Consider the following 57,671-nt stretch of genomic DNA (forward strand, 5'->3'; position numbering starts at 1 on the left):
GATGCCCTTAATCAGAACGCTATCCAACTCTTTTCTAATTAATTTTTTATTTTGTTACACATCGCTCAAAAAGCATTCGGCACTAGTTTTGAGCCTTTAGTTGTTCTATGACATAAGGAGGCGCAACATTTCCCAACTCCTCTAAACAGACATCTGCTTTAGGATGGTCATGGCGAACGTAAATGTCACACACTGCATAAAGCTGCTCTGGCGCCCCGGAAATTAGATACGCTTTTTCAAAAGAATCCGTCGCTTTTTCTACGTCCAAAGGCTCCTGTAATATTCCATTTAAATACCAGTAATAGCTGTTACTTGGCGATAGCGTCGTTGCTTTCTCAATCGCCACAGCGGCTTGTGCTTTTTCATCCATGCGGACCAAGGTTAGCGCTTTCGCGTATTGCAGCTGCCCTGACTTGGCGTTTTGCTCAATCGCTGTATTAAGTACGTCCAGCGCTCTTTGATCTTGAGACTGAGCTCGATAATTATCTGACAGACTCAAAGATGCTTGCGTAGATAATGAGGGTTCGGCAAGCAGTGTTTGATATAGTGCTTCGGCTTTATCCCATTCTTTGTGCCAACGGTAGACATCGGCTAACAGTAGCTGGCTGCGCTTTCCTGACTGCTTTGAAAGGTGCTCAATCGCCGTAGGATAATTCTTATTGATAGCTTCTTGCTGCAACTTCGTCATAGTTGAAAAGTCCGGAATTAAACTCACAACTGCAGCCACTTGTACCGCCTTTTCAGGGTCTGATAACAAAGGCGAGACTAACTTCCAACGGTACTCAAATTGGTAGGGCTTGGCACCAACGATGGCAGCCTCTCTAATATCCGCATTAGTATCCTTAAGCGATCTGGTCACTGCCACCAGCGCGTTTTGATTCGGATACTGGCTAAGCTCGTGTAACGCGTCCACGCGTCTCTCTGCACTCTCACTCTGATTTTGTGCTGTGTATGAAAGTCTTTGAATGCGCTGCTCGGTCGATTCAGACTGATTTTGAGTGGTGGTTGTTATTGGTGCTTGCTGTTGCGTGTCGGTTGCCAATGCAACTTGGCTCATTGAGGCAACAACTATGCCTGCTAGTACTAGTGGTCTCAATTTCATCGTTAGCTCCTAGAATTTTGGATTAAAACCCGCGCCTTGCGCTGAGTTTGCCGTGCGAATCATTTGGTCACTGTATTTCCCATGAGCCACTGGATTTCCCGTCGCACGGAGTATGTAAGCTAACGCCCTGTCAGCGTGAGAGAAGAACTTCTTCCAACCGGCGCAAAGGTAGTTAAGCCCAGGCTCACCACTGCGCGTTTTAATAAATCGGTTCTTTGGGCATTCACCATAACAAGCAAACTTATAGTCGCATTGTTGGCATTGACTCGTAAGAGTGCGTGATTTAGCAAAACCAAACTCTTGTTGTCGCTTGCTGTATGCCATCTCTTCAAGGCTATCTGTATCAATGTTACCGATTTTGTATTCTGGGTAGACGTAGTGGTCGCAGCTAAAGGCGTCACCATTTGGCTCCATCGCTAAGCCCTTGCCGCATAGCGAGCCTAGAGTACAAAGTGGGTTCTTGCGCCCCATCCATGTTTCGACGCTCGCCTCAAAATACTGAACAAAAACTTTGCCTATGTCCTTTTGCACCCACTCATCAAAAATCGCGATAAGAAAGTTGCCCCAGGCTTCGTCCGACACACACCAAGGTTCCATTATTGAGTTTGAGTTGCCCGGAATAAGACGCTTATCGCCTTGTCTTAACTGCTCGCTTGATAATCCTGTCTGCGGCGCGTCGGTACGAAACGTCTTTTGCTCCACAATAGGAATGAACTGCATTTGTGGTGAACGCACCTCATCACGAAGAAATCGATACACTTCTAACGGGTTCTTACTAGTTAGATTGTTCACACAAGTTAACGTCGCAAAACTCACGTTGTGTTTATGCAGCAGTTCGACCGCTTTCATCACTTGTTTATGCGTACCACGACCAGCGCGATTGGTTCGATAAGCATCATGCAGCATTTGAGGACCGTCGATACTTAAGCCTACCAAGAAGTTATGCTCTGCCAAAAACGCGCACCATTTCTCATCAAGTAGCGTGCCATTGGTTTGGAGGTCATTCGAGATTTTGACACCGGAAGGCTGATACTTCGCCTGTAACTCGACAATTTTCTTGAAGTAATCGAGACCAAGCATAGTCGGCTCGCCACCTTGCCAAGAGAAGATAATCTCAGGGGTGTTTTGTCCCTCAATATAATTCTTGATGTACTGCTCAAGCATCACTTCATCCATTTCTGGAGAGCAGCCTTTTTTGTACTCAAGTAGATCTTGTTTACTCAGGTAATAGCAATAGTTGCAATCGATGTTGCACACCGCACCAATCGGCTTTGCCATAACATGCATTCGTTTAGATGGTCTTCCTTGAAACTGTGGTCCTTGTGATAGCTGCATAGGTGACGACGTATTAGAAGAAGTTGAGCTCGCAGTAGACGAAGCTGACGATGTCGCATTAGCGCTCGAAACCATAGAAATAGACCTTTAATCGGATGAACAGGCTCAGTTTATCTCATGTACAAAGCGCGCTTCGTTATAGAGCATATAACTAAATGGAAAGTGCTCTGCGGTTACTATTTACTCGACTTAATTCATTAACAAGAGCACAGAGCATGAACGATCATCTAGAGGAAAAGCAGGCATGGAATGCGACCAAATTTTTAGCCGTTATCGCCATTATCGCATTGCCTATTTTACTCTCAGGATGCGCGACTCAACCTGACCACCCTATCGCACTCAAAATAGACAGCGACATGGTGCTCGTCGAAGGTGGTGAGTTCACTATGGGATCAGACGACCCAACGGCAGCTAAGTCAGAGCGCCCTGCTCATACAGTTATACTCGACAGCTTCTATCTGTCTAAATTTGAAGTCACACAAGAGCTGTTTGAATCCGTTATGGGTTCATCGATGAGCTTTTTTCCCGATCCAAACATTCCGGTGAACAACTTAAGCTGGCAGCAAGCCAACTACTTTGTTGAGAAGCTCAACGAGCTTACAGGCGAAAACTACCGCCTACCGACCGAGGCTGAATGGGAGTTCGCGGCCAAAGGTGGCAACCTATCCCAAGGCTTCACGTATGCAGGTTCAAACGATATTGATGATGTTGCTTGGTATGCTGGTAATGCAAACAACCAAGCTCACCCTGTGGGTCAAAAACAGCCTAACGAACTTGGTCTTTATGACATGACAGGTAATGTAGGCGAATTCGTTCAAGACGCCTTTGATGACGGCTTTTACAGACTCTCTCCAGTTGAAAACCCAAACAATGCCAAGCACTCAGATTCTGGGCTATCCCACAAGTCCGTTAGAGGTGGCAGCTTCGCGTATGACGCTGATGAATCTGAAAATTTCCGTCGTGACTTTGCAAGCCAATCTATAATTATGTCGGACATGGGACTGCGTCTTGCGAAGGACAAATAACACTAACTAACGATTTAATGTCATGGCAAGGATTCAATATGAAACAAAACTCTAGTCACAACGCGGCACCCCGACTTAGCACAAGCCTACTAGTGACAGCGTCACTTATAGGCGCCGTTTTTATCGCGCCGCAGGCATTCGCTGAGCAGTCAAAGCCTAAACTCGTGGTACAAATTACCGTCGATGGGCTTCGAGCTGACCTCATTGAGCGTTATAAGCACAACTTCTCTGAGGGTGGGTTTCGCTACCTCATAGATGAAGGTGTCTACTACAAAAATGCGCACTATCAACACGCAAACACAGAGACGATTGTTGGGCACGTATCCCTCGCGACAGGTGCTCCGCCATCGGTACACGGTATGGTAGGTAATGTATGGTTTGATCGCGGTCTTGATCGTCTTGTCTACAATGTTGAAGACCCTAATTACTCCATGCTAGCCACTGGGGCTGGCGTTGATAAATCGACCGAAATCGACCCAACCCAGAAGGCTGCGGCTGGCGATGGGCGCTCTCCTGAGCCAATCATGTCGACCACATTCAGTGACGAGCTGGTTATTTCAAATAATGGTCAGTCGCGTGTGTTTTCTGTTTCGGTGAAAGACCGTGGCGCTATTTCACTGGCAGGTCACAGTGGTAAAGCGTTTTGGTTTTCTAAGGCGCAATCTGAGTTTGTGACCAGTAATTACTATTACGATAGCAACCCAATGTGGGTAGACCGCTGGAACGAAAAAGCGATTCCTACTCGCTATTCAGGTCAGCGATGGGAGCTCACTCTTCCTAAAGAAGAGTATTCTCTGCAAGAGCGAGTACAAGATCAGAAAGTTGACTTGGGTGGGTTTGCTCGTACTTTCCCACACCCCTATGGTCCGGCATCCTACAAGTATTATTCAACCATGCTAACCGTCAGCCCTGCGGGTGATGAAATTACCGCTGATTTCGCTAAAACTCTAATGGCGCAAGAAAAGCTAGGAGCTGGAGAGGCAACAGACTATCTCGCGATCAGCTTCTCTTCGAACGATTATGTGGTTCACTTGTACGGCGCATCGAGCCTTGAGACTGAAGACAACTTGATCAGACTGGATAAAACGCTGGCTGACCTTTTCAAACACATCGACAACTCCGTTGGGCTTGATAACACCCTCATCGTACTATCTGCGGACCACGGCGTTCCAGAAGCAGCGCCAACTCTGAACACGCTTGGCTTCAGACAGCCATTTTACTTTAATAAGGACAACCTGCTTACAGAAACTCTAATGAGCAAACTCAAATCGCAGTTTGGTCTTGGTGAAGACATCATTAAGCTCTATGCCCAGCCCTACATCTACCTAGATCACGAACTCATCGCTGAGAAGAAAGTGTCACTAAGTGATGTGCAAAAACTCATCGCACAAGAGGTGATGAAGGTCGAAGGCGTTGCGGCAGCGGTAACAAGTGAAGATATTGCCAACAACCGCGTGGCAAATACTCGCGTCAATCAGCTCATTAGAAACAATTACCACCCTCTGCGCTCGGGCGACGTCTACATGGTGTTTGGACCACGAACCTATATCAATGATATGGACGGACTTACCATTGCCTCTACACATGGCTCTCCATGGAGATACGACACTCACGTGCCAATTATCTTCGCGGGCAACAAGCTCGAAGCGAAAACCGTGACAAGACCCGTTACGCCTTATGATATCGCTCCGACATTATCTGGCTATTTAAACGTCAGTACACCGAGTGGTGCGACGGGTGACATGCTAGAAGAAGTCGTAAAACACTAAAGTTACGATTGGGCACTCGACACGCAAAGTCGACGTGCCCTCTTTCCTTATCCCTTACCTTTAACTATTATGTAGACGAATCATCAAGTTAAAGCGCTATTACGATTAAGTGCTGTCTGCATAAGGTGTATCTCCATGTCTATCACTTCTCAACTAAGACTATTTGTCGATGTCGTGCAGCAAGGCTCATTCGCCAAAGCTGCCTCGCTGAATAGCATGGACAACTCCTCCCTTTCCAAACAGATAAAGAAGTTGGAAGAAAGTTTGGGTGTGCAGTTACTGAATCGATCGACCCGTTCCTTCTCGCTTACCTCAGCAGGAGAGGATATTCTGGCACAGACGTATCAGTTAATTGATACGCTCGATAACATTCAAAACATTGCGGATTCCTATCAATCCGAGCCTAAAGGGATGATTCGCATTGTTTCGGCGGTCTTTCTTGGTCAGCAATATATACAACCTGTCATTACGAGATTCATGCGCAAGTACCCTAACGTTCAAATCGTCTTGCACTTAGATGACAAACGCACTGACATTATAGCCGACCACTATGATGTTGCGATTCGTATGGGCAAACTCAACGACTCAAACCTGATCGCTAAGAAAATCGCCAATACTAACTTTGCAGTCATCGCTTCTAACTCCTTTGTTGAAGAGCACGGCCGGCCTCTAACGCCAGAAGCATTGGTAAAACTACCTGCTGTGATCTACAACAACGGCAACGTCTGTTTAGATACCTTCAAAATGAGTCATGATCGCAATAGCAAAGAGCTACGCTCCTACAAAATGCAAGGGAACTACAAAGTAAGCGATGTAAGAACCTTAATGGGCGCGGTTCGTGATGGCATTGGTTACTCAGTTATTGATTTATTCAATCTGGAAAAGCCTATCGATGAACTAGGGTTGGTTCCACTGCTAACCGACCATACGTTATCGACATTAGATACCGGCATTTACGCTATTTACCCTCATAGGAAACAGACGCTTCTTGTCTCTGAGTTTATTAATGAGGTTAAAGAATACATTGGCGAACCTGCGATTTGGGAAAGCTTTGTACCAGACTATCAACTTATGTACAAATAGTAGTTCGCATGTATCATTCAATAAGAATAGTCTGACAAAAATCGGTTCAAAAACCCATCACTCAAAAAAAACAATCAGTTACAACAAGCCTCCTTAAAGTACCTCATTATCAATAACTTAATAGATAAACCCTTCTATAAAACCTCTAAATATCCGTCTCATTTTTGAGACATTACATTTTTCCAATACCAGTTTCTTACGGCGTGAGAAATGTCATTTCTATTTTTCGATAATTAGATTTCCACCCCAATTTTTTCTGATAAATTACGCTCGATAAGAAAGGACTTTGTCAGAGAATAAATACTATGTTGTCTATAAAAAATAAAATTGCTTTGCTTGTCGTGCTTGCTGCGACCGGAGCGGTAAGTATATTTACCATTGGCAGTCAATCGCTTAAATCAAATACTACTCTAGTTTCAGAACTCAAGAATAGCTATTACCCTATTATGAGTTCTGCCACACTAAATAATGCCATTTTAAGTCAGCTGAGCGAGCGATTTAATCTATCAGTCACGCTTGGTGATTCTGAACTATTGCTGCTCAATAAAGAAACGTTTTCACAGTTAACGAAAAACTTCGACAAACAAAAGCAGCTTCAACCTTCACTTGCTCAACCTATCAATAGTCTTCAAACACTTGCGAAGCAGTACTTCGATGCGTCTTACGATATTGCTTATCGCATGATTGAAGGCACTATTGATCTGAGCTCAGCTGCCGATCTTGCAGCAAAAAACACCCAGATTCTAGAGACGTTAACTGAACGTATGGCTCAGTTTGAACAACAACGTTCCGATGAGTTTGAATCTTTGGTTGTTACTCTAGAAAACGAAAACAATAGCGCTCGTAGCACTATGTTAACCATCGGTAGTGCTGCGCTTATTCTAATAGCGTTGTTTGGTTTTGTTGTTGTTCACGGCATTCGTAAAGATCTTGCGAACATCAGCAGCAAGATGAAAGACATTGCCGAAGGCGACGGCGATCTAACAGTTCGTTTAGTGCACAACAAAAAGGATGAGCTCTCTGAACTAGCGGATTCGTTCAACAACTTTGTGCAGCAGCTACAGATGAACATTAATGCAACGATCGAAAACGTCAATGGTTTGGGTGGCATCGCATCTACCCTAGTTCAATCGTGCGAGGATTCAAACAAACTCACCACCAAGCAGCACCTAGCGGTGGACGAAGCGACAGAATCTCTATCGCAAATGTTTGAGGGCGCGCGCCACATTGCAGTCAATGCAAACGACACTGTATCGTCGGTGCAAAGTGCAAGTGTTCAAGCTCAACTGGCTGAAGAACAAGTCAATAGCACCATTCAATCTGTACACAACCTTACTGAGGATGTTCGCGCCGCTTCAGAAGTGGTTCGCGAGCTCGATACCAACGCACAAAGTGCCGGTTCCATTCTTGAATCTATCAGCTCTATCGCTGAGCAGACTAACCTACTGGCTCTTAACGCAGCGATTGAAGCGGCACGTGCTGGCGAGCAGGGTCGTGGCTTTGCTGTAGTAGCTGATGAAGTAAGAACGCTAGCATCTCGCACTCAAACCTCAACGCAGGAAATCCAGCGCGTTCTGCTGCAACTTCAAGAACAGACTCGAACTGCAGCGAACATCATTGCCGAGAGTGCAGAAAAAGCAGAAGCCTGTGTGGAACAGTCGCTAGTAGCGGAGCAGTCACTAAAACAGATCACAGCGGATGTTCTAGATATTAATCAGCGCAACGAGACCATCGCGAGTGCAACCGAAGAACAAGAAGCCTCGTCTTCTCGAATTCAGGAAGTGATTGGCGATATTTCTTCTATGGCTCGCGAGACTTCGGATTCAGTCGCCCACGTGAATCAAGTCGCGCTCGAAATCAACACTATCACACATAACCTTAGCCAGCTCACCGGACGCTTTAAGGTTAACTAACCCTAATTTCAACAACTTTTCAGCCTTGTCTTCCCAGCCCTTCATAGGGCATGGGCTAGAGAGGCTTTACCTAAAAAAAGAACAATATTTGTCTTTCTGGAGTTCATAATGAAAAAGACTTTGGTTGCTACTCTAGTTGCGCTTGCTTGCAGCGCAAACGCGGCAAGCTTGGATGACCTAAGAATCAGTGGTTTCGGCTCTGTCGGTATCGGCAAAGCGAACAATGATGCCGGTTATGCAGAATACACAAGCGAGCGTATCGATACTAAACAAGATACGATTGCAGGTATTCAATTTGACTTCGATATTAACGATAAAGCGAAGTTCACCACTCAACTAGTAGCGAATGGTCGCTACAACTTTGAGCCTTCAATCGAAGTTGCGTATCTTTCTTATCAGTTTGATGGTTTTACCGCTCGCGCAGGTAAAATGCGTACACCGCTATTTATGTACTCTGATTACCTGGATGTGGGTTACGCTTACCCTATGATTCGTCCTTCGCAAGAAGTATACGAGCACATCATTATCAATAGCTACACTGGTGCGGATTTGTTGATCCCATTCTCTATTGGTGAAACAACGCTTCAAATCCAACCATTCGCTGGCGTATCTCAGGTTGAAGAGCGCGACTCTACTTGGGGTGAAGTGGACCTAAACAATACCTTTGGTTTGACTGCTCACTGGTATGTAAATGACTTTACGTTCCGTGGCTCCTATGTACAGGCTCAAACTAACTACACAGCTTCTGAGTCACTTGGTGATCTCGCAAGCTTCGCTAACCATGTTCTAGACGACAAGAAAGCCACGTTCATTTCTGCGGGTGCTCAATACGATAACGGTAGTTTGCTTGCTGTTATCGAAGGTATGGACATGACATTAGAAGGTCGATTCTCTGATGTACAAGCTGTTTCTGGTTTAGCTGGCTACCGCATTGGTTCATGGACACCATACGTTGCGATGGGCTGGAACAAAACAACAGATAACGACGAACGCACATCACCAGTCGGATCAACGCCGACGGACATCGCTATCTTCATGGGTGAAAAAGCGCTTAATAACTTCGAGAGACTTTCCTACTCAATTGGTACTCGTTGGGACTTTGCTAAAAACATTGCGTTTAAAGCAGACGTTACCTATGCAGACTACAAAGGTACATCTGGTGGTCTTCCTGGCAACGTTGACCCAATGACAGCGAAGATCAAGTACTCAGATTCATTCGTTTACTCAGCATCTATCGACTTTGTATTCTAAGGAGCCACTATGAAAAAAATCGCTACACTGGCTCTAGTAAGCCTAATGTCATTTGCAGCTAACGCAGGTTATGTGGTTATTGGTAATCCTGCGGGCGTCGATACTATGTCTGATGCGGAAGTAAAGCAGCTGTTTTTGGGTAAAAAGACTCAACTTGCGAATGGACAACCAGCAAAGATCATCGAGCTAAACGATGGTAACGCAGACCGTATCGCTTTCCATGCGGCGACGACTGGTCGCTCAGAAGCGCAACTACAATCTGCTTGGTCTCGTCTAGTGTTCACAGGTAAAGCCGAGGCACCTACTCAGGTGGAGGACTATACGGCCGTAATCAATGCGGTTGCAGCGGACGCTAACGCTATTGGGTATGTTGATGAAAGCGCCGTCGATGGTTCAGTAAAAGTACTGATCAAATATTAACTGCACCACATACTAAAAAGGCAGGCTTTAAAGCCTGCCTTTGTTTTTCTAGTAATGACCTAGACGGCTTGTTGCAGTCGCTCTGAAGATCTACCTTGCTCCGCCATGACAAACAAATTGTCTATCCAGTGCAGGATTAGCGCAGAGTCCTGAGGCTGGTCTAAATCGACAAACGCTTGCTGATAATCCTGCGGCGTTATCAGATGCTTGCGTTTCTCAACCAACTTGAGCGTAAACGGCACACTAAATTCTGGGTGCCCTTGCACAGTGAACAAGTGATTATCTTTAACCAACATGAAGTTAGGGCAAAAATCATTACCTGCAATGACCTTGACACCTTTCGGTACTATGGTCACTTGGTCTTGGTGACTCACCAACAAACGAGCGCTATCAACCGATAGGTTCATCCATTTCTTTTGAGCACGCAATTGTACCTCGTAGCTTCCAAGTCCCCATCCTTTTTCAGACTTTTGAACCTTGCCACCCAATGCCCTTGCGATCAGTTGGTGTCCAAAACAGATACCAACCAAAGGCTTTCTTTGCGCTTCACAGCGAATCACCCAGTCAATCAACATCAGTATCCAAGGGTGGTCATCATAAGCATTATGAACACTGCCTGTGATGATGAAGCCGTGGCATTCGTCTAGCTTTGGCAACTCCCTTTTGTCGCATCGTAGTTTTGAAACGTAAATGCATTGTTTACCTCATACAAAGAGGTTTCGATCATATCCGCGTACTGACCATGATCATCTGACAAAGGAGGGTCAACGTGACCGCAGGTTAATATCCCTATCTTCATTTATCACCTATTTCATTGTAGGCATAACGAACTCACTCTCACGCTGCCCTTTAGGCCAACGCGCAGTGATGGTCTTCATACGAGTATAAAAACGCACGCCGTCGTTGCCGTGCACATTCAGCGGTCCAAAGATGGAACGCTTCCAACCACCGAAGCTATGAAACGCCATCGGTACAGGAATAGGTACGTTCACACCGACCATACCGATTTGTACTTTTTCAGAGAAGTCACGAGCCGTATCACCATCACGAGTAAAGATAGCCGTTCCGTTGCCAAACTCATGTTGATTAATAAGCTCAAGCGCCTCCTGATAGTCTTTAGCTCGAACCACTGAGAGAACAGGGCCAAAGATCTCTTCCTTATAGATGGTCATATCTGGCTTCACATCATCGAATAACGTACCACCAACAAAATAACCCGGAGCCCCCGTATCAATATCTCGACCATCAACCACTAAAGTAGCCCCTTGATCGACACCGCTTTGGATGTACTCTCTAACTTTATTCATATGTGGCTCACTGACTAGCGGCCCCATCTCATTCTCTGGCGATACACCTAAACCAGGGCCCACACGTAGCGCCTCAACTTTCTCTTTTAACGCCGCAACCAACTTATCTGCAGCCTCGTCACCGACTGCGACCGCGACAGAAATTGCCATACAGCGCTCACCAGCAGCGCCATACGCCGCGCCCATAATCGCATTAGTTGCACCTTCCAGATCTGCATCAGGCATAACAACAAGATGATTTTTTGCGCCGCCCAAGGCTTGTACGCGTTTGCCATGAGCACTGCCTTTTGAATAAATCGCCTCGGCTATTGGGGTTGAACCAACAAAGCTCACCGCCGCCACATCCTGTGCTTCTAGCAGTGCATCCACGACTTCTTTGTCGCCTTGTACAACGTTGAACACACCATCAGGTAAACCTGCTTCTTTTAGTAGCTTCGCCAACATAAGCGACGCACTTGGATCTTTCTCGGAAGGTTTTAGGATAAAACTATTACCACAAGCCAGTGCGACAGGAATCATCCATAGTGGCACCATGACAGGAAAGTTGAACGGCGTAATACCAACACACACACCAACAGGCTGCATCATGGAATAGCTGTCAATTTCACGTCCTACGTTAAGGGAATGCTCGCCTTTTAATAGGTGTGGAATTCCGCATGCAAACTCAACCACCTCTAGACCACGGGTGAGTTCACCTAATGCGTCACTGTGCACTTTTCCGTGCTCTGTCGAGATCAGCGTTGCCAGTTCATCAGCGTTTTCTTCAAGCAGTGCTTTAAAGCGGAACATCACGCGAGCTCTCTGTAGTGGTGGCGTCGCTTGCCAATCTACCTGAGCTTGTTTTGCTACTTCAACGGCATCGATTGCCTCTTGAGCACTAGATAGCTGAACCTGCCCTCTTAGCTCACCATTTGCTGGGTTAAAAAGGTCTGCACTGCGATTGCTGTTGCTCTCAACAATCTCGCCATTAATAAAGTTTGATACCAAAACTGACATAGGTTTTATTCCTTGTATTCAATATTTTGTAGAACGTCGGCAATAAGTGTAAATAGGTCATCAATATGCTGCTTCTCGATAATCAGCGGTGGTGACAGCGCAATAATGTCGCCAGTCACTCGAATCAACGCCCCTTTCTCGAAACATTTGGTGAAGACTTGGTACGCACGAGAGCCTGGTTTGCCTGCGATACCTTCAAGCTCAATACCCGCAATCAGACCGTAGTTGCGCAGATCTTTAACATGTGGCAAGCCCTTCAAGCTGTGTACCGCTTGCTGCCAGTAATCAGCAAGGTCAGCAGCTCTGGAGTAAAGGTTTTCGTTGCGATAGATATCCAGCGTTGCAAGCCCTGCTGCTGCCGCTACAGGGTGACCTGAATAGGTATAACCGTGGAAAAGTTCAATGGCTTGGCTATCAGGCGATACCATAGCTTGATAGATGTCGTCGCTAACAAATACCGCTCCCATTGGGATCGCGCCATTGGTTAACCCTTTCGCTGTCGTGATGATGTCAGGTTTCACATCAAATTCTTGAGCGGCAAATGGACTGCCGATACGACCAAACCCTGTAATCACTTCATCGAAGATAAGCAAGATACCGTTTTGAGTACAAATCTCTCGAAGACGCTTCAAGTAACCTTTTGGCGGCAGAATAACGCCTGTAGACCCCGCAATAGGCTCTACGATCACGGCCGCTATATTGCTTGCATCATGCAGCGTGACAATATTATTTAAGCTTTCTGCCCAACCAGGGTCATAGTCTGGTAACCCTTTACTAAAGGCACTGTTTTCGATACTTAATGTATGAGGAAGGTGGTCGACTCCCGTGAGCAGACTACCGAACGTTTTACGATTGTTGACGATCCCGCCTACTGAGATACCGCCAAAACCAACGCCATGATAACCACGCTCGCGACCAATTAGACGAGTTCGCGTGCCCTGACCGATCGCTCTCTGATAAGCCAGCGCAATTTTTAGCGCAGTATCGACTGATTCAGACCCCGAGTTAGTAAAGAACACTCGATTGAGACCGGAAGGTGCGATCTCAGCCAACGATTCGGCAAGTTTAAACGGCAGGGGATGCCCCATTTGAAATGTCGGAGCAAAATCTAAAGTGTGAATTTGACTCGCGACGGCCTCACTTATCTCATGTCGTCCATGCCCCGCATTACAACACCATAGACCTGCGGTGCCATCTAAGATCTTTCTTTTGTCTTCAGAGGTGTAATACATCCCCTCCGCCGACACCAACATCCTTGGTGACGCTTTAAACTGCGAGTTTGCCGTAAACGGCATCCAAAATGCGTCCATATTATTTGCTGACTCATTACCTAGCGAGTCCATGCTTCTTTCGTTCCCGTTATGCATAGTGCACCCCAACGCTCTTTTTAAAGGCCGTATTCTTCAAGGCAACCACTCAGCCTTGGTCGTTTCTTTTACTAAACACCACTAAACACTCAGACTGCACAATGTAAATGTGATGTTATTAAATATTAAACAAAAATGACTATAGATCGTTCTTTTTAGGTGTGCAATGATTAAATTATAAACATTTACTGGTTTTTTGTGTTTAGTAAGCTAGGATTGTGTTTAGTTTAATAATCACTTTGACTTTTCAGGGAGCATTCATTCCATGGAAATGGAGATTGGACCAAGATTTAAAGCTCTGCGAGAACGCGCAGGACTCTCTCAGCGTGAGTTGGCAAAGCGTGCAGGCGTGACGAACGGCTTTATCTCTCAAATTGAGAGTAATGCGGTTAGCCCGTCCGTCGCCTCTCTTAGTAAGCTGCTGAGCAAAATCCCCTCTTCAATGGCCGAGTTTTTCGCTATTGATGAGCCTCAGCCTGAACAGTTTTATACTCGTCGCCAAGAGCAACCAGAGATTGGCCGAGGTAAAATCAGCTACAAACAGGTGGGGCACTATCATGAAGATCGTCACATCGGCATGTTAAGAGAAACGCTATCCCCTGGCGCAGATACAGGTAAAGAGATGCTAGTTCACGAGGGACAAGAGTGCGGTGTGATAGTACAAGGCGAGCTAGAACTCACTGTCGATGATCAAATAACCGTATTACTGGAGGGCGACAGCTACTACTTTGACAGTCAGCGCCCTCATCGATTCAGAAACACAACCGATGCTGATTGCGTTATCGTCAGCGCTAACTCCCCGGCAAGCTTTTAAGGAAAGGAAATCACATGGACAATATTACGTGGCACGACAAAGCAGAAGCCTTGAGCTTTCGCACTCAGGCATTTATCAATGGGCATTTTGTCAATTCGGTTTCCGGCGATACATTCGAGATCATTAACCCTGCAACCGGGCACTCGCTCGCACATGTTGCGCGTTGTACCCAAGAAGATGTGGACATTGCAGTGGAAGCGGCTCGACTCGCATTTGAAAGCCGCGTTTGGTGTGGTCTTCCACCAGCGAAACGCAAAAGTATTCTGCTGAACTACGCTAAGCTCATCGACGAACACAAAGAAGACTTCGCTCTGCTTGAGAGCTTAGACATGGGAAAACCGATTTCAGATGCAATGGGATATGACGCACCGGCAACCGCACGCTGCATACAGTGGAATGCCGAAGCCATAGACAAAGTGTACGACGAAGTCGCCCCTGTCACAGAAGATGCGTTGGCTCTAGTCACCCGCGAAGCACTTGGCGTCGTTGCAGCGATTGTGCCGTGGAACTTTCCGACTGTCATGGCGGCGTGGAAAATTGGTCCTGCTCTAGCAACAGGTAACTCAGTCATCGTAAAACCTTCTGAGAAGTCTCCGTTAACGGCCATCCTTCTTGCCGATCTTGCCAAGCAGGCGGGCATTCCCGATGGTGTATTCCAAGTTCTCCCAGGGTTTGGTCATGAAGCAGGACAAGCATTGGCGCTTCATAACGATGTTGACTGCATCACCTTCACAGGCTCTACAGCAGTCGGCAAAAAGCTGCTGTCCTTCGCTGGAGAGTCTAATCTCAAACGTGCCTTTATGGAGTGCGGCGGTAAGAGCCCTCATATTGTTCATCATGACGTCAAAGATATGGAAAAGGCTGCCGCAACTGCTGCTTCAGCGATTTGTTACAACCAAGGCGAAGTCTGTACGGCTGGCTCTCGTTTGCTTGTCCACTCTTCAATCAAGGAAGAGTTTACTGCGCTGCTTCTTAAATACATGGCGAAATGGCAACCTAATGATCCGCTCCTAGAAGAGACTCGCGTTGGAGCTATCGTCGACGCTTCACAATACGAACGCGTACTTAGTTATATTGATATTGGTAAGAATGAAGGCGCAACACTCGCATTTGGTGGTGAGCCAACAATGACACAGACTGATGGTTACTTTATTCAGCCCGCGGTGTTTACCGACGTCACTCCAGACATGAGAATCTTCCAAGAGGAGATCTTTGGACCCGTCCTATGCGTTACCACATTTGATTCCATTGAAGAAGCTATCAAGCTTGCTAACGACAGCGACTATGGACTCGCCGCAGGCGTATGGACCTCAGATATTTCAACAGCCGTTCGCTGCTCTAGAGCGCTAAGAGCTGGCACTGTCTTCGTCAATAACTGGGACGGAGGTGACATGACAATGCCGTTTGGGGGTTATAAACAGAGTGGTAATGGTCGAGATAAATCACTTCATGCACTGCATAAATACACGGAAGTAAAATCGACTTGGATTGAGCTGGATTAGTATTAATATAGCTAACTATTATAAGCATTAACGCAAAAAGGTGCTCCCATCGAGCACCTTTTTTTAGCCATTTTCTTGGTTGCTGATTGAGGCGTGAGCTTATATAGAGTTACTTGTGCTCGCATACATTGCATAAGCTTCATGTTTAATGAAAGCCCAATATTGATCCCCAAAAGAAAAATGCCACCACTCTCTCGAATAATTCACGAATCCCGCTTTGGACATAATAGAAAACAACATTGCTCTATTTTTCGCTGCTTGCGAGGATAAATTGGCAGCGTTTGTCTCACACAAAGAGGGTGGGACATGTATCCAGTCTTTTATCTCCATACCAAAGTCTATGACTTTGCCTTCGCCATCTACGATTTCTACATCAACCGCCCCACCGGTGCTATGCGGTGGCGACAAGGACTCCCCTTCAAACGTCTTTGTGGGTGCGACCAGACAAGCGGCGGCTTTGTAGGTCTCCCGCTCTGAATAATCTGGATTGCTCGATGCAACTCTCATTAATTGCTCTTGGAATAGTGTCTCTTGAAACTCTGGCGAACGATAGCCTTCGTAAAGCCTTAGTGTCAGACCCGACGGAAGCTCTTTTTGTGCAATGAGGAGCCTTTCTAAAACTCCTCTTCGGACAAAATGGTAACTATCTTTCGTTTCATTACACTCAGGTGGAGGACCATAAGCAAGGTGCCCTTTTACTGACAAGAGGTCTTCGAGACAGTCTTTAATAGGAATAGCGGTAACAAGGGAAGATGAAATATCTATATGGATCAAAGTCGGTTGAACTCCATTTTATTGGTCTTCTGAAAGTCCATTCTCAATTTAATTGGCATAGATAATGTTGATACCCTGCTCTTCGCTGGTGGGGACCTCAAAGTACTGTGTCACATGATGAAATACAGCTTCCGTATCGAACTGGGCGCGCTCTGGTTGCTCAACGCTTCTCTTTTTTATCTGCGCTAAGCACTGCTCATCAGTAACATCTAGGTAGTGGATCTCATGCTTGCAACCGACTTCCTCACTTAGAGCGATAAACCAAGCACGCTGTTTGATCGTGTTTGCTGGGAAGTCCATGACTACGTTTACTCCGAGATTCAGCAGCTTTATCACATGTTTTCTGACGAATGGTTTAATTAGGTTTGAGTGAGCAATATAGTCTTCAAACGAGTTTATTTGCGTAGGATAGTGGGCTGCTAACCATTCATCTTCGGAAAGGTAGATCGCGCCTTCTGTCGCAGCAAGAGATTTAGCTAGGGTGGTTTTTCCTGCTCCCATTTTGCCGCAAAAACAGGTCAAGATGCCTTTGTTTTTCATATCTAACCTCCTGTCAAACTCACACTATATCCAATTGAAACTATGTCAAAGATAAACACAAAACTGAGGTTAGTTCTAGCTGTTGGCAATCTATTGTTATTGTTTGAGTAGAGGGTCAGAACTTGGCCACCATCTCCAAAGCAACCCAATATCGACCAAAGATTTTCTCAGAGCTTTTTTCTGAAGAGGCTACTTGAAACCCAAGTGATTGATAGAGAGATTTGGCGGCTTCATTATGGTCGAAAACACATAGGCTGAACTCTGAGCAGTTAGTCGCTAACTTCGCTTCTTTGATGAGTAAGCTAACCATCTCTTTTGCCAATCCTCTTCCTTTGAAAGGATCAAGGATCAATACTCGGCAAATCCTGCACAGAGTGTCACTCGCGCGACGAAATTCGATGAAACCGGCGACCTCGCCTTCTACTAGGAAGAGAAACGGGAAAATATCGGGCTTTCCACAATGGTTGGAAATCTGTTCTATAGTCAGCGGAAAATCGTAGGTCGGCCCACCCCATTGATAATTCAAATCAGGTGAAGATATCCAAGCTATCAAATCTTGATAGCTTGTGGGGGTGAAAGGTACAAGTTCCATCTTCGTCCCTATAACTACGCGCCGTTTCTGCGGCGTACTTCTTTCTTATAACTGGACTCTCGGTACAACCAAAGCGCACAATTCGCTACAAGCATAAGACCTGCAAACAACCCAAAGTTATTAATCTGACTCAGTAAAAAAGACCGCAATGCCGTCTTCTCCAATCGATGAGTATTGAAAGACGATACTGAAAATCATATAAAAAAGCACTGCGGCAAACGTACTTTTGGCGATCCACTTTAGAAAGCCTTGTTCACGCTTTTGGTGCCAAATTTGGAATACTTTGTCGTTCATATTTCTGCCCTGTTTGGTTGGTCGATACGTGTCATCGCTGGAACAATTTTTCTACCATAACAGATTTTGTCATACAAATTAACAGCACAAGCAACCGCTTCACTGTACGTCCTCACAAAACCTGAAAAGATACCCATCCGGGCTTTGCACGATAAACTGTTCCTGAGTAACGAGTTGACCACTCACTTGATAAGACTTTGCTTCTAAGGGCAGGAAAATAGCCTCGCTACATATTGATTGGACTCTCGAATAGAGAACATTGATACCCTTTACATCCCATTGAAAGTTGATACCTCGACCGAACGGCGGTTTAAGCTCTCCTGTCAGCCATTTACGAGAGTTTCCTTCTACTCCCTCTAGCATCAAATCTAACCCTTCTCGCGTTAGATAGACAAACTGCTCCTCTGGACGTTGGTACTTGATACTAAAACCTAAAATATCGACAAAAAATATTATGTTTTCATCGAGATTTTGGACATATAACTCTGGAACTATTTTCACCGAGATGACTTCCCTGTTTAACTATGGAACACGAGCAACTGCCTAGGCTTTCGGTCGTTTAATCTTATACTCGTAAAAAACCACACCACTTTCACTGTCTGCTCGCTCTACAAAACCTAACTTCCTTAGCAAGTTAGCTGACGCAACGTTTGACTTTTCAACACCGCCAATCAGTTTTAGCCAAGACTCTTTGATAACGACTTCTTCGATAAAACTTTGTAATAGCTCACTGGCCAGTCCTTTGCCCCAATATTGTTCAGAGAGTAAATAGCCTATGTGTGCGTCAGTTCCATTCTCTACAAAAACGAACAGAAAGCCGATTAATTCACCTTTCTCTGATCTTACTTGAAACAAACGGCTCTCTTGCAACATACTTTCAAGCCAAGCTTGTGCCGATTCTCGGGACGTAATTCCATGAAAATATGGAGGCAAGTTTTCAACAACAAGAGGGGTTAAAATATTCGGAACCTGTTCAAGCAGCTCATTGCGCTCCACTAGAGTAAGATCAGATAAGACTTCTACCACTTTCAATCTTTGGGTTTCAAATGATACTCTCATAAAGCCTAGTTACATTCTCTTCAAGGGCTTAACTACGCTATCTAAGCCTTCAATTTTTAGTGCCAAGCATAACTTAAGCAACTCCCCTAACTCACCATCCGGGAAGCCCTTTTTATCAAACCAAAGTAAATACTCCTCGGGTAGGTCAATTAAAACTCGTCCGGCATACTTACCAAATGGCATTTGCATTCGGGCGAGCTTTACTAAATTTTCTTTTTGCAGCATTGCGTTACCTTTATTCGCCACCGTGTGTCCTAGGCGCTCGACCCACCAATCGATGGCGTCCTTCGCATCATCGAGGGAGTCTATCATAGTGGTAAAGTCTTTGTTTCCAGTTCGTGATTCGATAGCTGTAACTTAATAAAAAATAGCCAACCAAATCGTAGTCGCACCTGAAACCGTTGATTTTACGCGATGTTTAACGTGAGCTGGGATGTTAACGTAATCGCCGACATCAAGAGTAATGGTCTGTCCATCTTCATACTCAAGAACACCCTGCCCTTGGAGCACGGCAACCCACTCATTTTCAGCTTGGTCATACCATTCACCGTCGGGTGTTGAGTGACCATCGGAGAGAATCCGCTCTACTCGAATGTTTGACGTCTTAACTATATCTTCAAATAGCTCATCAGGTAGTTGGTTCGGAATATTGGTAAATAGATTCCCTAACTGCATTGAAATTCTCCTCGATAATTACGTAGAAGTATACGCTACGAAGAAGCGAAACACCTACTTTCCAACTCTTTCAGATAGGAGCCTTTGTTACTGAATTAAAAACAAATTGTTTGGCCTGAAGACTTCCCAATAATGTGGCAGCGAGTAGAGAAAAACAGCAAAGGTCTGACCCTTAACTGAATTCCATCTCTCATTAATTTGTAACTCATGTTCAAGTTGGAATGATTAATGCTAGGTCTATCACAGATTTGTTTTAAATTTGTCGATTATGGACGCGTTAAGCATTCAAGGAGAGAGATATGATGTTGGAAACTTTTGTAGAGTCTATCGAGGCGCATACGACACTAGACGACATTACCATTCGTTCTGTTTTTGGGGGTAAAGGGGTTCTGTCAGGTGGGGTTATGTTTGCACTAATAAAGGGCGACGAGGTCTACCTTAGGGCAAGCAGTGAGAGTTTAAAGCAAGAATTCATCGATTCTGGTTGTACGCCTTATGAGTTTAACTGGCGAGCTCACTCCAGAAACTACCCTAGCCTCTCTAACTACTATTCAGTGCCAGACTCAATTAGCCATAGTAAAAAGCAGATCGCTTCTTTGTGTGAAGAAGTATGGACTGCAGGTCTGAAAGAAAAAATTAAGAAAGAGACACCAACTCGTATCAAAGATCTGCCAAACATGCAGTACAAAACCGAACGCATGCTTCGAAAAGCGGGGATCACATCGATTGATGAGCTGCGAGAGCAAGGACCCGTTAACGCATACAAGGCAGTTTGCGTCAGCCAAGAGAAGCATCCTGGCGTCAACCTATTATTTTGTATTGCTGGCGCGCTTGAAGGGATTCACTGGACCATTTTGCCTGAGCTAAAAAGACAATCTCTAACGCATGAAGTCGGTTCAGACTATCTTGCCCATTAAAAAAAAAGCCCTGCTGTAATCCACAGCAGGGCAAACATCAATACAATGTTGGATGTGTGTGTTCAATTGAAAGTGGACAGAACAACTAAATCACGAGATTGATTAAACCATGTGAGTGGAGCATGTAATAGCTGAGATGTTTATCATTTCATGATGCTTTGTATCTAAGTGTGGCAATGGGCTAATTTCCCACCAAAATTCGCTACTGAGAAGAAAAACACAGCCTCGTAACAAGCATGTTAGTAACATTGCTCTAATAGGTGCCCCCTATTCCCACGCGCTGCACCATTGGGTTCCATTATGTACGCCGATTGATTTTTAAACACCAATTGATAATTCACGCACTACCTACGACCTCCTAAAAGATAACCCTATGGTTGGCAAAAACGTGGTAGTGACCCAGTCATCAACTCTCTATAGACTCCGCGCCCAAACTTCTTACAAACACCCTATGAGAGTTAATCATGAATCAAGTATTCAATTCAGCGCACATGACGAAAACGCTAATGCTCACGGTCTGGATCGTAGCAGGCACGGTTATCCTTCAAAAACTTGGCATCCACGATAAGTGGCCTGCGTTTTTGGCGCTAATTTTCTTCTTTGAAGCGAAATTCGACCTATCAAAGCTTAAAAACATCTTTGCTGCAGGTATTGTTGGTATCGCAATGGGTATGTTGATTCCAGCGACACTGAGCACGCTTGCTCCAATGGTTGGCGGCGAAAACGCGTTCTATATCTATGTCGCGGGCGTTGTACTAGTCACCATCGGTATGGGTCCAATTGCCCACTTTGCATTCAGCTACATTACATTTGCTTATGTAGTAATGTGTATCCTTCACAAAGACCATGTTGTTGAGCATGGTTTCTCTTGGATGGCGGTAGCGTTACTGGGTGGTGCAATGTACATCGCAGGTGTAACAGCAATTGCTAAATTCTTAGAAAAGCGCGCATTAACAGCACAGCAAGCTTAAGAAAAATAGAAAGCCCCGTCAGAAGTCGTGCTCTGACGGGGCTTTTTGAATTTCATTTTTTGTTTGGTGTTTAGTTAAAGAACACGCTCCACTTGACCCGTTGCCAGTTCAAATCCTTCTTCTTCCTCAACCCAGCACTCAACCAGCTCACCCCTCTAACTCAAGCTTGTCACAGTCTTCAAGTACACCAAAACGTCCGTTGGTTAGCATTACGACTACGTCCATGTTTATCTCCTGGTTTGGTTCGTCCCTTTGATTTCTAAGTTAGTCAGTTCTATAGTCAGTTTCAACACTTTGCGACTAAAGTATTACTACGAATATCATCCTTGAGACTGATCAGTTCAACATCACAAAAATTCATCTTATTGAGCAACTTGGATGGGTATACGCCGACGCCCAAACGGCTTATCAATGTGGGCGAATCGTCCTGCCAATTGATAACCGCAATGTAGACATTTACCCGCGCTCGACAATGAACACGAACCCAGTTCATACCAATTTCGGCTTAACACGTTTTGTCCGCAATTCGGACAGTACGTACTGCTACATTGCTCATTATGGACATTACCAACATAGACATAATGAAGGCCGTTTCTTTTCGCTATGTGCCGCGCGTTCACCAATGTGTTTGCGGGTGTTCGAACCGTATCCATCATCTTAAAATCTGGATGGAAGGCGCTAAAGTGAAGTGGGACATCTGGCCCCAGATGCTCAAAGATCCATTGAGTCATCGCTTCTAATTCTGCTTCGCTATCGTTCTCCCCAGGAATGAGCAGCGTTGTGATTTCAAACCAAACGTCAGTTTCACGCTTCAAGTACATTAATGTTTCGAGCACTGGTGCCAATTCACCACCGCAGATCTTTTTATAAAAACGTTCGCTGAAGGCTTTTAGGTCAATATTAGCGCCATCAATTACCGAGAAAAACTGCTCTCTCGGTTTCTCATTCATGTACCCCGCCGAAACGGCAACTGTATGTATGTTGACTTCACGGCAGGCTAGCGCGGTATCGACCGCGTATTCCATGAAAATGACAGGGTCGTTGTAAGTAAATGCAATGCTATCGCAGTGATTTGAGAGCGCAGATTGGGCGATTTGTTCAGGGCTTGCTTGCTGCCCTAGTGTATCTATCTGCCGTGACTTACTAATGCTCCAATTTTGGCAAAACTTACAACCCAAGTTACATCCAGCAGTGCCGAACGACAAAACCGAACTCCCTGGATAGAAATGATTCAGTGGTTTTTTCTCTATAGGATCGATGCAAAACCCACTAGAACGACCGTATGTGGTCAGTACAATCTCCCCGTGTTCTGCTTTTCGAACAAAACACGCGCCAAGCTTTCCCTCTCGTAGCGTGCATAAACGGGGACACACCGTACACTGTACTCTGCCGTCATCCAGCTTCTGCCAGTATTTGGTTGGATAATAGGGTTTAAGTTGGCTCATCTCACACCTTAAAAGTGGATAGATTCTATACTTGCTAAGTATAGACAGCATGAAACTTCTGGAGGCGACATGGATGTGCGACCGACTGCCGTCGCTGGGCGATTTTATTACGGTGATCCTAATAAGTTACAGACACATATTTCTCAGTTGATGGCTTCTGTCTCCTCAGAGGGAAAACATCACTCCGAAGAAGCGATAAGCGGATTGATTGTTCCTCACGCTGGTTATGTCTTTTCTGGGCACACTGCAGCCTTTGGTTATCAACTACTCAAAGAGCAAAATGAACAATTTTCGCGCGTTGTCATTATTGGCCCTAGCCACAGAGTCGCTTTTTCAGGTTGCGCGATTCCAAGTGTGAAGTACTTCGATACCCCTTTAGGAAAAGTGCCTTTAGATACACAAGCTCTCGATAATCTATCTCAAAGCGACATCTGCATTGTTAACGATCTTGCTCATAAAAATGAACACTGCTTAGAAGTGCAACTGCCCTTTTTGCTCAAATGTTTGAAGCGCTTTAGCGTCGTTCCGATTCTCACCGGCAATGTCGATATGGTGAGCGTAGCGAAGCTTGTGGAGCCTCTCTGGGACACCAATACTCTACTTCTTGTTAGCTCTGATCTGAGTCATTTTCACAGCTACGACGACTGCGTTGTTCTAGATAATAATAGCTGCTCAAAAATTGAAAGCGGGCTCCCCCTGACAGGTCACGAGGCATGTGGGCACACAAGTATCAATGCTGCCAATCTAATTATTAATAAACGAAACCGTCGATTGACTCGGTTGTCTCTCACCAACTCGGGAGACAGCCCTCACGGCGATAAACAAAGGGTGGTAGGCTATGTCAGCTACGCAATATCAAGATAAAACGCTAACCAATACAGAACTATCTCGATTACTTGATATGGTAGAAATAACCGTAGGCTGTTATCTCTCAGAAGAGCCTTTACCAAAAGTCAGACTTGAGGATCATCCAGAAGCTATCAGAGAAAAAGGTGCTTGCTTTGTCACCTTGCACGTCGATGATCAACTCCAAGGGTGCATCGGGACGACAGTCCCGCAAGTGCCTCTCGTTCTCGAAGTCATGCGAAAAGCGTGGGCAAGCTGCTGCCAAGACAAACGATTTTTACCCCTGCAGAAGTCTCAAGTAGATGGGCTAGAAATTGAAGTCTCAGTACTGACTGAACCTCAAACACTCGATGTAGCCTCAGAATCTGCTTTAATCGACTACCTCAAAAACAACAAATGTGGATTGACGCTTTCTGATGGCAAAAAAGGCGCTCTATTTCTCCCACAGGTATGGGAGCAACTCCCAAGCCCCATCCATTTCCTACAACACTTAAAGCAAAAAGCGGGCTGGCATCCTACGTATTGGCCAGAGGATATTTCGGTGAAAGTCTTTGATGTTCAAAAATTAAGCCGAAAGTATCGGAGAATGTAGACGATCTTACTTATTTTCTAGTCGGGGTTTTATTAAACGTGCGAAAAAAAACTTTGGTGGTATGATTCGCGCTCACAACAGGAGTTGAGTGAACCCCTAACATTGGTAAAGCGTACATGGGATGTCGCAAATACCAAAATATGAGAGTACCTATGCTTGAAGATCTCGTTGTTGTTGTAGATAAATTCGGAAACCCTATTGGAACAGAGGATAAACTCGACGCACATAGAATGGGCTTTCGACATCTCGCCTTTTCGGTCATGATTTATCGTTATAACGATGGTCAACTCGAGTTCCTGATGCAAAAGCGCGCAGCAAATAAGTACCATAGTGGTGGACTATGGAGCAACACATGCTGCTCTCACCCGCGCCCAGATGAAAAGATCCTTGCAGCCTCAACACGTCGTCTAGATGAAGAGTTGGGTATTCGCGACTCACTTGTGCTGGAAGACATCGGCACAATCAGCTACCGCACCAAATTTGATAACGGCTTAACGGAAAACGAGCTAGACCACGTCGTTATTGCAGAGAGCAACACCGTTGAACTAGACGTCAACGACAAAGAAGCTGAAGCATGTGAATGGCAATCTAAAGAAGTGATAGCTGAACACCTAGCGGAAACACCGCAAGCGTACACCGCATGGTTTAAGCTCGTTTTTGATAAAGTTAACCAACACCTCGCAGAGAAATAACTCTCGCGGTTAAAATCTCATTCGATTAAGTTTATCCTCGCTCCTATTGACTTCCTATCACTAGGTGCGAGGCTCCAAACTATACTGCATTTACAATGTAAAACGCCTTTATACATGGCCTAAAGAGAAGCTTTTGATTACTTTCTGGCCACGCGTGTAACTTTGTGTTTCTAAGTGATGTTTCGTCAACATTGCACCAACATGAATCATAAGCAGTGACTGAGCACAATAAACGTGCGCATGCTCAAACTCCATCACCATTTTGGTGCAATCGTGTTTATTCCTCCTACCCTCTCCTTTGATATTCAATATGTTAGCGTCTGGCGTGTTTCTTGAAAGGAAATTACCTAGACTATTCAAATTGCACAATTTCAGGGAGAAATAAGATGCAAGACGTTCTTACTATTGTCCTAGCTGGAGGCATGGGCTCTCGGTTAAGCCCCCTAACCGATGACAGAGCTAAGCCAGCGGTCCCATTCGGTGGAAAATACCGGATTATTGATTTCACGCTTACCAACTGTTTGCACTCAGGGCTGAGACAAATTCTGGTACTGACTCAATATAAATCGCACTCGCTTCATAAGCATATCCGTGATGGCTGGTCGATCTTTAATCCCGAGCTCAAAGAATTTATCACTGTGGTCCCCCCACAGATGAGAAAAGGCGGCGCTTGGTACGAAGGAACGGCAGATGCGATTTATCACAACATGTGGCTACTCTCCCGTAGCGATGCAAAACATGTCGTTGTGCTGTCTGGCGATCACATCTATCGCATGGACTACGAAGCTATGGTTCAAGAACACAAAGAGTCTGGCGCTAAACTCACCGTTGCGTGCATGGATGTTCCCCGTGAAGAAGCCACTGCTTTTGGTGTCATGGAGATCAATGACAAAAACCAAGTTGTTGATTTCAATGAAAAACCAGAAGACCCTGCCTGTATGCCTACGGATCCAAGTCGCTCTCTCGTGTCAATGGGTATCTATGTTTTCGAAATGGAAGCACTCCAACAAGCGTTAGAGCAAGATGCAGAACTTGATACCTCGAGTCATGACTTTGGTAAAGACATAATTCCTAAGCTTATTGATAGCCAAGGTGTTTACGCTTACAACTTTGGTGACGAAAAAGGCCGAGTTGCGCGCGATTGTTACTGGCGAGATGTAGGGACTATCGATTCCTTCTATGAAGCCAACATGGATTTGTTGGAACCTGTTCCACCCATGAACCTGTATCAGGAAAACTGGGGGATTCGAACCTATGAGCCTCAACTTCCACCAGCGAGAACCGTGCCTTCCGCGACTGGTAATGAGGGGATCTTTATTAACTCGATCATTGCCAACGGTGTCGTGAACTCGGGCGGTTCAGTGCACCACTCTATTCTCTCGTCTAACGTACGTATCAATGATGGTGCAACTATTGCGGATAGCATTATTTTTGGCGATGTAACGGTCGGCGAGAACTGCCAACTGGCGAACTGTATCATCGACAAACACGTTGTTATTCCAGATGGCACTATCATTGGTTTGAACCCAACTGAGGATGCGGCTCGATTCCATATCTCAGAAAAAGGTATTGTAGTGATACCTGAAGGATATGTGTTCGACTAGCTGACTCTCTTCTCCCCCGAAAGATATAGTTGCTCCTTGAATAAAACAATAGCCGCTCCCTAGAGAGCGGCTACTTCGTTGTAGGTCTAACGCTAATTTGTTGCACCGTGACCCAGATTTCTCACATTACTCGCATACTTTCAAAAATATGGTCCTATAATTCTTGTATTACAGTCAGTTACATAGGAAGTAAACTATGAAGTTAAAGTCGTTTTTGGTTACTGCAATTGCTGCGAGCCTTTTGGTTGGGTGCGGAGCTAACACCACGCAAGGCGCCGCTGAAGGGGCCGCGGTTGGTGCAGTATCGGCGGGCATGCTTGGTGCACTAACCGACCTTATTGTCGATGGTGAGGTTGATACTTATCGTCTTAGCCGAAATGTCACCGCAGGTGCACTAGCAGGTGGTACAGCGGGCGCTATCGATGGCTATTCAAAAGACCAACAAGTAGAGGCTCAACAAGCGGCTCAGTCGGCACCGCCAGCGCCCTCCAAGCCAGCTTTAGAATTCGGACCAGATGTTGAAACGTCTATTGGTGCGCTTGTCGCTTGCCAGCATGATGATGCGTATCGAGCAGCGCTAAAGGCAGAGCAAGCGTCTCAGCAATCTTATAAAGAAGCGGGCGTCGCAATGCAAGCTCTCATCGACTATGACCGAGGAAACACCCAAGGGGTCGATCGCGCCGTGGATAAATACGTGAAATTGAGCTCCACCATGAACGATGCCAACCAGGCAAAAACTCAACTCGAAGCTCTGCACAAAGAACTGCAGCAAGAGCGTGAAATCGCCGGTTCAGCACCAACCTGCGGATAATCCTTCCAATTATGGGTCAGGTTTACCTTGAAGCCTGATCCATTCGCCCCAAGTATAAGTAAGAGCAATCGAACCGATTTCGATCCATTCGCATAATCGATAATACGATACATGAGGCAATGTCATGAAATTCAGCTATGTAAACCCTACTGTTATTCATTTTGGTCAAGGTCAAATTGAGCAAATTAGTCATAGCATCCCCAAAGATTCAAAAGTACTAGTCATCTATGGTGGTGGCTCCATTAAGAAGAATGGCGTGTACGACCAAGTTGTAACTGCGCTCAAAGATCATCAATGGTTAGAGTTTTCAGGAGTAGAAGCAAACCCAACCAAAGAAACCCTCGATAAAGCCATCGAGATAGTTAAAGCCGAGAACATCAATTATCTACTCGCCGTCGGTGGTGGTAGCGTCATTGACGGAACCAAATACGTCGCCGCCGCCTCTCTACACAACGGAGACAGCTGGGATCTCATCACTGGTGAGTACAAGCCAGAGGCTGCCCTTCCATTGGGTGTGGTTCTCACGCTCCCAGCAACGGGCTCAGAATCAAATATGGGGGCGGTCGTCACTAAGAAAGCGACGCAAGAAAAGCTCGGCTTTTTGTCACCAACCGTTCGTCCAGCTTTCGCTATACTTGACCCAGATGCAATGAAAACCCTCCCTGAGCGCCAGCTGATCAATGGTCTCGTCGACGCATGGGTTCACGTTTGCGAACAGTACATTACGTCTCCAACAGGACATATGGTTCAAGAAGGTTACGCCGAAGTATTGTTGAGAAATCTTCTCGATCTCGGCAAAGCATTCGAACAAAGAGACGATGCATGGCGTGCGAATTTGATGTGGACAGCTAACCAAGCGCTAAATGGACTCATCGGCACAGGTATGCCTCAAGACTGGGCGACTCACATGATTGGTCACCAGTTAACGGCACTGTGGGATGTCGACCACGCACGCTCGCTTGCTATCATTCAGCCTTCGCTACTCAGAAGCCAAATGGAGTTTAAGAAAGGCAAGATTGAACAGATGGGTCGCAATGTGTTTGGACTAACAGATAGCGACGATCTTGCAGAGCGCACGATTCAAGCGATTGAGGCTTTCTACGCGAGTTTGAATGTCGATACCCAGCTTTCAGAGGTGCAAGGTGACAAATCTGAAGCCGTAGACGCAGTTATCAAGAAACTCGAGGACTATGGCTACCTCAAACTTGGCGAAAACCAAGCAATTAGTATTGACGTATCACGTCGTATCCTCGAACAGGCCCTATAAGAGTCATTCTACGATTTAGATAAACGAAATACCTTAAGTGCGGAAACCAAAACGGCTTCCGCACCTATTCGTACTAAATTCGACTTCGTACTAAATTCGAGCGCGAACAAACTCAATGGAAGAGCGCAACTTCATCTCAATATCTTGAATCGATAGCACTGAGTCCCTTGGCTTCAGCCTCGTTGAACCATCCACTAACCGCTCTAACGAGTATGGTGATTCAATACTGAAAAAAGGCATGCTTTCCTGTTGATAGGCGACGTCAAAAAGCGCGTCATAGCGACCAGCACCATCACCAACTTCACAACATTGCCAAGCATCACCAGACTGAATTAAATCCTTAATATGGATGTGTTCCGCTACTTCAAGACTAGCAATGGAATGTTCCAGCACATCAAGCTCTGGACGATGAGACAAAAAATTACCTGGATCGAAATTTATTCCAACAACCGAGCTGTCTACTTGCTCAATAAACGCATCAAAATCATCGGCATCATTGAGTAAATAAGAGCGTGTATCCCCAACATTTTCTATCAGTATTTTAATACCGGATAACTTAGCAAGATCGAATGCTGCTCTAGCCTCGTTATAGAACTGAAGCCACGTTGTATCTCTTGGCGCATATAAGACTAACCTTGGACAAGCGAGCGTACAGCAGAGCTGGACACGCCTTAACAACCGCTCTTTGCAGTTGCCTAAGTTCATCTCACAGTGAGCAGCAAAAGAGGTACACTGCATACCTTTTTGATCAAGGCTGCTTTTTACCCACTCGGCCAATTCAATAGTGATATCAGACTCTACCAGATCGTGTACCGCGCCTTTAATCAGAGCCAGCTCAATGTTTTTTATCCCAATGCGATGTAGTGACTCTATCGCTTGGTCAAGCGTATACCCCGAGTAAGCAACGGTACTGACTGAGAAGTTATCAAGCATAAGCCTGCTCCTCGATGACCTCCGTCACCAGCTGGATTAACCTCGCAAACCCCTCGGGTTGCCAAGCCGTTCGACCAACAAACAAACCATCGATATTCGGCTGTCTCAGCAGCATCTTGGCATTGTGGATGTTTACGCTCCCACCATAAAGAAGTGGAACAGATTGCGCAATCTTGGAGCCATAAAGTGTAGTTAGCCCAGACCTTATCGCAGCAAGACCAGTTTCTGCTTCTTCTGTCGATGCAGGCGTACCATTCTCGCCAATTGCCCACACTGGTTCATAGGCGATGAGTACGTTGGTCACTTGTTGAGGGAAACTCCGTGAAGTGCAATCTTTACCTGTCGCACGATAGACTCCGCTGATACTCCCCAACGCTTTTCGTCTGCAGTGTCTCCAACACAAATTAATGGTCTGAGGCCCGTTTTTAGTGACAGGATCACTTTTTTGTTAACTGTTGCGTCTGTCTCACCGAACCACTCTCGGCGCTCTGAATGTCCGATCTCAACGAGGGATGCGCCTAGATCTTTCGCCATATCTACAGACACTTCCCCTGTATATGGTCCACTGCTCGCCCAGCCCACATTCTGAACACCCGCTAAGCATCGGGTCTCACTAAGTGCCGTTTCAACTTGTTTGACATAAGGAAACGGAGGTATGAGAAAAGTCTGTAGGTCCGCGCTAAGATTTGAAAGATGCGGTTTTATCAGCTGACAGTATCTGCCCACCTCATCGTGAGTTTTATTCATTTTCCAGCTAGAGCCCAACCAGACCTTTTTCATGCGAGCTCTCCTTCTAATATTGACGCTTCCATAAATTCCAAGATCAGTGACATTGAAATTGCACCAGGATCTGGGTATCCCAGTGAGCGTTCGCCTAATGTTTTGGCTTTGCCTGTCGTCGCAATCATAGACTTGGTTGCTTCAACGCCCTGCTTAGATGCCTCTACAATGAGTGGCATTGATTCGTTCAACGGCAAATGCGACAACTCATTGGCTTTTCGAGCCGCAGGAGCAAGAGCATCGATCATTGTTTTCGCACCTTCATCCGCGCCGCCTCGCTTACGAATGCCTTCTAGGCCAGCTGCCAAAAACTCCGCAACGACAGGGGTCGTCAGTTTAGGTTCACCAGCCACAGCCTTTCCGCCATTTCGGAACAAGGTACCGAAGATCGCACCTGATGCTCCGCCCATAGTGGTCAAGAGTTTAATGCCAACTTTGGTCAGAACATCACCCACATTATTAGCTTCAAATCCTTGATCAATCATGTCATAGACGTTTTGAAAGCCGCGTTCTATACCTAGGCCATGATCACCATCGCCAATTGCTTGATCCACCTTAGTCAGCAGTGGCTCACTCTTGACCATATTTAAGGACATAGTTTTCAACATCTGTTTCGTTTCTTGACTGTTCATAGTGACTTCCTCAATGCAAATGACTGACAAGGAGCCTGATAAAGCGACTTCAACTGCTCATCAAGCTTGAGTAACGAGATAGACCAACCCGACATCTCTAACGAGGTGCAGTAACCACCTATCAGGTTATCCACCACGGATACGTTTTTCTCATTCAAATAATGATGAACCGCTCGGTTGGCGATAAGCAGTTCCATCTGAGTCGATGCGCCGAGGTTGTTAATGAGTAACGCTACCTCGTCGCCCTCTTTAAGTTCAGCCTCATGCTCTAGTTTTGTCATCACTTCAAAGACCACATCATCAGCACTTGAGAGCTTGGATTTGCCAACACCTGGTTCGCCATGCAGGCCCATTCCTATCTCGATTTCATCGTCTGGGATCTGAAAATTGAAACCCTCGTTTCTAGGTATTGCGCAAGGACCGAGCGCGACGCCAATCGAACTCGTCGATCGAAGCGCATACTCTCCCACCTCGACGACTTGCTCAAAACTGTCTCCACGAGCGGCAGCAGCACCGGCAACTTTGAGAACGAACAAGGCACCTGCAATGCCTCGGCGCTCTTTACTGTTGTCAATCGGAGCGGAAATAACATCGTCGTTGACGCGAATCGTGTGAGTTCGAACCCCTTCGTCCTCTAGTAACTCTGCGGCAATATCGAAATTCATGTTGTCACCAGCGTAGTTGCCGTAGATAAACACCACGCCATTCTCTGGATTCAGTGCTAGTGCCGTTTCGAAGATCGCGTCAGGGGTCGGAGCAGCAAACACGTCACCAATAGCGACCGCATCCGCTAACCCTTCGCCCACATAGCCGCCATACATCGGCTCGTGACCGGCACCTCCCCCAGTGAACACGGCTACTTTGCCGTTCAGAGGTGCTTTGCGAATGGCACAGGTGTGATTTGAGATAGGCTCAAGATCACTACTCATTGCAGCCATAAACCCTTCAAATTGCTCACGGGCAACCGCGTTTCTGTCATTAATCAGTTTCTTTGGTTTTCTCATTATCTATCCCTCAATCACGATTGAGCGTGAAGCTCTGCCTCTATCTCGCAAATCCTTTGTACTTTGGGCTTGGAGGACTCATCAATCTCATCAGCATTAAGCCAAGCCTCGAGAATGGTCTTAGCAAGCTCCACCCCAATGACTCGCTCACCCATAGTAATGATCTGAGCACCATTACTCTTGCGAGCGCGTACTGCTGAGAAAACATCGTGACACAGTGCGGCTCTTATGCCCGGCACTTTATTCGCGACAATCGATACCCCAATACCCGTACCACAAACGATAATTCCGCGCTCATGGGTATTATCGGCTACCTTTTTCGCAACACGTTCGGCAATATCTGCATATAAATTAGAAACATCCTTTGGTGCTTCGCTATAGTCTGTATATTCATAACCTAGCTTTTGTAAATGTTCACAAAGTACATATTTAAGGTTAACCGCCGCATCATCGCAGCCAATTGCAATACTCATATTACCTCCTAACTAATGGAGTAGATTTAACAACACCTATTATTAAAGTACTTTATTTTAGATAGGTCATATTTGAATTGCGTCACAAAGAATTTATTAATTTATTTCTTATTTATCTTGTGCATTAGCAATTAAAATTAGTCAGCTATTATATTTCAGTTAGACATTAACATATTAATCAAACACAATAACAATCCATAAGAATATTTTAATATTCTTTTTTTGTACATTAACTCACGAGGAAAATAAGTTATATTTTGTCTGTTAGCGTGATTCAGATCGCGTTTGAAATTAGCTGCTTATTTTATACTCAATAGCAATTAACGGATGTTTTAATAAATTTTTTAATGAATGCAGTATAAAATTAATTGATTTTGCTCAGTTTTTGAGTGTCACATGGAGGCAGTGGTAAGCACTATGAAACTATCAGAACAAGCATACAACAAGCTTAAGTGCATGATTCTTGAGAATAAATTTAGAATCAACCAACAACTACTAGTCGATGAGGCGGTTGAGATTTGTGGCTTTAGCAGAACTCCTGTACGAGAAGCTCTGCTAAGACTACAGCAAGATGGACTCATAAAACTCCACCCAAGACACGGTCTTAAAATATGCGCCTTGTCAAGACGCGATGTAGAAGAGCTGTACGAGCTCATTGCACATCTTGAGGTGATGGCACTCGATATCTGTATATCAAAAGGACTCACACAGGAGCAACTAGATATACTTCGTGACTATACAGCCAAAATGGAACAGGCATTAGATAATAATGACATTCAGCAGTGGGCGATCCACGACTTTGCCTTCCACGACCAAATATTTCAATATACTGAAAACTCTAGACTTATAGAAACCGCTAGAAAATATAACGAACAAAATAAGCGTTGCAAAGACATTGTTATTAAACTTAGACCATTACCATGGGACTCGATTATTGAGCACAACAAATTAATCGACAACTTAGAGTCTGGCAACATTAATGAAGCAAGAGAAATGCACTTGGTTCACTGGGAGCAAGTTTCTAAACAATTCATTGAATTTTTAGACAATTACCACTTCCTAGATAAGTGATAATAGACAAGTAGCATTTAGCTTAAAAATAAATTTTTGATTTACATCCTATTTAAGGAGGAACACTTATGTCCGAAATAAGTGTAGAAGAGCTATATCAATTATCGAACGACATCCGAATTGATATTCTCGAAATGGTCTATCACGCGCAATCGGGTCACATTGGTGGTTCGTTCTCTGCTGCTGAAATCGTTACAACACTCTACTTTAGCGAGATGAACAACCTCGATCCTAGCAATCCTAAACAGAGTAACCGCGACCGCTTCGTGCTCTCTAAAGGTCATGCATGTCCTGTCTGGTATGCCTGTTTATCTCGCCTTGGTTACTTTGAAAAATCACACCTCAAGACGCTAAGGCAGATTAACAGCATCTTGCAAGGTCACCCTGATATGAAGAGCACACCAGGAATCGACACTACGACAGGTTCATTGGGTCACGGCTGCGCTGCAGCGACGGGCATGGCTTTGGAAGGTCAGCTCGCTAACGATGGCCGCCGCGTTTATTCCCTACTTGGCGATGGTGAATTGAATGAAGGCGTCGTATGGGAGACGGCGATGGCCGCAGCCAAATACAAACTCGACAATCTCGTATTCTTCATCGACAAGAACAACCTACAGATGGATGGCACCAGTGACCAAATCATGCCACTGCTAAGCATAGAAGATAAGTTTGCTTCGTTTGGGTGGAATGTTGTGACGATCGATGGCCATAACATTGAACAGATTTTAGACGCATTACAAGCGGCTCGTGAATTCAAAGGCAAACCTACCTGCATTGTCGCCAATACGGTTAAAGGTAAAGGTGTCAGCTTTATGGAAGATGTTCGCAACTGGCATGGTAAAGCACCAAGTGATGACGAGTTCCATGCTGCTCGATCTGAGTTAGTCGCTTAATCAAACAAAGGGTATTCACATGCTTACAGTTACTAGATCCAAAAAACCAACCCGCCTTGCGTTTGCCGAGCGAATGGTTGAGTACGGCAAAATTAACACTGACTTTGCAGTCTTCGAAGCTGACATTGGTTACTCCACCAACTCATACCTTTTCAACGACAAATACCCTGAGCGCTATTTTCAGATGGGTATCGCCGAGTTTGGCATGATGGCCTCAGCATCTGGTATGGCGGCGAATGGCAGACCCGTTGTGGTCGCGGGTTATGGCGTGTTTTTAACCATGCGAGCTTTGGAGAGCGTACGTAGCTTCATCTGCTATCCAAACCTTAACGTAAAGCTCATGTCTTCGCATGGTGGCACTACCGCTGCTATCGATGGTGTGACTCACCAAGCGTCCGAAGACATGGCTTTGATGTCAACGCTTCCTAACATGCATATCTTCGCCCCATGCGACACCGCATCTAGCCGAGCCTTGTTCGATGTCACGATGGAAACACAGGGCCCTGTCTATTGCCGACTAATGCGTGACGCCTATTACGAGCTCTACAACGAGTCAGCTGAGTTCAAGTGTGGTGGTAGCAATACCTTACTAAAGGGCTCTGACATCACCATCATTTCCTATGGCGACATTCTATTTCAAGCCCTTGAGGCGGCGAATGAGCTCAAAGCGGCTGGTGTCAGTGTCGAGCTTATCGATGCATACAGCGTCAAACCTCTGGACTGGAAGTCGATTAGCGCATCTATCAAAAAAACAGGTCGCGTCATCATCGCTGAAGGTCACCAGAAGCGTAATGGCATGGCCTACGACATCGCCACACGTATGGCAAAAGAGCAGATTCACGCTCAGTTCGACCACTTAGGACTGGATGACACGTTCGCAGAATCGGGCGCCTACCCACTACTCCTCGATAAGTATGGATTGTCATCCAAACACATTATCGACTGTGCCAGTGCCATGTTGGTGTCGATAGAAACCTCGGTTTAGTCGAGCCCAATGTTTAGTCGAAAACAAGGTTCAATCGAAAACAACGTTTAACAATGAAGTTTAGGCGAATGCCTAGGGAGATTTATGTTTAAACACGCAGTAATTACTCCGTTTCTCGGTCAGCAACGGGATCGTTTTTCTGAGTATAACGAACCAAAAACTCTGGAGCAGAAACTACAAACGCTTCGCACCATTGATGGTATGTCTGGGGCTGAGTTGGTCTACCCCTATGAAGTGAACTACGACAACCTCACCGAGCTCAAGCTTTTGCTCGCTAAGTATGACGTCAAAGTTGCCTGTATCAACGTCAACGTCAAGGTGGAGAAAGAGTTTATATCTGGCGGCCTAACCTCCCCCGATAAGGCTGTACGAGACCGAGCAGTCAGCTTTATCAAAGAAGCAAAAGATTACGCCGAAGAAGTTGGAGCCGACAAAGTGCAGTGCTGTCCTCTAAGTGATGGTTACGAGTTCAGTTTCCAAGCGGACTATGTCGAAACGTGGCAGCGTCTGTGCGAAACCTTTGGCGAAGCTGGCGAGTACAAGCCGCACATCCCATTGTTCATTGAGTACAAACCGAACGAAGTCCGTGGTCGTTGTTATCTCGACAACGCAGCTAAGACTATCTGTCTTATCAAGGACATTGGCAATCCAAATATCGGCGTGACCCTTGATTATGGTCATTCCCTATATGGCGATAACAACCCTGCCGAAGAGCTCTCCCTGCTTAACTCGCTTGATATTAAGTATTACATCCACATCAACGATAACGATGGAAAGTGGGATTGGGATTACTTCTGCGGAAGTCGCAGTTTAATGCAATACATTGAATTTATTTACTATCTGAAGAAGTTTAACTACCAAGGTTGGCTTACATCAGATACCTCTCCAACGCGATGGGATATTGTAAAGATGTTCGAAGCAAACATTCGAATGACCAATCGCATCTCGGCACGCATCGACGCGATCGGTATGGAGAGTTTTGGCGAAAGTTTGAGAAAGAAAGAGTACATGGATATCTGGGCCGATTTAGAGAGCTATTTCATCAAGATCTAACCCCAGTCTAGTAACCCGCAGTGACAATCTGGCACAAGACCGGACACTGCACTTAAACAAGGTGAAACAAATGAAGACAAGAACTCTACTTACAAGTGTTTTAGCTGCTGCACTTGCCCTTAGCACCTCATTCGCAAACGCAGATGAACGCTACCCTACACGTAATATTACCGACGTTGTTACTTGGTCTGCTGGCGGTGGTACCGATGTCATTAACCGCGTCGCTACCGCGTCGATGGCTAAGTATCTCGGAACGAACATCAACGTAATAAACAAACCTGGTGGCGTGTCTGGCTCGGTTGGTCTCTTGGAAGGATATAACTCAGCCCCTGATGGTTATACGTTTGTCGGTCTATCTGAGTCAAACGTTGCTGCTGCCGTAATGGGCGGTTGGGATAATCGTATGGATGTCTTTGACTACTTTATCGTAGCAAGCTCGCCAGACGTTATCTCAGTATCTAAAAACTCTCCGTTCAATACCATTGAAGAGCTCGTTGCGCACGTCAAAGAAAACCCGGGCAAAGTCCGTGTTGGCGCAGGTTCAGCAGGCTCACTTCACCACATTAACTACCTAGCGTTTGAAAAAGGCATCGGTGGAGAGATGAACTTTATTCCGTTCCCTGGTTCTTCTCGCAGTCAAAATGCCGCGCTTAGTGGAGAAGTTGATGTGGTTATCACGTCAGTGGCTGAGCAAAACCAGCTCATCCAATCTGGCGATTTCAAAGCACTGGCTACGTTGACTGAAAATCCATTTACCGTTGGTGACATCACTATCCCATCAGGTTTACAAACCTACCCTGTTCTTCAAGAACACCTTCCTATCTCACAAGCTATCGGCTTCGCAATGAAGAAAGAAACACCTGTGGAAATTAAGAAAACCGTCGCCAAAGCATTTGCAAGTGCAATGCAGAGTCAAGAGATGAAAACCTACGCAAGTGAAAACCACTACGAACTCGTTGGTGAGTTCGGCAAAAAAGCGAATGAACGTATGGCTCGTCTTGAATCGCTATTTAGCTGGACGCTCTGGGATCTAGAGGCTGCGAAAATCAACCCCGAAGCACTGGGTATTCCTAAGCCTGAGTAATAGATGTATCGACCAGTCACTTAATGCGACTGGTCACTCTTTCTTAATTAACTAATTGCTGTTTGGGGGCAACTATGTCTTCTCAAAATAAACTATCTGAACACGATGACGTGGATAAAGAGACGTTAGAGCAACAACAAATGCACGGATGGGACTTTGCCTTCTCATTGGTGGTCATGGTGTTTGCCCTAGTGGTAGTTGCCAACTCTTTAACCATGCCATTCTCCGGTACAGTCGGCGGTGTGACGACTGAATGGTATGAATCACCTGGACTGCTGCCACTCTTTATTGGCTGCTCACTGTTTGCTGCAGGATTATCAGTATTCTTAAAAAGTAAGGCAGAGCAAGGCAAAGCTCTGTTCGCGAAACACTATAAAAACATCAATCCAACCGGTTTTCTTATCTCCGGTGGCGGCATCATTACTTACATCTACGTGCTGATCACTTGGTATGACTTCTTCCTTGCATCTGCCGCGTTTCTTATTTTCTACATTGGTCTTTATTACTTAGATACAGAAAGCATCACCAAAAAACTATTGAAAATCTACTCTGCGACCGTGGTTGTCTCGCTACTGTTGTTTGGTTCAGGCGCGTCTGAGTATGCCAATGCTATCTACCCATACACGACTGATATCGTGCTGGTTGTCAGTGCACTTGTCATGTCTGGCTATCTGTTCCACACGGCGAAACAGCATAGTGCTGAGATGACAGAAAAGGTCAGAAGACTGCTCATCATAAGTATCGTTTTCCCGGCAGTACTGTGTCCGATCTTTAGGTACTTCTTGTTAGTACCGCTTCCTAACGAAGGTCTGATCGTCGAGCAAGTATTCAACCAAACCTATTACACCTATTTAGCACCACCGAAACAGACAGAAGCAATGCAGCTTTCAGACGAAGACATGCAAGCTCTCGAAGACGCATTCTAACAGGTGAAGAACATGGATATTCTATCTACATTCGGAAGTATGTTTTGGCATATTTTCACCTCCCCACTGCTGATCTTAATTCTTGTTGGCAGTACATTTTTGGGGATTATTTTCGGCGCAATGCCCGGCCTTACCGCAACACTGGGCGTGGCACTACTGACTACCCTAACCTACGGCTTAGATAATCAAACAGCTCTGCTGGCTCTGCTTTCAATTTATGTGGGTGGCGTATACGGCGGTATGTATACGTCTATTCTGCTTAACATTCCCGGCACCGCAGCATCTGCAGCGACAGCAATGGACGGCTATCCTATGGCTCAGCAAGGTCAAGCAGGACGAGCGTTTGGTTTAGCCACTACCTCATCACTGATTGGCTCGGCTATTGGTATGGTGTTTGTCGCCCTGCTCTCTCCGGTTATTGCCAAGGCTGCGCTTCAATTCACCTCATACGAGTACTTTTTGTTAGCACTGTTTGGCATTCTGATCTCCGGCAGTTTGACCTCACCAGAGCTAGCAATAAAAGGCTGGATTGCAGGTCTGTTCGGCATTTGGTTATCCACTATTGGTCAAGACCATATGCAGATGTACCCGCGCTTTACTATGGGCATTCACGAACTCGACAACGGTATCGATGTAGTTCCTGTATTAATCGGTGCCTTTGGTATTCCGCAAATTATGTCTGTGCTGGAATCGAAGATGAAGATGAAGTCAATGAACGCCAAGTCGATTGGCAGGCTGCTACCCGACTTCAAAACCATGTTCAAAAACACGCGCAACATCATTTCATCCGCGCTTACTGGTGTTGGTATTGGAGCAGTACCAGGTATCGGTGAGGATATCGCTGCGTGGGTGGCATATGGCATTTCTCGTAAGACCAGCAAGAAGCCAGAGACCTTTGGGAAAGGCGCTCCAGAGGGCGTAATCTCTACCTCGACAGCGAACCAAGCCTGTGTGGGCGGCGCTATGATTCCGCTACTCAGCTTAGGTATTCCAGGCTCTCCGCCGGCGGTCATGCTGCTAGGCGCGCTTATGCTACATAATGTCGCTCCGGGTCCAATGCTGCTAAAAACTAACCCATCCTTCATCCCAGAGGTAACAGCGATTCTGTTCGCAGCTGCGATTGCTATGTGGGTGTGCGGTATGATCCTGTCTAAACAGGTCATTCATATCCTACGTATTCCGCAAACGCTGTTTATGCCGCTTATCGCTGTGCTGTGTGTTATCGGCTCCTTCGCTCTCGGAATGCGCGTCTTCAACCTGTATCTGATGGGTATCATCGGCATCATTTCTTACTTCTTTATGAAGCTGAAAGTGCCTATCGCCCCATTAGTTATTGGCGTCATCCTTGGTCCTATGGCGGATACCTCACTAAGAACGGGTCTCAAGACGACCGGTGGCAGCCTAATGCCAATGATTGAGCGCCCTATATCACTGATTTTGGTGTGTGTGATTGTGATGATCGTCTGTAGCCAAATCCCTGCGGTGAACCGTGGGATCCGTACGCTGTTTAGCACCGTCAAAAACCGACTCGCCACATCTTAAGGAAACCGTATGAAAACCATTGTCTGCTTAGATGGCTACACATTAAATCCAGGTGATAACCCTTGGGCTCCCATTGAAGCTCTTGGTGAGTTCAAAAGCTATGACCGAAGCACTGGTGGAATCGAAGAGGTCATCGAAAGGGCGAAAAATGCCAGCATTATCCTGACCAACAAGACCCCGATTAGTCGGCAAGTCATTGACGCCTGCCCAGAGCTGGAATGCATAGCCGTGTTAGCCACTGGCTATAACGTTGTCGATATAGAATACGCCAAACAAAAAGGTATTCCGGTCATGAACGTGCCCGTTTACGGCACTGAAACCGTCGCCGAAATGGTGTTTGCTCATATCTTCAACTTTGCTCGCAACGTGAGTGCGATGAGTAATGATGTAAAGCAAAACCTTGGGTGGAGTCGCAACCAAGATTGGACGTACTGGTTAACCCCGCAGTTAGAGCTATCGGGTAAAACACTAGGCATCGTCGGCTTTGGCAACATAGGTCAGCAAGTTGGGGCGATTGGCTCTGCTTTTGGCATGAACGTCATCGCTCATGATGAATTCAGTAAGCAGATGCCGAGCTATGCTCATAAAAAAGGTCACGTTAGAGGCGCTATTGGCTGAATCTGATTTCGTCTCACTGCACTGCCCTGCTTTGCCTGCCACTGAGAATATGATCAATCAAGCAACGCTTAAGAAAATGAAGCCGAGCGCCTTTTTGATTAATACGTCTCGCGGTCAACTTGTCGATGAAGCAGCACTCGCTGAAGCGCTTAACCAAGGCGTCATCTCTGGTGCAGCACTTGATACATTGTGGCAAGAGCCACCAGTGGAAAGCAACCCGTTACTCAGCGCGAGAAACTGCGTCATCACACCACATATCGCATGGGCAACGCTTGATGCTAGGCAGCGTATCATGTCTATGGTGGCTGAGAATATTCAAAGCTATCTGGATGGTGCACTGATTAATGTCGTCAACCCTCTATAGGAGACAATGATGCCGGTAAGCTCGCAACATATTGGTCAGTTTTACAATCAACCTGTGCAAGAGGTGACGCTATCCAATCAGTCTGGAATGTCGGTATCCATATTGACACTCGGAGGAATCATAAGATGCCTTCACGTCCCGGACTCAGATGGCGAAGTGAAAGACATCGTACTCGGATATGATAACCTCGCTGACTATGCCAAAGACACACATTACATGGGCGCCATCATTGGCCGCGTTGCCAATCGGATAGAAGGCGCCAAGTTCAATTACAATGGCGAGACTATTCAAGTCGACAGAAACGCCTATGACGGAAAACACTGCGTTCATGGTGGACGCTTTGGTTACCATCATCGAGTTTGGCAAATCGCTATCGTCGATGAAACTGATGATGAGATTTCGCTTTGGCTTGTGCTAGAAGATGCGGATGGTGAGGAGGGCTTTAAAGGGAACGTTACGGTTTCGGCGAAGTATACTCTGACCAGTACCAATCAGCTCAGGTTAGACATCAGTGCTTGCTCCGATACCGCTTCACCAATGAGCATGACAGCGCACAGTTATTTCAACCTTAACGGGCATGAGTCAGGGAGCATTAATAACCATTTATTACGTATCCCGTCTGACCGAACCTTACAACAGAAGCAAGATAGGATACCGAATGGCGAAGTTGTCAGTGTCCGCCACACGGCTTTTGATTACTCTTTAGGGATGATACTCGCTAAATGTGTGAACAACGATATCGACATCAACGATTCCTATGTTCTGAGTAAAGCTGAAGAAATTAGACTAGTCGGTGAGCTGCAAACATCGAAATTGGGGCTGAGAGTTTACTCCAATGAAGATACCGTGCACTTCTACAATGGACATAATCTGAATCAAGTATCTGGCAAGAACAACGTGATTTATCAGAAGTTTGCTGGCGTGTGTCTTGAGCCAAAAGGGTATGTCAATGCGGTCAATATAAAACACTTCCCACTATCTCAAGTAACGCCAGATGAACCCTATCAGCATTCGATCGTTTATGAGTTTTATTACCCTGACGGCAATAAATCCTTTAACTAACAGGCCTAGAACGGTATTTCGGATGCGTAATCGGTATCGCTGCTAACAGTGTTTTGGTGTACTCATGCTTCGGCGTTTTGTACACCTCATCACTAGTTCCATACTCCACCACTTTACCCGCCTTCATTACCGCGACATTATCAGAGACATGCCTAACCACAGAAAGATCATGAGATATAAAGATAATGGCGAGGTTCATCTCTGCTTGTAGGTCCAGTAGCAAATTGAGGATCTGCGCTTGGACCGACACATCCAATGCAGATACCGACTCATCACAAATCAGCAGTTTCGGCTTTACAGCTATTGCTCGAGCAATACCGATGCGCTGTCTTTGCCCCCCTGAAAACTCATGAGGATAACGGTCTATCGAGTCCTCAGGCAGACCGACTTTTTCCAGCAGTTCTCGAACCCACTGCTGCCTCTCTATTGTGTTACCGAGTTTGTGGATGATAAAGGGCTCTTCTAAGATCATGCCCACCGTGTGGCGTGGGTTTAGCGACTCCATAGGGTCTTGAAACACAATTTGCATTTCCTTACGCAGCGGGCGCATTTCGCGAGTCGATAGCTTAGTGATATCCGCTCCCTCAAACACAATTTTTCCATCATAGGGCTCTAGGAGTTTTAGAATGGTGTGGCCCAAGGTGCTTTTACCACACCCTGACTCTCCGACTAACCCAAGCGTCTCGCCACGATTGACGGACAAGGACACACCATCCACCGCCTTCATTACGTATCCACGACGAAAAACCCCGCCACCACTACGAAAGTACTGCTTTAAATCGGTGATTTTTAGAAGTTCACTCATTCAGAACCTTTAACTGCCTTATCAATTAGCGAAACATGTCTTCGGTAATGGGTTTGATATCAATCTTTTGCTTGGGCGGATTGTCGATATCTGGAATTAGCCCGAGTAAGCGCTCCGTGTATGGATGCTTAGGGTGATCAAACAGCTCAAACACATCCGCTTGTTCTACAATCCGCCCCGCAAACATGACGGCTACGTCATCGCATATCTCGGCAACAACACCAAGATCGTGAGTAATAAATATCATCGACATCCCCGTCTCCTGTTGAAGCTCTTGCATCAACGCAAGAATCGAGGCTTGAACAGTGACATCCAGTGCTGTGGTCGGCTCATCACAAATCAATATGTCTGGCTTACAAGCCAACGCCATTGCGATCATCACACGTTGACGCATACCGCCAGACAAGTTGTGCGGGTACTCGTTCAATCTTGCTTCTGGCAATGGGATACGCACCTTTTTTCAGCATATCGAGACAAGTCGCTTTTCTCTCTGATTTACTCAGTTCAGGTCGATGTAACTCCAATACCTCGTTGAGCTGCTTACCAACCGTTTGAACTGGATTAAGTGCCGTCATCGGGTCTTGAAAGATGATGGAAATCCGGTCCCCTCGCATCGAATACATTTGACTGGGCTCGAGCTTAAGCAAATCCGTATCTCGATATAAGATCCGTCCCTTTGTCACGACTCCATAAGGTTTAGGCAAGAGTCCCATGATGGACATCGCAGTGACACTTTTACCACTGCCAGACTCACCAACAATCCCCAGCGTCCTACCGGCTTTGAGATCAAAATTGACACCATGCAATACCTCACGGCAGTCATCATCATCGTGAAAACTTACCGCGAGATCGCGCACGCATAGAATTACCTCATCTTGCATGAACACTCCGCCCAATGTTTTGGTTACTGCAGTTTGTAGGTGTCATCAACGACAATCACAGGCTCGAAGCTCTCGCCTTTTTTCATTGCCTGCTTAGTCTGCTTCTTGAGTTCATCGTCAATCCAAAAGTTGGCGATGTCCGTCACCGAGAACATGGCTTGCGTTTGTTTGGTCATCCCATTTTCTGGAACACGCAACCAGCGCCAATGCGCTTCACGTGTATATGGCACCATATATCCTGGAACAATGAGAAACTCCTCTGACACTTTCTGTTGGATTTGATGTGACAGCGCTTGTTTTTTGGCTACGTCAAATTCAACCACATATTGGTTAATGAGTTTGTCCATATCGGGATTTTGATAGAAGGTATGATTGTTGGTTTGAGGTTTTGCATTGTCAGAGTGTAGATACTCCCAATAAGCTGGGATCTCACCGCCTCCCATGTGCAAAAATGCCAGCTGATGTTTTTTCTCAAGCACAAACTTGAACGCCGAAGAGCCATCAACAAGTTTAAGGTTAAATTCCAGTCCCGCTTGCTTAGCCTGTTCTTTGAGATAAGCAATTCTAGGAGTGTGTGGTGGGAAACCATAAGTAATATCAAAGCTTAGTCTTTGACCTTGGGCATTAACACGAATACCGTCGGCACCAATGGTATCAAAACCTGCGGCTTCGAAATAAGCGATTGCTTTCTCTGGGTCAAAGGCCGGAGCTTGATTGTCTGGTCGATCATAATCGCCATGCCCTGCTCCAAGCCCGTGAGGCAAACGCAGGTAATCACCGCGTAACACGTTTTTAATCATGCCATCGTAATCGGAAGCATACATGATGCCCGCTCGCACATTACGGTCGTCGAGCATCGGCATTGAGGTATTCATCCATAAACCGCCCGCCCCCTGCACGGTTTGGTTGTAGCCCCAGAACTTTTGGATGTATCCATTTTGATAAGGCTTACCGTCCGCCTTCTCATGCCACAAACTTGGCAGTATTAAGCCAAACGCATCCAAGTCACCCTTTTCAAAACGCTTTCTAGCAATGTCTGCATCACGAATAACGGTAAGGCGCACCTTCTCAACATTGTAGCGATTCTTGTAATATCGATTCTCATACCCCCACCAGTCCTGACCGACATGTTTGAACGTGACGCTCTTACCTTTCTTAACGTCAGACATGTAATACGCCCAAGTCGTTGGCTCAGCCTTGAAATTAAACTTCCTCACAAAGTTATCGTCGATACCATCACCGTTTTTATCGTTTTTGGAATCAGCAAAAAAGTGCTCGGGTCTTGGCTGTACCCCATTGCTTGGCAAGTTAATCTGAATCATCAGCTCATCTTGGCTCATTTTCGAGGCTGACTTAATGGCAATGGTGTAGTCATCAATCTTGACGACGTCGGCGATCTTGTTGGTAAAGAAGTCGTTGTACCATGGGGCAATAATGTCTTTGGATCGGTTGTAGGTCAGCATAAACAAATAGTCGTCCGCGGTGACCATCTCACCATCGGACCATTTTGCCTTCGGGTTCAACTTGAAATAGACAGTTTGATTGTCGTCACCATACGCCCATGCTTCAGCAAGCTGTGGAATCCACTTATTCGTATTGGGATGACGAGCCGCAAGCTTGGGAGTGCCGTCCATAAAGTAATGACGCAAACCAGAATTTGAATCTGGTCCGACACTTCTCAGCGTTTGTGGGAAACTCGACATGTAGGAGCGTAACGTACCGCCAAACTGCGCTTCCTCCGACGCAAACAATGGCTCATTCATGTTATCTATCCATTGAAGATCCGCCGGAAGGTCACCCGCGTTCACACCCACAGATAGGGTTGTCGCAAGTACCGCTAAAGTCATGTAATTCTTGCCCATGCAATATCCTTATTTTTATTCGCTAAACGTTTTCCGTGGCCTAGCTCTATACGATTAATTTTAATCACTTAGTTTAAACATAGCGGGTAAACTTCTTCGGGTCGAAAGCTGCCCTTACCGCTTCACCAATAAATGTCACCATAACCAAAACCGCAACAATGGCGGTTACTACTGAAGCAACGATCCAAGGTGAGTCTAAGTTCGATTTTCCTTGCTGAAGCAACTCTCCCCAGCTTGGCGTTGGTGGCATTAAGCCTAACCCCAAATAATCGAGTGCGGTCAGAGCCGTGATATTTGCCGCGATAGTGAATGGTGCGAGTGTTACCACCATCACCATGGTATTTGGGAGGATGTGATTGAAGACGATTCGAGCATTTGACGCGCCAAGCGCTTTAGCTGCCGTGACATACTCCCTTGCGACTTCTTTATAGGTCATGGTCCTCATGTACCAAGTAATGCCCATCCAACCAAACATGACATTGATGGCGACAAAAAAGAGTAAAACTCGGCTGAACAATAGAGACCAAAATCATGATGACGTACAAGAAAGGCACCATAGACCAAATCTCAATAAAACGTTGAACGAAAAGGTCAAACTTGCCGCCAAGAAAGCCCATTGCACAGCCGACAGCGACACCAATCGCATAAGAAGCCGCCATGGCTAATAGTGCAAATCCCATAGCAATTCGAAAGCCGTACACCAACCTTGCCAATATGTCTCTGCCGATGATATCGGTCCCTAGATAGTGCTTAGATTGGGCATTGGGCGCATTTGGCGGATAATCCCCAGAAAAGTCTTGTTCATAAGGGTCCCACGGCACTATCGGCATCAACACAAAATCATCACCTGCCGCTTGTTCAAAGATTAACTTAAGTTGTCTGTAGTCGACTTCACTGGCATTCGTTTGTCCAAATTCTGTTCCCAGATAGACACGGCTCACCACCGGAAAAAAATAATCACCTTGATACTTCACCACCAGCGCTTTGCTGTTAATAAGAAATTCAGCAAATAACGACATAATCAACATGAGTGACAGCAGAATAAACGACCAATAGCCGCGCTTAATGCGCCTAAAATTGTTGAGTTTTTTCTTTGTTAAAGGACTGACCTTCATCGCTTATCCCCCAAACTTCACACGAGGGTCGACAAGCGCGACACAGATATCGGAGATGATGTTTCCCAGAAGCAGCAGCACCGCATTAATCGCGACGATCCCCATTACAACGGGGTAGTCTCTTTCGACAATAGACTCATAACCCAGCAGCCCTATTCCATCAATGTTGAAGATGACTTCAATTAAGAATGCACCGGTCATAAAGAACAGCAAAGAGTTACCAAAATGGCTGGCAATTGGTATAAGGCTATTTCGCAGCGCATGCTTTCGCACCGCTTGCTTAAATGGCAAGCCCTTTGCGATCGCAGTTCTTATGTAGTCTGCTGACAGGTTTTCCATGAGATTGTTTTTCATCGTCATAGTAAGCGTCGCAAAATCGCCGATGAGGTAACAGATTAAAGGTAGAATAGCATGCCACATAATGTCGGCAACTTGCTCTGACAATAGCTCAAAATCCTCAAAGTCATCGCTAGTGAAGCCCCCCATAGGCATCCACTCTAGGTGATAACTAAACAGAGTAATAAGCAACACCCCCACAACGTACCCTGGAAGTGCATACCCTACAAAGATTGCCACTGAAGAGAGCGAATCAAACACAGAACCATGTTTAAGTGCTTTGTAATAGCCAAGAGGGATGGAAATAAAATAGCTGATAAAGAACGTCATACCACCGTAAAACAGTGATACTGGAATACGCTCAGCAATCATGTCTGAAACCGGCTCGTAGTAGCGAGTAGACTCACCAAGATCCAACTGAACAAGGTTCGAAAGCCATTCCCAATAGGCTTGATGAACGGGTTTATCGAGACCGTAGAAAGCATTCAACTCTTGGATTTGATCTTCCGACAGAGCAGAGTTACTGCCTGATATCGATCCCCCATCCCCCTGCGAATGCAAGTTCGCCAGCATTCTCTCTACTGGCCCTCCTGGTACTAATCTGGTGATCGCAAAAATAAGTATCGTCACCCCCAAAAACGTTGGCACCACAAGTGCCAGGCGACGAAGAAAGTAAGACAGCATTAATCAACTTCTCCATGTTTGCTGCTCCCTAAGAGAAAGATTAACGAGCTTAGAGCGACAAAACAAGTTACTGCCTTAATTAAGTCACTGAAAGAAAAGCAACTAGTAGAAGGCAACATGTATCAAGAATAAGCAAATATTTGCGACACATCAGCAAATACGAACATTACATCGATACCCGAATCTAGCAGAGCATCGATGGACCTGATCCTTCATATTGTAGTTAAGTGTTTTAATTTCTGGGGTTACAGTAAATGGACTAAGAGTAGCAATTAACATCATTTCAATCTGGAGGGCTAGGTCTCCAGTTTTTTTTGATGTGCGCTAAAACATGAACAACAAAAATCACTCTGCAGCGCGGAGCGCATTAAGGTACAAGAATGAAGAAACTTATGATCCCAGCTTTGGCAATAGTCGCACTCTCTGGATGTCAAACGACTAGCGTCAGTGAGATGATGGCTAACCCTAAGTCAATTGATAAGCCGTTTTCTTGCGAACTAGACAACCATGCAAATTTGATCATACAAAAAGACGGTCAAGGTGTGTATCTCTGGAGTGACTCGAATACTCCAAACGAAAACGTCACCGTGACGAATCACGAAATTCGTAAAATGAAAAACGGTTCACAGAGCCATAAGTTCTCAATCATGCAGCGAGAAAACATCAGTGGCGACGTTTACGGTGGCATCGAAGCGGATCTCACATTCATTGATGATGGCGAGTCAACTATGCGCGGTGATTGGGAGTTTAAATATATTCTAGTTTCAACCGAGCATGGCACAAAAGAAAGCAAACCTAACGAGCGAATTATTAAAAAGGCAGTTTGTCGATGGGATACAGAGGCATCAATCGATTGGTAGGTCAACTGAGACATTTACAATTAGGGGTTGTCAGAAACTATACGGAAATATTTCTAGATGACCTTTTAATTACTAAGCAATAATACTTTTAAATTCGTTGAAGATGTAAAGCTGACACTCGACATCTAACCGAGTTAGCTCAGCGCTGCCTTTGTTTCCTTGGTACTTTTCAAAAAGTTTGACTCTGAAGGTAGAGAGTGCAGCGGAAATTGAAACCAATCTGCAGTTCAATCACTCACCCGTTTACTTCAACCTGTGAAGCTCTCTGCATCCGCATGCGAATTCGATGCGCTTGCTGAATGTGATGTCTGGCTGCCTGTTCGGCTTTATCGCCATCGCGCTGGCGAATAGCATCGATGATCGCTTGATGTTCTTGGTACGCGGTTTGGGTTCGCTCTCCTTCCTGTAACGTGGTTCCGCCTAGCAGAGTGAGTGCATTTGATAATGAGTTTAGCGCATCAATTAAGTATCGGTTATTCCCCGCTCGATATAGCGCTTGGTGAAACAGACGGTTCGCCTCAGCGACCTTAATCGGGTCATTGGCATAACTTAACATGATGTCGTTGAAGTCTTCGAGCTCAGCTAATTCAATCTCTGAGGCATGCCGTGCTGCATATCGTGCTGCAGTGCCTTCTAATACCTCACGCACCTCATACAGCTCTATCACCTCTTTCTGATCCAACTGCTTGATCACCGCGCCTTGGCGTGGCAAATGGATCAGCAAACCATCACTTTCTAAACGTCGAATAGCATCCCTTACGGGTGTTCTGCTGATCCCCAGCATCTCTGCAACTTCAATTTCTCTAACGCGAGTTCCCGATGTCAGTTCACCGTGACGAATGGCTTGTAGTAGCTTCTGATAGGCCACTTCGGAGCGAGATTGATTACTCTTTTTTTCTTGTGTCATTTGCTATCGAACTCTAATCGAAGATCGTTCTAGATCTCAGTTGTGAAGTTTTTGTTATTCCAAACTTGACACAGGAATCAATAAGTTTCAAGCTAAAAATACAATTGTATACAATCGTATACATCAATAACCAAAAACAAGGAAGTATCGAATGAGCTTTGAAAGTGAGTCCTACGATGTGATTGTTGCTGGAGGTGGTCAGGCTGGCATCGTTGCTGCGATTGTTGCCGCCGAAAAAGGCGCGAGTGTTTGTCTGCTGGAAGGCGCTCCCAGAACCCACCGTGGAGGCAATACCCGTCACACCCGAAACCTAAGACCAATGCACGACGGCCCTATGTCTGTCTTAAGCGGCACCTACGACGAAGAAGAATATTGGCAAGACCTAATGCGTGTTACCAAAGGCAAAACCAATGAAGAACTTGCACGCTTGACGCTTCACCGCTCAACGGAGGCGGTTGATTGGTTAGAGCAGCGAGGCGTGCAGTTCCAGCCGCCATTGGGAGGCACACTACACCTTGGAAGGACTAACGCGTTCTTCATGGGAGGCGGTAAACAGCTTGCCAATGCTCTCTATCGTCACGCTGAAAACTTGGGCATTGAAATCCACTACGATGCCATGGTCACCGACATTGAAATAAACAACGATGAATTTAAAAGCGTTTCAGTCGGTGATACGGCGATTAAAGGCAAGACATTTGTCGCTGCCGCAGGTGGGTTCGAGGCGAATGTAGAGTGGCTGAAAGAGGCATGGGGCGATATTGCGGAAAACTTCCTTATTCGTGGTACCCCATACAACAAAGGCACTTTGCTGAAAATGCTGCTCAACGCAGGGATCAACTCCGTTGGCGAGCCAAACCAATGCCATGCGGTTGCGATAGATGGTCGAGCGCCACAATTTGATGGTGGGATTTGTACTCGCGTTGACTGTGTTTCTCTTGGTGTCGTCGTCAATAAAAATGCCAAGCGCTTTTATGATGAGGGCGAAGATTTCTGGCCAAAGCGTTACGCGATTTGGGGTCGCCTTGTGGCATCTCAACCTGATCAGATTGCTCATGTCATTATCGATAGCAAAGCCAAAGGCTCTTTCATGCCGCCGGTGTTTCCAGCGGTGACAGCAAACTCAATACAAGAACTGGCCGAAAAAGTAGGCTTAGACGTTGAGGCGTTCACTCAGACCATCGACGAGTATAACGCCGCCGTTCAGCCGGGTAACTTTGATCACACCGAACTAGACCGAGTACACACCAAAGGACTTGAAGTTAACAAGACTAACTGGGCACGGCGAATTGACACTCCCCCATTCTACGCCTACTCGCTCAAGCCCGGCATCACGTTCACCTACCTTGGTGTCGAGGTCAATAAGAATGCTCAAATGAAAATGTCTGATGGCAAGCTTGCCAAAAACCTATTTGCAGCCGGAGAAATTATGGCAGGCAACGTACTAGGGCAAGGCTACTTAGCAGGCATTGGAATGACAATTGGAAATGTATTTGGACGAATAGCAGGAAGCGAGGCAGCGGATTATGCGATCAACAATTAAAGTAAAAGAAGTCGATAGAGTAATGACCATTTGTAATGCCTGCCGCTATTGCGAAGGTCACTGCGCCGTGTTTCAAGCAATGGAGCTTCGACTAGAGTTCAATTCAGATGATCTCGACTACTTATCTAACCTTTGCCATAACTGCGGCGCCTGTTACCACAACTGCCAATATGCGAAACCTCACGAGTTTGAACTCAACGTGCCTGGCGCCATGGCCGAGCTTAGAGAAGAGAGCTACGCACAATATGCTTGGCCAAGCTTTATGGGTTCTGCATTCAAGAATAACGGACTTTGGGTGACATCATTACTCTTAGTGCTGGTCACAGCATTTGTGGTACTCGGTGCCTATTTCACTGGCGACAGTTTTTTCCAAGTACATGACAACGCTTTTTACGGCGTAATATCCCATAACGTTATGGTAGGGATCTTCGGTACCGTGGCGCTATTTGTTGCCATCGCTATGGTGATGTCGATTGTCAACTTCTGGAAGGTGATGCGATTACCCGCGCCATGGAAGCTAGATTGGGGGTTAGTTGCCAAGGGTGTTAAAGATGGGCTTACTCTTAAATATCTCGACGGCGGAAATGGTCAAGGATGTTCGTACCCTTCAGAGAAGCCATCGATGGCAAGACGCTACTTCCATCAGATGACGTTCTGGGGGTTCATGCTTTGCTTCGCTGCAACCTCGACGGCAACAGTGATGCATTATGCGCTCGCGCTTCCTGCCCCTTATGACTTTATCAGTCTACCCAAACTATTTGGTGTGATTGGTGGTATTGGTTTAATTGTTGGTCCTATTGGCCTAATGACGCTAAAGCGCCAAGCCGTATCAGATACCAAAGGTAAAGCTAACAAAGGGATGGACACTAGCTTTCTCATGCTATTGCTATTAACAAGTGTTTCCGGTCTGGGATTGATAGTTTTGCGCGATACGAGTTGGGTAGGACTTGGGCTGACGGTTCACTTAGGGGTCGTTCTGACGCTCTTTATTTCGATGCCTTACGGCAAGTTTGTTCACGGATTCTATCGCCTCATTGCCTTAATCACTTTCGTGGTGGAAAAAGAGCGTCACCAAGCGATTGTCGGTGTTGAGCCTGTCACCGAGACAAACGCTTAATCGTATAATACTTGATATAAGCGCCTCAAAATCTGAGTGATTTTGAGGCGTTTTTTGTGTCTCATCACTTTTATCATCAAGTAAGAATCGATAATCGTGACCTTTTCGGCAGAGACATTTGCACCCTCAATGTAAACTGCTCGTGAAATAGAAACCATGTATTAACACCCATTACTCAATGGAGGCTGAAATGCGAGTATTAGTAGTTGAAGACGATAAAATGATCAGCCAAGCCATTGAGCAACGCTTCTCCGACCTCGGTCACGGCGTGGATTGCGCCTACGATGGTGACGTAGCCTACGCCATGGTAAGCCACACGCCTTTTGATTTGATTATTCTTGATCTAAACCTCCCCTATAAATCGGGGGAACAAATCACTAAACGAATTCGACAAGTATCAGATACCCCTATATTGATTCTTACTGCAAGAAATGAGGTATTTGATCGCATCAACTTGCTTGATTTAGGGGCGGATGATTACCTGACCAAACCTTTCGATTTCGGAGAGCTTGAGGCGAGATGCAGGGCAATTGTGCGCCGCAGACAAGGCAGCGACCATAATGTGATTACCTACGGTGATATCGAGTTTGATAGTGTCAGTTGTTCAGTCAAAGTAAAAGGTGAACCTATCGACCTTAAGCAGCGCGAGTTTCGATTGCTTGAAATTTTCATCACTCACCTAAACCGAGTGATGAGCAAGGAGGAGCTGATTGAGCACCTTTATGGCTACAGCAGTACGCCAAATCTTAATGCCATCGAAACCTATGTGGGTCGTCTAAGAAAATCGCTCAGTCACAGCAGTGTCGAGATCAAAACACTGCGCGGACTCGGTTATGTGCTGAATAACGCTTGCCCAAGCTAAAGGTCAGTATGTTCTCTCCTACTCGCTCACTTCGATTCCAACTGTTATTTGCTGCGACCCTCTCTCTCTGTGTGGTCGCGCTATTGGCGTTAATGGCAGTAAAGCGCTATGCCTACGACACCGCGAAGATGACCTTTGATGAACGCTTAAGTAGTGCGGCGCTGCAAATTATCGATCATGTCCATTTCAATAATCTCAGTTTCAGTGTCGATATTCCCTTTTCCGCATTCAAAAGCCTAGCAAGCTCCACTAACGACCGTGTGTTTTACTTGGTCACTTCTACAAACAACGAGTTTATTACCGGTTATGAAGAGCTACTCAATAACCCTGTCGTTCAAACTCAAATCAACCAACACAACACGGTACTAGAGCCAAAACCAGACTATTTCTATCTGGATTTTATGGGAGAATCGGTGCGATTTAGTGTTGTCAGCCGCGCTATTAATACCATGCAAGGGAAGATCAATGTCTATGCCGTATTGGGACAAACCCTGCAGTCACGTATTGCCTGGGAAAGCGAAATCTACAACCAAGCTATCAAAATGCTAGTGGGCGTGATCCTCTGTTCACTGTTAGTTATTACCGCTTTGATATGGCGTGTATTGCGCCCTATCAACGAGATAAACAGAAAGATTGCCAAGCGTTCAAACTTGGATCTCACACCGATATCGGTCGAAGGACCTCGTGAGATTAACCATCTGATTGAAACGATTAATATCTTCATGTCGCAGTTGGATGGCACCTTAAATAACCTCAAAAGCTTTACAGGAGAAGCGGCTCATCAACTCAAAACCCCGATAGCTGGAATTAAGGCTCAACTATCGGTGGCGCAAAGCAAAGTCCAAGATCCAGAGGCCCTCTCGTACATCAACAGAATATCAAGTTCAAACGACCACTTAGAACGCACCGTTGTGCAACTTCTTAACCATGCCACCATCAAGCATCGCTTTCGTCGTGTCGAACCTCAGTCCGTTCAGTTTAACCAGCTAGTAAAAAACTGCTGTCGCGACTTGGCTATGAATGCTTTGCAAAAAGGTGTGGAGTTGGATTATCAAGAGTCAGTTCAGTTTGCCATTCAAGGTGACGATTTTGCCTTAGCTCAGATGCTCAACAACTTAATTGAGAATGCGATCAAGTACTCTCCCAAAGACAGTAAGGTCGAGGTAGAAATCACCAAAATTGGTAGCAAAGCCACGCTTTACATTAGAGACCACGGGATAGGAATCGATGACAAGGACAAACCTCATGTTTTTGAGCGCTTCTATCGCAGTCCAAATGCACGTGAAAGTGGCACAGGCCTTGGTATGAGTATTGCTCTAGACGTTGCAGAAAAATCGAATGGCCAATTGATTCTGGAAGACACAACGCCGACTGGGCTTACCATAAAACTGCAATTTCCTCATTCAGTCTGGAAAGAGGTCTCTTCGGATGAATAACTTAACTAGATTTTTAGCCTTATTATCTTTGGCTATCGCTTCCAATGGATACGCAGCACTGACGCTAGAGCAAGACACACTGCATCCGGTCACTTTAAAGGTTCATGCCGCAGCCTATCTTTCGGAGATGCAGCCGCTAATTGATGATTTTGAACGTCGCAATCCTGACATTCTTATTGACTATAAAGCAGTAAGCAGCAACCTACTTACCCAACAAATTCGCGACTCTGCTACTCCGCCGCCAGACGTGACTATCAGTTCAGTCATGGATCAGCAAATCCGTCTAGTTAATGATGGTTATGCACTGCGCACGCCCTATACAGATAAAAGCGTACTCCCTTCTTGGACCCATTGGCGAGAAGAGCTTTACGGGTTTAGCTATGAGCCAGCGGTGATTGTCTTCAATCGTGCTTTCCTCGACGGTAAACGCACGCCAACCAACCGTGTTGAGCTGATTCATTTCATTCGCCGCCATAGCAACGAACTGCAAGCAAAAATCGGTTTGTTTGATATTCGGAAAGTGGGCATGGGTTATTTACTTTGGTCATTTGAGCGCGCCCAAGCCACTAACTACGGTCAATTTTTAGAGCTGTTTAATTCCCACGATGCGCTGACGTTTAACAGCTCAGCCGCGATGCTTAACGCCGTCAATCGGGGCGATATTAATATGGCGTACAATGTCGTCGGCTCTTATGCTAAGTCCTTTGAAGAGGATAACGATGGCATCGTGGTAGTAGCTGCTACCGACTACACCCCGGTAATTATTCGAAGCGCCTTTGTAAACAAGACAACAGAAACGCCCATCCATGCACAACGCTTCTTAAACTATCTCCTTTCTTATCAAGGACAAAAAGTGATGGCAGAGCAAACTAACATGCCACCGATTCGCTTGGATGTAGAAAACGAAAAGACTGCCCACGTAATGAGAAACCGACTTGCCGATCAGCTAAAGCCTCTGCCTCTCGATGTCAGTTTGTTAGTCATTTCAGACCAAAGCAAAAAACAGATCGTCATTTCCGAATGGGAAAATGCATTAAAAGACTACGAATAGTCGTCGTGTCAGTTTGACGACAGTTTCATCTCTTAATCTGGCCTTAACAGTTGCCAAAGAGCAACAGGAATAGCCAGCAAAAGGAGTGAAGTTATGTCGAGTCAAAGTCAGATTTCATGCATGTTAATACGCGGTGGTACATCAAAAGGTGCGTATTTTCGAGGAGAAGATCTACCAAACGATGTCCATGAGCGCGATGAAGTTCTGTTGCGCGTAATGGGCTCTGGAGATATCAGCCAGATTAATGGTATTGGCGGAGGTACGACACTGACCAGTAAGGTCGCCATCGTGTCTAAATCCGCAGAGCCAGATATAGACCTAGAGTACTTGTTTGCTCAAGTCGGTGTTGAAGAACGAGTTGTCGATACTAAGCCATCGTGTGGCAATATTCTTTCAGGCATTCTGGCTTTTGCTGGCGAGAATAACCTCGTCTCTCTAAAGTCCCCCACTACCACACTGCGCGTTAAAAATACCAATACTAATACGATCATCGAAGTGTCTGGGGAAACACCCGAAGGTAAGCTCCAATACGAAGGTGACATGTCCATCGACGGTGTTCCAGGAACCGGCTCTCCTATCATGCTTAACTTTCTGGATGTGGGAGGGTCCAAAACGGGAAAACTATTCCCAACTGGAAAAAAGTCCGACATCATCGACGGCATGGAAGTCACATGCATCGATGCTGCCGTTCCTATGCTACATATAGCCGCTGAGTCTGTTGGCGTCACTGGCTACGAAACAAAACAAGAACTCGACAGCAATCAGGCGATGTTGGAACGAGTCGAACATGTAAGACGAATTGCAGGCGAGCTAATGGGACTTGGAGATGTCTCAAACAGTGTCGTACCTAAAGTTTCGTTGCTTACTTCTCCAAAAGCAGGCGGGAACATAAGCTCTCGTTACTTTGTCCCCCACAATTGTCACGCCAGTCATGCCGTCACCGGAGCCATCGCTGTGGCTGCAGCATGTTCAATCCCCGGCACGGTAGCAAGTCGCTTAGCGTCCAGTTTGAATGATGACACGATAACGATAGAACATCCCAGCGGTCGCATCGACGTCAAGCTACAAGTCGAAGAAGGAGAGCTTGAACCCAACTTAAAGCAGGCCGCTTTGGTACGAACTGCCCGACCACTGTTTAAAGGCCAAGTTTACCCCGCAAGGTAGAAGCAGGTTGCCACCCAATTAGGGTGGCTTTTTTTTGTTTTGAACATCAATAATGTTGAGCCATGTAACGTTTTTGTTAATAACTCCTGCCGTGTCAGTTTAGTGACAGGTTGGCTTTCTAAGTTGAAGGAAATCGCCAAATAACCGAGAGCGATGAACACAGAGAAAGTACAAATGGAGGCAACATGCTTAACATGACATCTCTCAACACAATCAAAGGAATGACTGGTCGTCGTTTTCTTCAAACCCTGTTAATTGCAGCGTTTGGTATTTCTGCCATTCCCTCAAACACTCATGCTAAAGACGTTTCATTCTCGGGAGAGCGCGTCGAGCTCTTCATGCCATATAAAGAAGGTGGCGGTACCGATACTTGGGGTCGATTCTACGCACCTTACCTCAGCGAAGCGCTACCTGGCCAACCTGTGGTCGTAGTCAAAAATATCCCAGGCGGAGGCTCTACGAAGGGTGCAAACCAATTTGCTCGCCGTGGCAAAGCCAATGGTTTAAACATCTTTGCAAGCTCAGCATCAACTCAGTTCCCGTACCTACTTAAAGACCGCCGAGTTAAATACGATTATAACGACTGGCGTGTCATCCTTGCCTCACCAACTGGCGGTGTGGTTTATGTCTCACCATCGACTGGCATCAATAGTGTTGACGATCTAATC

General features: G+C 45.8%; 53 protein-coding genes and 5 pseudogenes (1 of these 58 only partly in view). 33 read left to right on the forward strand and 25 right to left on the reverse strand.

Annotated elements, in window-relative coordinates:
- Nucleotides 1-82: 82 nt before the first annotated feature.
- Both AC6I8Y_RS19240 and AC6I8Y_RS19245 read right to left on the reverse strand, forming a co-directional pair.
- Nucleotides 83-1,102 carry a tetratricopeptide repeat protein gene (locus AC6I8Y_RS19240; protein ID WP_498022701.1) on the reverse strand — a complete coding sequence of 340 codons (1,020 nt, stop codon included), beginning with the start codon at nucleotides 1,100-1,102 and terminating at the stop codon, nucleotides 83-85.
- 9 nt (nucleotides 1,103-1,111) lie between these two features.
- Nucleotides 1,112-2,437 carry an anaerobic sulfatase maturase gene (locus AC6I8Y_RS19245; protein ID WP_498023061.1) on the reverse strand — a complete coding sequence of 442 codons (1,326 nt, stop codon included), beginning with the start codon at nucleotides 2,435-2,437 and terminating at the stop codon, nucleotides 1,112-1,114.
- Nucleotides 2,438-2,652: 215 nt separating this feature from the next.
- On the opposite strand from AC6I8Y_RS19245, the gene AC6I8Y_RS19250 reads away from it, so the two are divergent.
- The 6 genes from AC6I8Y_RS19250 (at nucleotide 2,653) to AC6I8Y_RS19275 (ending at nucleotide 9,898) form a co-directional block, all read left to right on the forward strand.
- Nucleotides 2,653-3,462, forward strand: a complete 810-nt coding sequence (locus tag AC6I8Y_RS19250; protein ID WP_498022702.1) for a formylglycine-generating enzyme family protein — start codon at nucleotides 2,653-2,655, stop codon at nucleotides 3,460-3,462.
- 38 nt (nucleotides 3,463-3,500) lie between these two features.
- Entirely contained in the window at nucleotides 3,501-5,231 is a 1,731-nt protein-coding gene (locus AC6I8Y_RS19255) for an alkaline phosphatase family protein (RefSeq protein WP_498022703.1), read from the forward strand.
- A 135-nt stretch (nucleotides 5,232-5,366) separates the two neighbouring features.
- Nucleotides 5,367-6,314: a LysR family transcriptional regulator gene (locus AC6I8Y_RS19260; RefSeq protein ID WP_498022704.1), complete on the forward strand. Its 948-nt coding sequence runs from the start codon at nucleotides 5,367-5,369 to the stop codon at nucleotides 6,312-6,314.
- Between the two features lie 446 nt (nucleotides 6,315-6,760).
- Nucleotides 6,761-8,227, forward strand: a complete 1,467-nt coding sequence (locus AC6I8Y_RS19265) for a methyl-accepting chemotaxis protein (RefSeq protein ID WP_252017239.1) — start codon at nucleotides 6,761-6,763, stop codon at nucleotides 8,225-8,227.
- A gap of 108 nt (nucleotides 8,228-8,335) precedes the next feature.
- On the forward strand, nucleotides 8,336-9,478 hold the full coding sequence (locus tag AC6I8Y_RS19270; protein ID WP_498022706.1) for a porin: 1,143 nt from the start codon (nucleotides 8,336-8,338) through the stop codon (nucleotides 9,476-9,478).
- Nucleotides 9,479-9,487: 9 nt separating this feature from the next.
- A complete protein-coding gene (locus tag AC6I8Y_RS19275; protein WP_498022707.1) occupies nucleotides 9,488-9,898 on the forward strand; it encodes a phosphate ABC transporter substrate-binding protein in 411 nt (136 codons plus the stop codon).
- A gap of 59 nt (nucleotides 9,899-9,957) precedes the next feature.
- Here AC6I8Y_RS19275 and AC6I8Y_RS19280 read toward each other — a convergent pair.
- The 3 genes and pseudogenes from AC6I8Y_RS19280 to aptA all read right to left on the reverse strand — a co-directional run bounded on the left by AC6I8Y_RS19280 (nucleotide 9,958) and on the right by aptA (nucleotide 13,544).
- Nucleotides 9,958-10,697 (reverse strand): annotated as a pseudogene (locus AC6I8Y_RS19280) (glutamine amidotransferase-related protein).
- Nucleotides 10,698-10,704: 7 nt separating this feature from the next.
- On the reverse strand, nucleotides 10,705-12,201 hold the full coding sequence (locus AC6I8Y_RS19285; RefSeq protein ID WP_498022708.1) for a CoA-acylating methylmalonate-semialdehyde dehydrogenase: 1,497 nt from the start codon (nucleotides 12,199-12,201) through the stop codon (nucleotides 10,705-10,707).
- Nucleotides 12,202-12,206: 5 nt separating this feature from the next.
- Nucleotides 12,207-13,544, reverse strand: coding sequence for an omega-aminotransferase AptA (gene aptA, locus AC6I8Y_RS19290; RefSeq protein ID WP_128650511.1), 1,338 nt, complete (start codon nucleotides 13,542-13,544; stop codon nucleotides 12,207-12,209).
- A gap of 289 nt (nucleotides 13,545-13,833) precedes the next feature.
- On the opposite strand from aptA, the gene AC6I8Y_RS19295 reads away from it, so the two are divergent.
- Entirely contained in the window at nucleotides 13,834-14,382 is a 549-nt protein-coding gene (locus AC6I8Y_RS19295) for a cupin domain-containing protein (protein WP_498022709.1), read from the forward strand.
- Between the two features lie 14 nt (nucleotides 14,383-14,396).
- A complete protein-coding gene (locus AC6I8Y_RS19300) occupies nucleotides 14,397-15,884 on the forward strand; it encodes an aldehyde dehydrogenase (RefSeq protein ID WP_498022710.1) in 1,488 nt (495 codons plus the stop codon).
- 99 nt (nucleotides 15,885-15,983) lie between these two features.
- Here AC6I8Y_RS19300 and AC6I8Y_RS19305 read toward each other — a convergent pair whose 3' ends face one another.
- From AC6I8Y_RS19305 to AC6I8Y_RS19340, 8 genes are all read right to left on the reverse strand, one after another.
- On the reverse strand, nucleotides 15,984-16,658 hold the full coding sequence (locus AC6I8Y_RS19305) for a M15 family metallopeptidase (protein WP_498022711.1): 675 nt from the start codon (nucleotides 16,656-16,658) through the stop codon (nucleotides 15,984-15,986).
- Between the two features lie 48 nt (nucleotides 16,659-16,706).
- Nucleotides 16,707-17,198 carry a P-loop nucleotide/nucleoside kinase family protein gene (locus tag AC6I8Y_RS19310; RefSeq protein WP_498022712.1) on the reverse strand — a complete coding sequence of 164 codons (492 nt, stop codon included), beginning with the start codon at nucleotides 17,196-17,198 and terminating at the stop codon, nucleotides 16,707-16,709.
- A gap of 115 nt (nucleotides 17,199-17,313) precedes the next feature.
- Nucleotides 17,314-17,790, reverse strand: a complete 477-nt coding sequence (locus AC6I8Y_RS19315; protein ID WP_498022713.1) for a GNAT family N-acetyltransferase — start codon at nucleotides 17,788-17,790, stop codon at nucleotides 17,314-17,316.
- A 120-nt stretch (nucleotides 17,791-17,910) separates the two neighbouring features.
- Nucleotides 17,911-18,084: a hypothetical protein gene (locus AC6I8Y_RS19320; protein WP_498022714.1), complete on the reverse strand. Its 174-nt coding sequence runs from the start codon at nucleotides 18,082-18,084 to the stop codon at nucleotides 17,911-17,913.
- A gap of 99 nt (nucleotides 18,085-18,183) precedes the next feature.
- Nucleotides 18,184-18,591, reverse strand: coding sequence for a bleomycin resistance protein (locus tag AC6I8Y_RS19325; protein ID WP_498023062.1), 408 nt, complete (start codon nucleotides 18,589-18,591; stop codon nucleotides 18,184-18,186).
- 36 nt (nucleotides 18,592-18,627) lie between these two features.
- A complete protein-coding gene (locus tag AC6I8Y_RS19330; protein ID WP_498022715.1) occupies nucleotides 18,628-19,143 on the reverse strand; it encodes a GNAT family N-acetyltransferase in 516 nt (171 codons plus the stop codon).
- A 9-nt stretch (nucleotides 19,144-19,152) separates the two neighbouring features.
- Nucleotides 19,153-19,368, reverse strand: a complete 216-nt coding sequence (locus AC6I8Y_RS19335) for a DUF3820 family protein (protein ID WP_128650504.1) — start codon at nucleotides 19,366-19,368, stop codon at nucleotides 19,153-19,155.
- A gap of 132 nt (nucleotides 19,369-19,500) precedes the next feature.
- Complete coding sequence (locus AC6I8Y_RS19340; RefSeq protein WP_234496580.1) at nucleotides 19,501-19,818, reverse strand: cupin domain-containing protein; 318 nt, start codon at nucleotides 19,816-19,818, stop codon at nucleotides 19,501-19,503.
- Nucleotides 19,819-20,117: 299 nt separating this feature from the next.
- On the opposite strand from AC6I8Y_RS19340, the gene AC6I8Y_RS19345 reads away from it, so the two are divergent.
- Entirely contained in the window at nucleotides 20,118-20,735 is a 618-nt protein-coding gene (locus AC6I8Y_RS19345) for a TfoX/Sxy family DNA transformation protein (RefSeq protein ID WP_394151235.1), read from the forward strand.
- A 464-nt stretch (nucleotides 20,736-21,199) separates the two neighbouring features.
- The gene (locus tag AC6I8Y_RS19350) at nucleotides 21,200-21,706 is read left to right on the forward strand and encodes a hypothetical protein (protein ID WP_498022716.1); all 507 of its coding nucleotides are present in this window, start codon (nucleotides 21,200-21,202) and stop codon (nucleotides 21,704-21,706) included.
- Between the two features lie 362 nt (nucleotides 21,707-22,068).
- Here AC6I8Y_RS19350 and amrS read toward each other — a convergent pair whose 3' ends face one another.
- The gene (gene amrS, locus AC6I8Y_RS19355) at nucleotides 22,069-23,151 is read right to left on the reverse strand and encodes an AmmeMemoRadiSam system radical SAM enzyme (RefSeq protein WP_498022717.1); all 1,083 of its coding nucleotides are present in this window, start codon (nucleotides 23,149-23,151) and stop codon (nucleotides 22,069-22,071) included.
- Nucleotides 23,152-23,220: 69 nt separating this feature from the next.
- Between amrS and amrB the strand changes: the two genes are divergently transcribed.
- The 6 genes from amrB (at nucleotide 23,221) to AC6I8Y_RS19385 (ending at nucleotide 28,963) form a co-directional block, all read left to right on the forward strand.
- The gene (gene amrB / locus AC6I8Y_RS19360; RefSeq protein ID WP_498022718.1) at nucleotides 23,221-24,015 is read left to right on the forward strand and encodes an AmmeMemoRadiSam system protein B; all 795 of its coding nucleotides are present in this window, start codon (nucleotides 23,221-23,223) and stop codon (nucleotides 24,013-24,015) included.
- Nucleotides 23,990-24,589 (forward strand): AmmeMemoRadiSam system protein A, encoded by a 600-nt coding sequence (gene amrA / locus AC6I8Y_RS19365; RefSeq protein WP_498022719.1) that lies wholly within the window; start codon nucleotides 23,990-23,992, stop codon nucleotides 24,587-24,589. The genes amrB and amrA overlap by 26 nt, the downstream gene beginning before the upstream one ends.
- Nucleotides 24,590-24,741: 152 nt before the next feature.
- Nucleotides 24,742-25,281, forward strand: a complete 540-nt coding sequence (gene idi / locus AC6I8Y_RS19370) for an isopentenyl-diphosphate Delta-isomerase (RefSeq protein ID WP_498022720.1) — start codon at nucleotides 24,742-24,744, stop codon at nucleotides 25,279-25,281.
- 386 nt (nucleotides 25,282-25,667) lie between these two features.
- Entirely contained in the window at nucleotides 25,668-26,885 is a 1,218-nt protein-coding gene (glgC, locus tag AC6I8Y_RS19375) for a glucose-1-phosphate adenylyltransferase (RefSeq protein ID WP_498022721.1), read from the forward strand.
- A gap of 196 nt (nucleotides 26,886-27,081) precedes the next feature.
- A complete protein-coding gene (locus AC6I8Y_RS19380) occupies nucleotides 27,082-27,696 on the forward strand; it encodes a YMGG-like glycine zipper-containing protein (protein WP_498022722.1) in 615 nt (204 codons plus the stop codon).
- 124 nt (nucleotides 27,697-27,820) lie between these two features.
- A complete protein-coding gene (locus AC6I8Y_RS19385; protein ID WP_498022723.1) occupies nucleotides 27,821-28,963 on the forward strand; it encodes an iron-containing alcohol dehydrogenase in 1,143 nt (380 codons plus the stop codon).
- A 90-nt stretch (nucleotides 28,964-29,053) separates the two neighbouring features.
- Here AC6I8Y_RS19385 and AC6I8Y_RS19390 read toward each other — a convergent pair whose 3' ends face one another.
- The 5 genes and pseudogenes from AC6I8Y_RS19390 to AC6I8Y_RS19410 form a co-directional block, all read right to left on the reverse strand.
- On the reverse strand, nucleotides 29,054-29,896 hold the full coding sequence (locus AC6I8Y_RS19390) for a sugar phosphate isomerase/epimerase family protein (RefSeq protein ID WP_498022724.1): 843 nt from the start codon (nucleotides 29,894-29,896) through the stop codon (nucleotides 29,054-29,056).
- Nucleotides 29,889-30,676: pseudogene (locus tag AC6I8Y_RS19395) on the reverse strand (triose-phosphate isomerase). Before AC6I8Y_RS19395 ends, AC6I8Y_RS19390 begins: the two are co-directional and overlap by 8 nt.
- Complete coding sequence (dhaL, locus tag AC6I8Y_RS19400; RefSeq protein WP_498022725.1) at nucleotides 30,673-31,308, reverse strand: dihydroxyacetone kinase subunit DhaL; 636 nt, start codon at nucleotides 31,306-31,308, stop codon at nucleotides 30,673-30,675. The pseudogene AC6I8Y_RS19395 and the gene dhaL overlap by 4 nt, the downstream one beginning before the upstream one ends.
- Nucleotides 31,305-32,312, reverse strand: coding sequence for a dihydroxyacetone kinase subunit DhaK (locus AC6I8Y_RS19405; protein ID WP_498022726.1), 1,008 nt, complete (start codon nucleotides 32,310-32,312; stop codon nucleotides 31,305-31,307). The genes dhaL and AC6I8Y_RS19405 overlap by 4 nt, the downstream gene beginning before the upstream one ends.
- A gap of 14 nt (nucleotides 32,313-32,326) precedes the next feature.
- Entirely contained in the window at nucleotides 32,327-32,785 is a 459-nt protein-coding gene (locus AC6I8Y_RS19410) for an RpiB/LacA/LacB family sugar-phosphate isomerase (RefSeq protein ID WP_234496565.1), read from the reverse strand.
- A gap of 417 nt (nucleotides 32,786-33,202) precedes the next feature.
- On the opposite strand from AC6I8Y_RS19410, the gene AC6I8Y_RS19415 reads away from it, so the two are divergent.
- The 9 genes and pseudogenes from AC6I8Y_RS19415 (at nucleotide 33,203) to AC6I8Y_RS19455 (ending at nucleotide 42,383) form a co-directional block, all read left to right on the forward strand.
- Nucleotides 33,203-33,856: a GntR family transcriptional regulator gene (locus AC6I8Y_RS19415; RefSeq protein ID WP_234496564.1), complete on the forward strand. Its 654-nt coding sequence runs from the start codon at nucleotides 33,203-33,205 to the stop codon at nucleotides 33,854-33,856.
- A 68-nt stretch (nucleotides 33,857-33,924) separates the two neighbouring features.
- Entirely contained in the window at nucleotides 33,925-34,749 is an 825-nt protein-coding gene (locus AC6I8Y_RS19420; protein WP_498022727.1) for a transketolase, read from the forward strand.
- Nucleotides 34,750-34,768: 19 nt separating this feature from the next.
- On the forward strand, nucleotides 34,769-35,734 hold the full coding sequence (locus AC6I8Y_RS19425; protein ID WP_498022728.1) for a transketolase family protein: 966 nt from the start codon (nucleotides 34,769-34,771) through the stop codon (nucleotides 35,732-35,734).
- Between the two features lie 84 nt (nucleotides 35,735-35,818).
- The gene (locus AC6I8Y_RS19430; protein ID WP_394151251.1) at nucleotides 35,819-36,787 is read left to right on the forward strand and encodes a sugar phosphate isomerase/epimerase family protein; all 969 of its coding nucleotides are present in this window, start codon (nucleotides 35,819-35,821) and stop codon (nucleotides 36,785-36,787) included.
- Nucleotides 36,788-36,857: 70 nt separating this feature from the next.
- Nucleotides 36,858-37,871: a Bug family tripartite tricarboxylate transporter substrate binding protein gene (locus tag AC6I8Y_RS19435; protein ID WP_498022729.1), complete on the forward strand. Its 1,014-nt coding sequence runs from the start codon at nucleotides 36,858-36,860 to the stop codon at nucleotides 37,869-37,871.
- 74 nt (nucleotides 37,872-37,945) lie between these two features.
- Nucleotides 37,946-38,797, forward strand: a complete 852-nt coding sequence (locus AC6I8Y_RS19440; protein ID WP_498022730.1) for a hypothetical protein — start codon at nucleotides 37,946-37,948, stop codon at nucleotides 38,795-38,797.
- 12 nt (nucleotides 38,798-38,809) lie between these two features.
- Entirely contained in the window at nucleotides 38,810-40,339 is a 1,530-nt protein-coding gene (locus tag AC6I8Y_RS19445) for a tripartite tricarboxylate transporter permease (RefSeq protein WP_498022732.1), read from the forward strand.
- Between the two features lie 9 nt (nucleotides 40,340-40,348).
- Nucleotides 40,349-41,321, forward strand: a pseudogene (locus tag AC6I8Y_RS19450) (D-2-hydroxyacid dehydrogenase).
- Nucleotides 41,322-41,327: 6 nt separating this feature from the next.
- Complete coding sequence (locus AC6I8Y_RS19455) at nucleotides 41,328-42,383, forward strand: aldose epimerase family protein (protein WP_498022733.1); 1,056 nt, start codon at nucleotides 41,328-41,330, stop codon at nucleotides 42,381-42,383.
- On the opposite strand, the gene AC6I8Y_RS19460 is transcribed toward AC6I8Y_RS19455, so the two are convergent.
- From AC6I8Y_RS19460 to AC6I8Y_RS19480, 5 genes and pseudogenes are all read right to left on the reverse strand, one after another.
- Nucleotides 42,376-43,188 (reverse strand): ABC transporter ATP-binding protein, encoded by an 813-nt coding sequence (locus AC6I8Y_RS19460; protein WP_498022734.1) that lies wholly within the window; start codon nucleotides 43,186-43,188, stop codon nucleotides 42,376-42,378. The genes AC6I8Y_RS19455 and AC6I8Y_RS19460 overlap by 8 nt on opposite strands.
- A gap of 25 nt (nucleotides 43,189-43,213) precedes the next feature.
- Nucleotides 43,214-44,069, reverse strand: a pseudogene (locus tag AC6I8Y_RS19465) (ABC transporter ATP-binding protein).
- A 23-nt stretch (nucleotides 44,070-44,092) separates the two neighbouring features.
- Complete coding sequence (locus AC6I8Y_RS19470) at nucleotides 44,093-45,931, reverse strand: extracellular solute-binding protein (protein WP_498022735.1); 1,839 nt, start codon at nucleotides 45,929-45,931, stop codon at nucleotides 44,093-44,095.
- Nucleotides 45,932-46,004: 73 nt separating this feature from the next.
- A pseudogene (locus AC6I8Y_RS19475) lies at nucleotides 46,005-47,046 on the reverse strand (ABC transporter permease).
- A gap of 3 nt (nucleotides 47,047-47,049) precedes the next feature.
- Entirely contained in the window at nucleotides 47,050-48,066 is a 1,017-nt protein-coding gene (locus AC6I8Y_RS19480) for an ABC transporter permease subunit (protein WP_498022737.1), read from the reverse strand.
- A 380-nt stretch (nucleotides 48,067-48,446) separates the two neighbouring features.
- On the opposite strand from AC6I8Y_RS19480, the gene AC6I8Y_RS19485 reads away from it, so the two are divergent.
- Nucleotides 48,447-48,926 (forward strand): hypothetical protein, encoded by a 480-nt coding sequence (locus AC6I8Y_RS19485; RefSeq protein WP_394151262.1) that lies wholly within the window; start codon nucleotides 48,447-48,449, stop codon nucleotides 48,924-48,926.
- 235 nt (nucleotides 48,927-49,161) lie between these two features.
- Here the strand turns inward: AC6I8Y_RS19485 and AC6I8Y_RS19490 are convergent, their stop codons facing one another.
- Entirely contained in the window at nucleotides 49,162-49,833 is a 672-nt protein-coding gene (locus AC6I8Y_RS19490; protein ID WP_498022739.1) for a GntR family transcriptional regulator, read from the reverse strand.
- 151 nt (nucleotides 49,834-49,984) lie between these two features.
- On the opposite strand from AC6I8Y_RS19490, the gene tcuA reads away from it, so the two are divergent.
- From tcuA to AC6I8Y_RS19525, 7 genes are all read left to right on the forward strand, one after another.
- The gene (tcuA, locus tag AC6I8Y_RS19495; protein WP_498022740.1) at nucleotides 49,985-51,373 is read left to right on the forward strand and encodes an FAD-dependent tricarballylate dehydrogenase TcuA; all 1,389 of its coding nucleotides are present in this window, start codon (nucleotides 49,985-49,987) and stop codon (nucleotides 51,371-51,373) included.
- Nucleotides 51,357-52,490, forward strand: coding sequence for a tricarballylate utilization 4Fe-4S protein TcuB (tcuB, locus tag AC6I8Y_RS19500; RefSeq protein WP_498022742.1), 1,134 nt, complete (start codon nucleotides 51,357-51,359; stop codon nucleotides 52,488-52,490). Before tcuA ends, tcuB begins: the two co-directional genes overlap by 17 nt.
- Before the next feature lie 190 nt (nucleotides 52,491-52,680).
- Nucleotides 52,681-53,352, forward strand: a complete 672-nt coding sequence (locus AC6I8Y_RS19505) for a response regulator transcription factor (RefSeq protein ID WP_498022744.1) — start codon at nucleotides 52,681-52,683, stop codon at nucleotides 53,350-53,352.
- Nucleotides 53,340-54,788 (forward strand): sensor histidine kinase, encoded by a 1,449-nt coding sequence (locus tag AC6I8Y_RS19510; protein ID WP_498022746.1) that lies wholly within the window; start codon nucleotides 53,340-53,342, stop codon nucleotides 54,786-54,788. Before AC6I8Y_RS19505 ends, AC6I8Y_RS19510 begins: the two co-directional genes overlap by 13 nt.
- Entirely contained in the window at nucleotides 54,781-55,839 is a 1,059-nt protein-coding gene (locus AC6I8Y_RS19515; RefSeq protein WP_498022748.1) for an ABC transporter substrate-binding protein, read from the forward strand. Before AC6I8Y_RS19510 ends, AC6I8Y_RS19515 begins: the two co-directional genes overlap by 8 nt.
- Before the next feature lie 93 nt (nucleotides 55,840-55,932).
- Entirely contained in the window at nucleotides 55,933-57,003 is a 1,071-nt protein-coding gene (locus AC6I8Y_RS19520) for a 4-oxalomesaconate tautomerase (RefSeq protein ID WP_498022749.1), read from the forward strand.
- Between the two features lie 221 nt (nucleotides 57,004-57,224).
- Nucleotides 57,225-57,671 carry the 5' end (the start) of a Bug family tripartite tricarboxylate transporter substrate binding protein gene (locus AC6I8Y_RS19525; protein WP_498023063.1) on the forward strand. Its footprint extends 645 nt past the window's final position, so 447 of the gene's 1,092 nt are visible here — the first part of the coding sequence; it begins with the start codon at nucleotides 57,225-57,227; the stop codon falls past the right edge of the window.

The organism is Vibrio sp. KUL78 (assembly GCF_059725505.1).

What these genes read in the sequence shown, in the direction of transcription:
- AC6I8Y_RS19240 (WP_498022701.1), bottom strand. Translation starts at nt 1,102, where the DNA reads ATGAAATTGAGACCACTAGTACTAGCAGGCATAGTTGTTGCCTCAATG.
- AC6I8Y_RS19245 (WP_498023061.1), bottom strand. Translation starts at nt 2,437, where the DNA reads ATGCAGCTATCACAAGGACCACAGTTTCAAGGAAGACCATCTAAACGA.
- AC6I8Y_RS19250 (WP_498022702.1), top strand. Translation starts at nt 2,653, where the DNA reads ATGAACGATCATCTAGAGGAAAAGCAGGCATGGAATGCGACCAAATTT.
- AC6I8Y_RS19255 (WP_498022703.1), top strand. Translation starts at nt 3,501, where the DNA reads ATGAAACAAAACTCTAGTCACAACGCGGCACCCCGACTTAGCACAAGC.
- AC6I8Y_RS19260 (WP_498022704.1), top strand. Translation starts at nt 5,367, where the DNA reads ATGTCTATCACTTCTCAACTAAGACTATTTGTCGATGTCGTGCAGCAA.
- AC6I8Y_RS19265 (WP_252017239.1), top strand. Translation starts at nt 6,761, where the DNA reads ATGAGTTCTGCCACACTAAATAATGCCATTTTAAGTCAGCTGAGCGAG.
- AC6I8Y_RS19270 (WP_498022706.1), top strand. Translation starts at nt 8,336, where the DNA reads ATGAAAAAGACTTTGGTTGCTACTCTAGTTGCGCTTGCTTGCAGCGCA.
- AC6I8Y_RS19275 (WP_498022707.1), top strand. Translation starts at nt 9,488, where the DNA reads ATGAAAAAAATCGCTACACTGGCTCTAGTAAGCCTAATGTCATTTGCA.
- AC6I8Y_RS19285 (WP_498022708.1), bottom strand. Translation starts at nt 12,201, where the DNA reads ATGTCAGTTTTGGTATCAAACTTTATTAATGGCGAGATTGTTGAGAGC.
- aptA (WP_128650511.1), bottom strand. Translation starts at nt 13,544, where the DNA reads ATGGACTCGCTAGGTAATGAGTCAGCAAATAATATGGACGCATTTTGG.
- AC6I8Y_RS19295 (WP_498022709.1), top strand. Translation starts at nt 13,834, where the DNA reads ATGGAAATGGAGATTGGACCAAGATTTAAAGCTCTGCGAGAACGCGCA.
- AC6I8Y_RS19300 (WP_498022710.1), top strand. Translation starts at nt 14,397, where the DNA reads ATGGACAATATTACGTGGCACGACAAAGCAGAAGCCTTGAGCTTTCGC.
- AC6I8Y_RS19310 (WP_498022712.1), bottom strand. Translation starts at nt 17,198, where the DNA reads ATGAAAAACAAAGGCATCTTGACCTGTTTTTGCGGCAAAATGGGAGCA.
- AC6I8Y_RS19315 (WP_498022713.1), bottom strand. Translation starts at nt 17,790, where the DNA reads ATGGAACTTGTACCTTTCACCCCCACAAGCTATCAAGATTTGATAGCT.
- AC6I8Y_RS19320 (WP_498022714.1), bottom strand. Translation starts at nt 18,084, where the DNA reads ATGAACGACAAAGTATTCCAAATTTGGCACCAAAAGCGTGAACAAGGC.
- AC6I8Y_RS19330 (WP_498022715.1), bottom strand. Translation starts at nt 19,143, where the DNA reads ATGAGAGTATCATTTGAAACCCAAAGATTGAAAGTGGTAGAAGTCTTA.
- AC6I8Y_RS19335 (WP_128650504.1), bottom strand. Translation starts at nt 19,368, where the DNA reads ATGCTGCAAAAAGAAAATTTAGTAAAGCTCGCCCGAATGCAAATGCCA.
- AC6I8Y_RS19340 (WP_234496580.1), bottom strand. Translation starts at nt 19,818, where the DNA reads ATGCAGTTAGGGAATCTATTTACCAATATTCCGAACCAACTACCTGAT.
- AC6I8Y_RS19345 (WP_394151235.1), top strand. Translation starts at nt 20,118, where the DNA reads ATGATGTTGGAAACTTTTGTAGAGTCTATCGAGGCGCATACGACACTA.
- AC6I8Y_RS19350 (WP_498022716.1), top strand. Translation starts at nt 21,200, where the DNA reads ATGAATCAAGTATTCAATTCAGCGCACATGACGAAAACGCTAATGCTC.
- amrS (WP_498022717.1), bottom strand. Translation starts at nt 23,151, where the DNA reads ATGAGCCAACTTAAACCCTATTATCCAACCAAATACTGGCAGAAGCTG.
- amrB (WP_498022718.1), top strand. Translation starts at nt 23,221, where the DNA reads ATGGATGTGCGACCGACTGCCGTCGCTGGGCGATTTTATTACGGTGAT.
- amrA (WP_498022719.1), top strand. Translation starts at nt 23,990, where the DNA reads ATGTCAGCTACGCAATATCAAGATAAAACGCTAACCAATACAGAACTA.
- idi (WP_498022720.1), top strand. Translation starts at nt 24,742, where the DNA reads ATGCTTGAAGATCTCGTTGTTGTTGTAGATAAATTCGGAAACCCTATT.
- glgC (WP_498022721.1), top strand. Translation starts at nt 25,668, where the DNA reads ATGCAAGACGTTCTTACTATTGTCCTAGCTGGAGGCATGGGCTCTCGG.
- AC6I8Y_RS19380 (WP_498022722.1), top strand. Translation starts at nt 27,082, where the DNA reads ATGAAGTTAAAGTCGTTTTTGGTTACTGCAATTGCTGCGAGCCTTTTG.
- AC6I8Y_RS19385 (WP_498022723.1), top strand. Translation starts at nt 27,821, where the DNA reads ATGAAATTCAGCTATGTAAACCCTACTGTTATTCATTTTGGTCAAGGT.
- AC6I8Y_RS19390 (WP_498022724.1), bottom strand. Translation starts at nt 29,896, where the DNA reads ATGCTTGATAACTTCTCAGTCAGTACCGTTGCTTACTCGGGGTATACG.
- dhaL (WP_498022725.1), bottom strand. Translation starts at nt 31,308, where the DNA reads ATGAACAGTCAAGAAACGAAACAGATGTTGAAAACTATGTCCTTAAAT.
- AC6I8Y_RS19405 (WP_498022726.1), bottom strand. Translation starts at nt 32,312, where the DNA reads ATGAGAAAACCAAAGAAACTGATTAATGACAGAAACGCGGTTGCCCGT.
- AC6I8Y_RS19410 (WP_234496565.1), bottom strand. Translation starts at nt 32,785, where the DNA reads ATGAGTATTGCAATTGGCTGCGATGATGCGGCGGTTAACCTTAAATAT.
- AC6I8Y_RS19415 (WP_234496564.1), top strand. Translation starts at nt 33,203, where the DNA reads ATGAAACTATCAGAACAAGCATACAACAAGCTTAAGTGCATGATTCTT.
- AC6I8Y_RS19420 (WP_498022727.1), top strand. Translation starts at nt 33,925, where the DNA reads ATGTCCGAAATAAGTGTAGAAGAGCTATATCAATTATCGAACGACATC.
- AC6I8Y_RS19425 (WP_498022728.1), top strand. Translation starts at nt 34,769, where the DNA reads ATGCTTACAGTTACTAGATCCAAAAAACCAACCCGCCTTGCGTTTGCC.
- AC6I8Y_RS19430 (WP_394151251.1), top strand. Translation starts at nt 35,819, where the DNA reads ATGTTTAAACACGCAGTAATTACTCCGTTTCTCGGTCAGCAACGGGAT.
- AC6I8Y_RS19435 (WP_498022729.1), top strand. Translation starts at nt 36,858, where the DNA reads ATGAAGACAAGAACTCTACTTACAAGTGTTTTAGCTGCTGCACTTGCC.
- AC6I8Y_RS19440 (WP_498022730.1), top strand. Translation starts at nt 37,946, where the DNA reads ATGTCTTCTCAAAATAAACTATCTGAACACGATGACGTGGATAAAGAG.
- AC6I8Y_RS19445 (WP_498022732.1), top strand. Translation starts at nt 38,810, where the DNA reads ATGGATATTCTATCTACATTCGGAAGTATGTTTTGGCATATTTTCACC.
- AC6I8Y_RS19455 (WP_498022733.1), top strand. Translation starts at nt 41,328, where the DNA reads ATGATGCCGGTAAGCTCGCAACATATTGGTCAGTTTTACAATCAACCT.
- AC6I8Y_RS19460 (WP_498022734.1), bottom strand. Translation starts at nt 43,188, where the DNA reads ATGAGTGAACTTCTAAAAATCACCGATTTAAAGCAGTACTTTCGTAGT.
- AC6I8Y_RS19470 (WP_498022735.1), bottom strand. Translation starts at nt 45,931, where the DNA reads ATGGGCAAGAATTACATGACTTTAGCGGTACTTGCGACAACCCTATCT.
- AC6I8Y_RS19480 (WP_498022737.1), bottom strand. Translation starts at nt 48,066, where the DNA reads ATGCTGTCTTACTTTCTTCGTCGCCTGGCACTTGTGGTGCCAACGTTT.
- AC6I8Y_RS19485 (WP_394151262.1), top strand. Translation starts at nt 48,447, where the DNA reads ATGAAGAAACTTATGATCCCAGCTTTGGCAATAGTCGCACTCTCTGGA.
- AC6I8Y_RS19490 (WP_498022739.1), bottom strand. Translation starts at nt 49,833, where the DNA reads ATGACACAAGAAAAAAAGAGTAATCAATCTCGCTCCGAAGTGGCCTAT.
- tcuA (WP_498022740.1), top strand. Translation starts at nt 49,985, where the DNA reads ATGAGCTTTGAAAGTGAGTCCTACGATGTGATTGTTGCTGGAGGTGGT.
- tcuB (WP_498022742.1), top strand. Translation starts at nt 51,357, where the DNA reads ATGCGATCAACAATTAAAGTAAAAGAAGTCGATAGAGTAATGACCATT.
- AC6I8Y_RS19505 (WP_498022744.1), top strand. Translation starts at nt 52,681, where the DNA reads ATGCGAGTATTAGTAGTTGAAGACGATAAAATGATCAGCCAAGCCATT.
- AC6I8Y_RS19515 (WP_498022748.1), top strand. Translation starts at nt 54,781, where the DNA reads ATGAATAACTTAACTAGATTTTTAGCCTTATTATCTTTGGCTATCGCT.
- AC6I8Y_RS19520 (WP_498022749.1), top strand. Translation starts at nt 55,933, where the DNA reads ATGTCGAGTCAAAGTCAGATTTCATGCATGTTAATACGCGGTGGTACA.